The organism is Mycobacterium shunyiense, assembly GCF_058270035.1.
On record NZ_JBZDPT010000046.1, the window covers coordinates 1 to 56,464 of the forward strand.

General features: G+C 66.3%; 56 protein-coding genes, 1 tRNA gene and 1 rRNA gene (1 of these 58 cut by a window edge). 38 read left to right on the top strand and 20 right to left on the bottom strand.

Features of this window, described 5'->3' with window-relative positions:
* The first annotated feature begins 212 nt into the window (after positions 1-212).
* Positions 213-326 (top strand): 5S ribosomal RNA (gene rrf / locus AC4ELS_RS26620).
* Positions 327-445: 119 nt separating this feature from the next.
* On the opposite strand, the gene AC4ELS_RS26625 is transcribed toward rrf, so the two are convergent.
* The gene (locus tag AC4ELS_RS26625) at positions 446-943 is read right to left on the bottom strand and encodes a methylated-DNA--[protein]-cysteine S-methyltransferase (RefSeq protein WP_448447816.1); all 498 of its coding nucleotides are present in this window, start codon (positions 941-943) and stop codon (positions 446-448) included.
* A complete protein-coding gene (locus tag AC4ELS_RS26630) occupies positions 940-2,433 on the bottom strand; it encodes a DNA-3-methyladenine glycosylase 2 family protein (protein WP_499050113.1) in 1,494 nt (497 codons plus the stop codon). The genes AC4ELS_RS26625 and AC4ELS_RS26630 overlap by 4 nt, the downstream gene beginning before the upstream one ends.
* 87 nt (positions 2,434-2,520) lie before the next feature.
* On the opposite strand from AC4ELS_RS26630, the gene glsA reads away from it, so the two are divergent.
* Entirely contained in the window at positions 2,521-3,804 is a 1,284-nt protein-coding gene (glsA, locus tag AC4ELS_RS26635; protein WP_499049996.1) for a glutaminase A, read from the top strand.
* Here glsA and AC4ELS_RS26640 read toward each other — a convergent pair.
* Complete coding sequence (locus AC4ELS_RS26640) at positions 3,801-5,405, bottom strand: adenylate/guanylate cyclase domain-containing protein (RefSeq protein ID WP_064885716.1); 1,605 nt, start codon at positions 5,403-5,405, stop codon at positions 3,801-3,803. The genes glsA and AC4ELS_RS26640 overlap by 4 nt on opposite strands.
* Before the next feature lie 46 nt (positions 5,406-5,451).
* On the opposite strand from AC4ELS_RS26640, the gene nucS reads away from it, so the two are divergent.
* Together nucS and AC4ELS_RS26650 are read left to right on the top strand one after the other, a co-directional pair.
* Positions 5,452-6,123, top strand: coding sequence for an endonuclease NucS (gene nucS / locus AC4ELS_RS26645; protein WP_064961210.1), 672 nt, complete (start codon positions 5,452-5,454; stop codon positions 6,121-6,123).
* Positions 6,123-6,404, top strand: a complete 282-nt coding sequence (locus AC4ELS_RS26650; RefSeq protein ID WP_064885714.1) for an Rv1322 family protein — start codon at positions 6,123-6,125, stop codon at positions 6,402-6,404. The genes nucS and AC4ELS_RS26650 overlap by 1 nt, the downstream gene beginning before the upstream one ends.
* Here the strand turns inward: AC4ELS_RS26650 and mce are convergent.
* Complete coding sequence (gene mce / locus AC4ELS_RS26655; RefSeq protein ID WP_499050000.1) at positions 6,401-6,877, bottom strand: methylmalonyl-CoA epimerase; 477 nt, start codon at positions 6,875-6,877, stop codon at positions 6,401-6,403. The two genes, AC4ELS_RS26650 and mce, sit on opposite strands and share 4 nt — an antisense overlap.
* Positions 6,878-6,959: 82 nt before the next feature.
* On the opposite strand from mce, the gene AC4ELS_RS26660 reads away from it, so the two are divergent.
* The 3 genes from AC4ELS_RS26660 to AC4ELS_RS26670 are packed head-to-tail and all read left to right on the top strand — an operon-like array spanning position 6,960 to position 9,502.
* On the top strand, positions 6,960-8,141 hold the full coding sequence (locus tag AC4ELS_RS26660; protein ID WP_064961200.1) for an acetyl-CoA C-acetyltransferase: 1,182 nt from the start codon (positions 6,960-6,962) through the stop codon (positions 8,139-8,141).
* A gap of 55 nt (positions 8,142-8,196) precedes the next feature.
* Positions 8,197-8,580 carry a DUF3817 domain-containing protein gene (locus tag AC4ELS_RS26665; RefSeq protein ID WP_110917082.1) on the top strand — a complete coding sequence of 128 codons (384 nt, stop codon included), beginning with the start codon at positions 8,197-8,199 and terminating at the stop codon, positions 8,578-8,580.
* A gap of 13 nt (positions 8,581-8,593) precedes the next feature.
* Positions 8,594-9,502: a tetratricopeptide repeat protein gene (locus tag AC4ELS_RS26670; protein ID WP_498883336.1), complete on the top strand. Its 909-nt coding sequence runs from the start codon at positions 8,594-8,596 to the stop codon at positions 9,500-9,502.
* Positions 9,503-9,585: 83 nt separating this feature from the next.
* On the opposite strand, the gene glgB is transcribed toward AC4ELS_RS26670, so the two are convergent.
* A complete protein-coding gene (glgB, locus tag AC4ELS_RS26675; RefSeq protein ID WP_064885736.1) occupies positions 9,586-11,793 on the bottom strand; it encodes a 1,4-alpha-glucan branching protein GlgB in 2,208 nt (735 codons plus the stop codon).
* Positions 11,794-11,800: 7 nt separating this feature from the next.
* Positions 11,801-13,897: an alpha-1,4-glucan--maltose-1-phosphate maltosyltransferase gene (locus AC4ELS_RS26680; protein WP_064885706.1), complete on the bottom strand. Its 2,097-nt coding sequence runs from the start codon at positions 13,895-13,897 to the stop codon at positions 11,801-11,803.
* A gap of 200 nt (positions 13,898-14,097) precedes the next feature.
* Here AC4ELS_RS26680 and AC4ELS_RS26685 point away from each other — a divergent pair, with 200 nt between their 5' ends.
* From AC4ELS_RS26685 to AC4ELS_RS26695, 3 genes are all read left to right on the top strand, one after another.
* Positions 14,098-16,689, top strand: a complete 2,592-nt coding sequence (locus AC4ELS_RS26685; protein ID WP_064961197.1) for a glycosyltransferase family 1 protein — start codon at positions 14,098-14,100, stop codon at positions 16,687-16,689.
* A complete protein-coding gene (locus AC4ELS_RS26690; RefSeq protein ID WP_448447831.1) occupies positions 16,686-17,534 on the top strand; it encodes a Vgb family protein in 849 nt (282 codons plus the stop codon). Before AC4ELS_RS26685 ends, AC4ELS_RS26690 begins: the two co-directional genes overlap by 4 nt.
* A 98-nt stretch (positions 17,535-17,632) precedes the next feature.
* Positions 17,633-18,361, top strand: coding sequence for an MspA family porin (locus tag AC4ELS_RS26695; protein ID WP_448447833.1), 729 nt, complete (start codon positions 17,633-17,635; stop codon positions 18,359-18,361).
* 4 nt (positions 18,362-18,365) lie between these two features.
* Here the strand turns inward: AC4ELS_RS26695 and AC4ELS_RS26700 are convergent, their stop codons facing one another.
* The 3 genes from AC4ELS_RS26700 to AC4ELS_RS26710 all read right to left on the bottom strand — a co-directional run bounded on the left by AC4ELS_RS26700 (position 18,366) and on the right by AC4ELS_RS26710 (position 23,215).
* On the bottom strand, positions 18,366-19,808 hold the full coding sequence (locus AC4ELS_RS26700) for a neutral zinc metallopeptidase (RefSeq protein WP_064885697.1): 1,443 nt from the start codon (positions 19,806-19,808) through the stop codon (positions 18,366-18,368).
* 93 nt (positions 19,809-19,901) lie between these two features.
* On the bottom strand, positions 19,902-21,944 hold the full coding sequence (locus AC4ELS_RS26705) for an ATP-dependent DNA helicase (protein WP_064961195.1): 2,043 nt from the start codon (positions 21,942-21,944) through the stop codon (positions 19,902-19,904).
* Entirely contained in the window at positions 21,941-23,215 is a 1,275-nt protein-coding gene (locus AC4ELS_RS26710) for a nicotinate phosphoribosyltransferase (RefSeq protein ID WP_499050116.1), read from the bottom strand. The genes AC4ELS_RS26705 and AC4ELS_RS26710 overlap by 4 nt, the downstream gene beginning before the upstream one ends.
* Before the next feature lie 104 nt (positions 23,216-23,319).
* Here AC4ELS_RS26710 and clpS point away from each other — a divergent pair, with 104 nt between their 5' ends.
* The 11 genes from clpS (at position 23,320) to rdgB (ending at position 30,682) form a co-directional block, all read left to right on the top strand.
* Complete coding sequence (clpS, locus tag AC4ELS_RS26715) at positions 23,320-23,634, top strand: ATP-dependent Clp protease adapter ClpS (protein ID WP_055116122.1); 315 nt, start codon at positions 23,320-23,322, stop codon at positions 23,632-23,634.
* Between the two features lie 6 nt (positions 23,635-23,640).
* Positions 23,641-24,219, top strand: coding sequence for an oxidative stress transcriptional regulator AosR (gene aosR / locus AC4ELS_RS26720; RefSeq protein ID WP_064885691.1), 579 nt, complete (start codon positions 23,641-23,643; stop codon positions 24,217-24,219).
* 6 nt (positions 24,220-24,225) lie between these two features.
* On the top strand, positions 24,226-25,260 hold the full coding sequence (locus AC4ELS_RS26725) for a P1 family peptidase (protein WP_499050007.1): 1,035 nt from the start codon (positions 24,226-24,228) through the stop codon (positions 25,258-25,260).
* Between the two features lie 4 nt (positions 25,261-25,264).
* Positions 25,265-25,681: a M67 family metallopeptidase gene (locus AC4ELS_RS26730; RefSeq protein WP_055116116.1), complete on the top strand. Its 417-nt coding sequence runs from the start codon at positions 25,265-25,267 to the stop codon at positions 25,679-25,681.
* A 19-nt stretch (positions 25,682-25,700) separates the two neighbouring features.
* On the top strand, positions 25,701-25,973 hold the full coding sequence (locus AC4ELS_RS26735) for a MoaD/ThiS family protein (protein WP_499050011.1): 273 nt from the start codon (positions 25,701-25,703) through the stop codon (positions 25,971-25,973).
* Between the two features lie 2 nt (positions 25,974-25,975).
* Positions 25,976-26,947 carry a cysteine synthase gene (locus tag AC4ELS_RS26740; protein WP_499050014.1) on the top strand — a complete coding sequence of 324 codons (972 nt, stop codon included), beginning with the start codon at positions 25,976-25,978 and terminating at the stop codon, positions 26,945-26,947.
* 10 nt (positions 26,948-26,957) lie between these two features.
* Complete coding sequence (locus AC4ELS_RS26745) at positions 26,958-27,626, top strand: rhomboid family intramembrane serine protease (protein WP_499050017.1); 669 nt, start codon at positions 26,958-26,960, stop codon at positions 27,624-27,626.
* On the top strand, positions 27,623-28,447 hold the full coding sequence (gene murI / locus AC4ELS_RS26750) for a glutamate racemase (protein WP_055116107.1): 825 nt from the start codon (positions 27,623-27,625) through the stop codon (positions 28,445-28,447). Before AC4ELS_RS26745 ends, murI begins: the two co-directional genes overlap by 4 nt.
* Before the next feature lie 64 nt (positions 28,448-28,511).
* Entirely contained in the window at positions 28,512-29,279 is a 768-nt protein-coding gene (locus tag AC4ELS_RS26755; RefSeq protein ID WP_055116105.1) for a cyclic nucleotide-degrading phosphodiesterase, read from the top strand.
* Between the two features lie 17 nt (positions 29,280-29,296).
* Positions 29,297-30,076, top strand: a complete 780-nt coding sequence (gene rph / locus AC4ELS_RS26760; protein WP_055116103.1) for a ribonuclease PH — start codon at positions 29,297-29,299, stop codon at positions 30,074-30,076.
* On the top strand, positions 30,077-30,682 hold the full coding sequence (gene rdgB / locus AC4ELS_RS26765) for an RdgB/HAM1 family non-canonical purine NTP pyrophosphatase (protein ID WP_499050020.1): 606 nt from the start codon (positions 30,077-30,079) through the stop codon (positions 30,680-30,682).
* Between the two features lie 196 nt (positions 30,683-30,878).
* On the opposite strand, the gene AC4ELS_RS26770 is transcribed toward rdgB, so the two are convergent.
* Positions 30,879-32,105, bottom strand: coding sequence for a multidrug effflux MFS transporter (locus tag AC4ELS_RS26770; protein WP_499050023.1), 1,227 nt, complete (start codon positions 32,103-32,105; stop codon positions 30,879-30,881).
* A 51-nt stretch (positions 32,106-32,156) separates the two neighbouring features.
* Here AC4ELS_RS26770 and AC4ELS_RS26775 point away from each other — a divergent pair, with 51 nt between their 5' ends.
* Entirely contained in the window at positions 32,157-32,609 is a 453-nt protein-coding gene (locus tag AC4ELS_RS26775) for a MarR family winged helix-turn-helix transcriptional regulator (RefSeq protein WP_254358863.1), read from the top strand.
* Positions 32,610-32,619: 10 nt separating this feature from the next.
* Here AC4ELS_RS26775 and AC4ELS_RS26780 read toward each other — a convergent pair whose 3' ends face one another.
* Both AC4ELS_RS26780 and AC4ELS_RS26785 read right to left on the bottom strand, forming a co-directional pair.
* Positions 32,620-32,982 (bottom strand): DUF3817 domain-containing protein, encoded by a 363-nt coding sequence (locus AC4ELS_RS26780; protein ID WP_064885671.1) that lies wholly within the window; start codon positions 32,980-32,982, stop codon positions 32,620-32,622.
* Entirely contained in the window at positions 32,979-33,359 is a 381-nt protein-coding gene (locus AC4ELS_RS26785; RefSeq protein ID WP_064961189.1) for a hypothetical protein, read from the bottom strand. Before AC4ELS_RS26785 ends, AC4ELS_RS26780 begins: the two co-directional genes overlap by 4 nt.
* A 79-nt stretch (positions 33,360-33,438) precedes the next feature.
* Between AC4ELS_RS26785 and AC4ELS_RS26790 the strand changes: the two genes are divergently transcribed.
* The gene (locus AC4ELS_RS26790; RefSeq protein ID WP_064885669.1) at positions 33,439-34,137 is read left to right on the top strand and encodes a DUF6882 domain-containing protein; all 699 of its coding nucleotides are present in this window, start codon (positions 33,439-33,441) and stop codon (positions 34,135-34,137) included.
* Here AC4ELS_RS26790 and AC4ELS_RS26795 read toward each other — a convergent pair.
* Positions 34,134-34,262, bottom strand: coding sequence for a hypothetical protein (locus AC4ELS_RS26795; protein WP_499050026.1), 129 nt, complete (start codon positions 34,260-34,262; stop codon positions 34,134-34,136). The two genes, AC4ELS_RS26790 and AC4ELS_RS26795, sit on opposite strands and share 4 nt — an antisense overlap.
* 3 nt (positions 34,263-34,265) lie before the next feature.
* Here AC4ELS_RS26795 and AC4ELS_RS26800 point away from each other — a divergent pair.
* Positions 34,266-34,349 (top strand) — tRNA-Leu (locus AC4ELS_RS26800).
* Between the two features lie 45 nt (positions 34,350-34,394).
* On the opposite strand, the gene AC4ELS_RS26805 is transcribed toward AC4ELS_RS26800, so the two are convergent.
* Positions 34,395-35,141 carry a potassium channel family protein gene (locus tag AC4ELS_RS26805; RefSeq protein ID WP_064885732.1) on the bottom strand — a complete coding sequence of 249 codons (747 nt, stop codon included), beginning with the start codon at positions 35,139-35,141 and terminating at the stop codon, positions 34,395-34,397.
* A gap of 168 nt (positions 35,142-35,309) precedes the next feature.
* On the opposite strand from AC4ELS_RS26805, the gene AC4ELS_RS26810 reads away from it, so the two are divergent.
* Positions 35,310-35,939 carry a nitroreductase family protein gene (locus tag AC4ELS_RS26810; protein WP_064885730.1) on the top strand — a complete coding sequence of 210 codons (630 nt, stop codon included), beginning with the start codon at positions 35,310-35,312 and terminating at the stop codon, positions 35,937-35,939.
* Positions 35,940-35,961: 22 nt separating this feature from the next.
* Here AC4ELS_RS26810 and AC4ELS_RS26815 read toward each other — a convergent pair whose 3' ends face one another.
* Positions 35,962-38,121: a cellulase family glycosylhydrolase gene (locus tag AC4ELS_RS26815; protein ID WP_499050119.1), complete on the bottom strand. Its 2,160-nt coding sequence runs from the start codon at positions 38,119-38,121 to the stop codon at positions 35,962-35,964.
* Between the two features lie 809 nt (positions 38,122-38,930).
* Between AC4ELS_RS26815 and AC4ELS_RS26820 the strand changes: the two genes are divergently transcribed.
* The 4 genes from AC4ELS_RS26820 to AC4ELS_RS26835 all read left to right on the top strand — a co-directional run bounded on the left by AC4ELS_RS26820 (position 38,931) and on the right by AC4ELS_RS26835 (position 41,336).
* Entirely contained in the window at positions 38,931-39,611 is a 681-nt protein-coding gene (locus AC4ELS_RS26820) for a TetR/AcrR family transcriptional regulator C-terminal domain-containing protein (RefSeq protein WP_498883347.1), read from the top strand.
* A gap of 107 nt (positions 39,612-39,718) precedes the next feature.
* The gene (locus AC4ELS_RS26825; RefSeq protein ID WP_499050029.1) at positions 39,719-40,135 is read left to right on the top strand and encodes a hypothetical protein; all 417 of its coding nucleotides are present in this window, start codon (positions 39,719-39,721) and stop codon (positions 40,133-40,135) included.
* 54 nt (positions 40,136-40,189) lie between these two features.
* Positions 40,190-40,558 (top strand): SpoIIAA family protein, encoded by a 369-nt coding sequence (locus tag AC4ELS_RS26830; RefSeq protein ID WP_064885667.1) that lies wholly within the window; start codon positions 40,190-40,192, stop codon positions 40,556-40,558.
* A 31-nt stretch (positions 40,559-40,589) separates the two neighbouring features.
* Positions 40,590-41,336: an alpha/beta fold hydrolase gene (locus AC4ELS_RS26835; RefSeq protein ID WP_499050033.1), complete on the top strand. Its 747-nt coding sequence runs from the start codon at positions 40,590-40,592 to the stop codon at positions 41,334-41,336.
* A gap of 41 nt (positions 41,337-41,377) precedes the next feature.
* On the opposite strand, the gene AC4ELS_RS26840 is transcribed toward AC4ELS_RS26835, so the two are convergent.
* Together AC4ELS_RS26840 and AC4ELS_RS26845 are read right to left on the bottom strand one after the other, a co-directional pair.
* Positions 41,378-42,268 carry a hypothetical protein gene (locus AC4ELS_RS26840; RefSeq protein WP_499050036.1) on the bottom strand — a complete coding sequence of 297 codons (891 nt, stop codon included), beginning with the start codon at positions 42,266-42,268 and terminating at the stop codon, positions 41,378-41,380.
* A complete protein-coding gene (locus AC4ELS_RS26845) occupies positions 42,265-44,046 on the bottom strand; it encodes a hypothetical protein (protein ID WP_499050039.1) in 1,782 nt (593 codons plus the stop codon). Before AC4ELS_RS26845 ends, AC4ELS_RS26840 begins: the two co-directional genes overlap by 4 nt.
* Before the next feature lie 112 nt (positions 44,047-44,158).
* On the opposite strand from AC4ELS_RS26845, the gene AC4ELS_RS26850 reads away from it, so the two are divergent.
* Entirely contained in the window at positions 44,159-45,088 is a 930-nt protein-coding gene (locus AC4ELS_RS26850; protein ID WP_448447867.1) for a hypothetical protein, read from the top strand.
* Positions 45,089-45,187: 99 nt separating this feature from the next.
* Here the strand turns inward: AC4ELS_RS26850 and AC4ELS_RS26855 are convergent, their stop codons facing one another.
* The 3 genes from AC4ELS_RS26855 to AC4ELS_RS26865 form a co-directional block, all read right to left on the bottom strand.
* The gene (locus tag AC4ELS_RS26855; protein ID WP_064885663.1) at positions 45,188-47,020 is read right to left on the bottom strand and encodes a fatty acyl-AMP ligase; all 1,833 of its coding nucleotides are present in this window, start codon (positions 47,018-47,020) and stop codon (positions 45,188-45,190) included.
* 92 nt (positions 47,021-47,112) lie between these two features.
* The gene (locus AC4ELS_RS26860) at positions 47,113-47,661 is read right to left on the bottom strand and encodes a DUF4333 domain-containing protein (RefSeq protein WP_448447869.1); all 549 of its coding nucleotides are present in this window, start codon (positions 47,659-47,661) and stop codon (positions 47,113-47,115) included.
* Between the two features lie 27 nt (positions 47,662-47,688).
* Positions 47,689-49,122 carry a neutral zinc metallopeptidase gene (locus AC4ELS_RS26865; RefSeq protein WP_499050043.1) on the bottom strand — a complete coding sequence of 478 codons (1,434 nt, stop codon included), beginning with the start codon at positions 49,120-49,122 and terminating at the stop codon, positions 47,689-47,691.
* 98 nt (positions 49,123-49,220) lie between these two features.
* Here AC4ELS_RS26865 and AC4ELS_RS26870 point away from each other — a divergent pair, with 98 nt between their 5' ends.
* The 8 genes from AC4ELS_RS26870 to AC4ELS_RS26905 form a co-directional block, all read left to right on the top strand.
* A complete protein-coding gene (locus AC4ELS_RS26870) occupies positions 49,221-49,871 on the top strand; it encodes a nucleoside/nucleotide kinase family protein (protein ID WP_499050046.1) in 651 nt (216 codons plus the stop codon).
* A 119-nt stretch (positions 49,872-49,990) separates the two neighbouring features.
* Positions 49,991-50,578, top strand: coding sequence for a peroxiredoxin (locus tag AC4ELS_RS26875; RefSeq protein ID WP_055116075.1), 588 nt, complete (start codon positions 49,991-49,993; stop codon positions 50,576-50,578).
* A gap of 2 nt (positions 50,579-50,580) precedes the next feature.
* The gene (gene ahpD, locus AC4ELS_RS26880; protein WP_064961182.1) at positions 50,581-51,114 is read left to right on the top strand and encodes an alkyl hydroperoxide reductase AhpD; all 534 of its coding nucleotides are present in this window, start codon (positions 50,581-50,583) and stop codon (positions 51,112-51,114) included.
* 82 nt (positions 51,115-51,196) lie between these two features.
* Entirely contained in the window at positions 51,197-52,543 is a 1,347-nt protein-coding gene (locus tag AC4ELS_RS26885) for an MFS transporter (protein WP_448447876.1), read from the top strand.
* Between the two features lie 125 nt (positions 52,544-52,668).
* A complete protein-coding gene (locus AC4ELS_RS26890) occupies positions 52,669-53,619 on the top strand; it encodes a LacI family DNA-binding transcriptional regulator (protein ID WP_499050051.1) in 951 nt (316 codons plus the stop codon).
* A gap of 114 nt (positions 53,620-53,733) precedes the next feature.
* Positions 53,734-54,936: a cytochrome P450 gene (locus tag AC4ELS_RS26895; RefSeq protein WP_448447880.1), complete on the top strand. Its 1,203-nt coding sequence runs from the start codon at positions 53,734-53,736 to the stop codon at positions 54,934-54,936.
* A gap of 73 nt (positions 54,937-55,009) precedes the next feature.
* A complete protein-coding gene (locus AC4ELS_RS26900) occupies positions 55,010-56,077 on the top strand; it encodes a phosphotransferase (protein WP_499050122.1) in 1,068 nt (355 codons plus the stop codon).
* A gap of 73 nt (positions 56,078-56,150) precedes the next feature.
* Positions 56,151-56,464, top strand: the start of a protein-coding gene (locus AC4ELS_RS26905) for an SDR family NAD(P)-dependent oxidoreductase (RefSeq protein ID WP_448447882.1). It continues 424 nt past the right edge of the window; only the first 314 of its 738 coding nucleotides appear in the window; it begins with the start codon at positions 56,151-56,153; its stop codon lies beyond the right edge, outside the window.

Here is a 56,464-nt window from a genome sequence, read left to right on the forward strand (position 1 = left end):
GGAAGCCCAGTAATGGGTGAAGGGAACTGGCACTAACCGGCCGAAAACTTACAACAACCAACAAACACCAAATGTTTGATGGGTTTCAGTAAGACGCACACCAAGCCTCGCAACCACAATTCATAAACACCCACACACTTGTGTATGGAGTGCGATACCGCACCCCACCACCAAAACACAAAGGTTTACACCCAGAAACGGGTGAATAAAGTTACGGCGGTCCATAGCGGCAGGGAAACGCCCGGTCCCATCCCGAACCCGGAAGCTAAGCCTGCCAGCGCCGATGATACTACCCTCTCGGGTGGAAAAGTAGGACACCGCCGAACACAAATTAAGTCCCGAGCCCTCCAATTTCGATTGGAGGGCTCGGGCATTTTTGTATGTCGGGACTTTTTACTAGAGGCGCGTTTTCAATTCGATAATCGAAAACGCGCCTCAGTGTCGGTTAATTGAAAAGTGCCGGCATTGTGCGGCTCTTCTCCAATTCCAGCAATGCTCGCTTGCGGTCGAGTCCGCCGCCGTATCCGGTGAGGCTGCCATTGGCGCCGATCACCCGATGGCACGGCACGATGATTCCGATCGGATTGTGCCCATTGGCCAGTCCGACCGCGCGTGATCCGCTCGGCGATCCGATCTGGCGCGCGATCTCGCCGTAGGAGCAGGTTTCCCCGTACGGGATGGTTTGCAGGGCCTCCCACACCCGGCGCTGAAACTGGGTGCCCACCATGTCCAGTTCCAGTTCGAATTCGGTGAGGTCGCCGGCGAAGTAGGCGGTCAGTTGGTCGACGGCGTCGGGGAATGCTGCGTCGTCGCGCTCCCACCCTTCGCGGCTCGGTTCATACGTCTGATCGACCATCCGGAGATGCCTGAGCCGGCCATCGCGGCCGGCCAGCGTGAGTAGACCGACCGGGCTGTCCATCGTGCGGTACTGCAGTGTCGTCATGACTTCTCCTCTGGATCGTGCGGGGGCCATTCGTTCACCGCGTGGTCCAGGGTGGTCCACAGGTGTTGTGTCGCATAGGCGCGCCACGGGCGCCACTGCGTGCTGTGCTCCACGAGGCCGTTCGCCGGCATGCCCAAGTGTTCGGCAGCAGCGCGCACCCCGAGATCGGTGGCAGGGAAGGCATCTGGATCACCGAGGCCACGCATCGCGATCACCTCTGTGGTCCACGGCCCCACCCCGGGAAGCGCAAGCAACTGCTCGCGGGCGCGGTCCCAATCGCAGCCGGGGTCCAGGACCAGATCGCCGTCGGCGATGGCCTGAACCATGGCCGCCACCGTCCGTCTTCGTGAGGCCGGCATCGCGAGATGCGCTGGATCCAGCCCGACGAGATCCGTGACGTCGGGAAAGACGTGGGTCAAACCGCCCGTGTCGCCGGAGATCGGTGTTCCGTAACCGGCGACCAGGCGACCCACATGCGTACGTGCAGCCTTGATCGAGACCTGTTGGCCGATCACCACCCGGAGCGCCAGTTCGGTTTCGTCGACTGTGCGGGGAATGCGTTGTCCGGGCGCCTTGGCCACCACCGCCGCGAGCGCTGGATCCACCTGTAGCGCTTCCACGACCGCCTCCGGGTCGGCATCCAGGTCCAACAGCCGTCGACACCGCGCAATGGCGGCCGACAGGTCACGGAAATCGTCGAGCACCAACAGGCAGCGGACATGGTCTGGTTGAGGTGCCAGGCCGACCACGCCATGACCGTGTGGCAGTCGCAGGGTGCGCCGGAACTGCCCGTCGCGGACCTCCTCCAACCCTGGCACCGCACTGGCCGCCAGATGGCCGAACAAACCTTCGTAGGAGAACGGGGTCCGCACCGGCAGCCGTAGTGACACAACACCGGGAGCGGCGGACGCCGCGGTGGTGAATTTGCTCCGGGCCCGTTGGCGAAGCTGGGTGGGCGTGAGATCGCACACCGCACGGACGGTGTCGTTGAACTGCCGGATGCTGGCGAAACCCGCGGCGAACGCGACATCGGCGAACGGGATCTCGGTGGTTTCGATCAGGACCCGAGCCGTCTGGGCACGCTGGGCCCGAGCCAGGGCCAGGGGATTGGCCCCCAGCTCGGCCTGCAGGATGCGTTGCAGCTGCCGGCTGGTGTACCCGACGCGGGCGGCCAGCCCCGTCACCCCTTCGCGGTCCACGATGCCGTCGGCGATGAGCCGCATGCACCGCGCGACGATGTCGCCGCGCACGTTCCATTCCGGGGAACCGGGCGAGGCGTCGGGACGGCACCGTTTACAGGCCCGGAACCCGGCCGCCTGGGCGGCCGCCGCGGTCGGATAGAACCGCATGTTCCGGGCGAAAGGTGGGCGCACCGGGCAGCTGGGACGGCAGTAGATACCTGTGGTGAGCACGGCGGTGACGAACCAACCGTCGAACCGTGCGTCCTTGGATTGGACTGCCCGGTAGCAGCGGTCGAAATCTTCGTGCATGCGTTCCACGATGGCACGGTATCCAGCGCTGCACTAGCGGAAAAACGACATGGTCGTGGGGCTTGGCTCGCGGTTAGACTTCGTCCTGTGGCCGAGCTGGTGCAGCAGTACCTGGACCGGATTCGTGCCGAGCAGATCGATACGCGGGATGGTGCCCTGGCAAACTACATCCCCGAACTCGCCAACGTCGACCCCGAGGGTTTCGGGCTCAGCCTGTCGTCCTCGGACGGCTATGTCTACGAATCCGGCGATGCTGCACTCGAATTCACCATCCAGTCGATTTCGAAACCGTTCACGTATGCGCTGGCGCTGGACCTGATCGGCCAGGATGCGGTGGACGCCAGGATCGGGGTGGAACCCTCCGGTGAAGCGTTCAACGAGATCAGCGTCGACGATGTGACCAAGACGCCGAAGAACCCGATGATCAACGCTGGTGCGATTGCAGCGGTTTCGCTGGTCCCCGGAGCGGGTCCCGATGAGCAGTTCGACCGCATCCACGACTTCTACTCGGCATGTGCGGGCCGACGACTCGAGATCGACATGGATGTCTATGACTCGGAGAAGGCCACGGGCAATCGCAACCGCGCGATCGCCTACATGTTGGCCAGTTTCGGTGTGCTGGACGGTGATCCGGATGACGTGCTGGATGTGTACTTCCGGCAGTGTTCGGTCAAGGTGACCAGTACCGACCTGGCGCGCATGGCCGCCACGTTGGCGCGGGGTGGGCTCAATCCGTTGACCGGGAGACGGGTGATCGACGCACACGTGGTGCGCCGCACCCTCAGTGTGATGGTGACCTGCGGGATGTACGACGCGACAGGCGATTGGATCAGTGCTGTGGGCATGCCCGCCAAGAGCGGCGTCGGCGGTGGCATCGTGGCGGTGCTGCCCGGCCAACTCGGCATCGGCGTCTACTCGCCGCGTCTGGATGCTCGCGGTAACAGTGTGCGCGGCGTACAGGTGTGCCGAAACCTGTCTTCGCAGCTGGGATTGCACTTCCTCAGCGTCACTCGTGAGTCGTCATCGACCTTGCGGGCCGTGTTCGACGCAGGGCCGGGCATCCGGGTCTACGAGGTCCAGGGAGACCTCTTGTTCGCCGGAGCCGAGCAGGTGCTGCGGACCGCCGACCATGACCGTGGTCGGTACGACGTGGCCGTGCTGGACGTCACCCGCGTCGACGACATCAACGACGCTGCCCGCGGCATGCTCACCGGGATGCGGGCCAACCTGACCGCAGCTGGCAAGGAGGCCTATCTCGTCGACCCTGACGGTCGTGTGGTGCCTGCCGACCGGCGCGACGATTACGACGCCATCGTGTTCCGCACCCTCGACGAGGCGGTGGATGCGGCGCTGCGGAGGTGTGCAGGCTAGGTCGGCACGGCGACGCGGGTCGGCTCACCGAGGCCTCGCAGGGGGACCGACTCGCCCAGTGACCAACGAGCCCTTTCGGTTTCAGATGCGTTGGCGATGGTGTCCGATGAGGCCACCAGGTGCCCGGGCACCTGCTTGGAGAAATCGCACAACCGTGACGCCTCGTTGACCGGCTCGCCGATCACCGTGTATTCGAAGCGTTCCTTGGCGCCCACGTTGCCCGCCACCACCTGGCCCGCCGCGACCCCGATACCTGCCTTCAGCTCGGGAACCTCGGCACGCAAACGTTGCGCGATCGCCCGTGCGGCTCCAAGGGCTTCGTCCTCGGCGTTGGGAAGAGAGACCGGCGCGCCGAACACCGCGAGGATGGCGTCACCCTCGAACTTGTTGACCAGGCCGCGGTGATTGTCGACTTCATCGACGATGACGGCGAAGAATCTGTTGAGCAGATCGACGACCTCGACCGCGGGCCTGGTGGTGACCAGCTGGGTCGAGCCGATGACGTCGACGAAAATCACTGCGGCGTGGCGTTCCTCGCCGCCGAGGACAGGCTTCTCCTGTTCGGCCAGTGCGGCGACTTCCCGGCCGACATGGCGGCCGAACAGATCGCGCACTCGCTCGCGCTCGCGCAGCCCGTGCACCATGGAGTTGAATCCCCGTTGCAGCTGGCCGAGTTCGGTGCCGTCGAACACCACGAGGTTGGTGTCCAGATCACCCTGCTCGACGCGATTGAGCGCGGCACGCACCACCCGAATCGGGGTCGCGGTCAGGTAGGACAGGATCCACATCAGCAGGAATCCGAACACCAGCGCAAACGAGCCGAGACCGATGACGGCGTAGGCGAATTGGACCGGTGTCAGGTTGTTGAGCGTCACGGCGAACACCGCAGCCAGCATGATGCCCAGGATGGGAACGCCCGAGCTCAGCGCCCATACCACCATGGTGCGACCCATGATGCCCTGCGCCAGCCGGACCGGCGGCGGGCCCGCTTCCAGCGCCTGCGCGGCGACCGGCCGCAGTGCGAACTCGGTGAAGAGATGGCAGCTGACCGACACCACGATGCCGGGAAAACTGATGCCCAGCAAGAACTTCGGAATGTAATTGGTGTCGACCAGACCGTAGAGCGTCGTCAACAACGCGGTGCCCACGCCCCACAGGATCAGCAGCACCCGGGTGAGCCGGAACGGGGCGAGGAAGGTGTTCCGCTGATCCGCGACGGTCGGTGGGCGTTCCTCGATGGCCCAGCGCACGTTGTCGATCACCCGGGTCGTCGCCCAGAACACCCCGACGATCAACGCCGTTCCCATGTAAGCGGGTGCCACGATGAAGGTGATCCAGCGGACCGACGGGTCGAACACAGCCGGCGATGGGAACAACAGGGTGACGATGATCATCGAGATGCCGATACCGAGCAGGTTCCCGAGGATCACGAATGCCGTCAGGATGGCCTGAATGCGCACCCTGCGCCGACGCTGACTCTCCGATACCCGGCCCAATACCCACGATCCGTATTCCGGGGTGTCCGGGATCCGGCTGTTCTGGCGGGTGACACCCTCAAGGACGCGGCCCAGCCGTCGTGCCAGCGATTTGTCGGAGTTCATTGTGGCGTCAGCCTAGTTCGTTCGCCATGCCCTTAAGGTGGATCGGGTGCGCCTCGTGATTGCCCAGTGCACCGTCGACTATGTCGGGCGGCTGACCGCTCACCTTCCATCGGCCCGCCGGCTGTTGTTGTTCAAGTCCGACGGTTCGGTCAGTGTCCATGCCGATGATCGCGCCTACAAGCCGCTGAACTGGATGAGTCCGCCGTGCTGGCTCACCGAGGATGAGGGCGACGGGGCGCCGGTGTGGGTGGTCGAGAACAAGGCCGGTGAGCAGCTGCGCATCACGGTCGAAGACGTCGAGCACGACTCCAGCCACGAACTCGGAGTCGATCCCGGACTGGTGAAGGACGGTGTGGAAGCGCACCTACAGGTGCTCTTGGCCGAACACGTCGAGCTGTTGGGCGCCGGCTACACGCTGGTGCGCCGGGAGTACCCGACCGCGATCGGTCCGGTGGATCTGATGTGCCGCGACGAGCTGGGCCGCTCGGTGGCGGTGGAGATCAAGCGCCGCGGCGAGATCGACGGGGTGGAGCAGCTGACCCGCTATCTCGAGCTGCTCAACCGCGATACCGTGCTAGCTCCGGTGGCCGGTGTGTTCGCTGCCCAGCAGATCAAACCGCAGGCCCGGACGCTGGCCACTGACCGCGGAATCCGCTGCGTGACTTTGGATTACGACCAGATGCGGGGTATGGACAGCGACGAATACCGGCTGTTCTGATGCGCCGTCGGCGTCGTGAGGATCGGCGGTTCGCGCCACCGCCGATGTCACGTCGCGTCGAGACGGGGCCCGACGGTTACGACTACGAGGTGCGGGTGGTTACCGCCTCACGTGCGGTGAAGGTCTATCGATGCCCCGGATGCGACCACGAGATTCGTGTGGCCACCGCGCATGTGGTGGTGTTGCCGGTCGATGTCGGCGATGTCGATGACCGCAGGCACTGGCACACCGCCTGCTGGGCGAATCGGGCCAATCGCGGCCCGACGAGAAAGTGGTCCTAGTGCTCTGAATCCGCGGCCGGTTCGACCAGTTCGATCAGCACGCCGCCGGCATCCTTGGGGTGGATGAAGTTGATGCGCGAGTTCGCCGTGCCCTTGCGGGGAGCTTCGTAGAGCAGCCGAACTCCCTGGCTCCGCAGGCGCTCACTCAGTGCGTCGATGTCGCTGGTCCGGTAGGCCAGCTGCTGCAGACCGGGGCCGCCGCGATCGATGAACTTGGCGATCGTCGACTTCTCGTTCAGCGGGGCCAGCAGCTGGATCTGGGCGCTGCCCTTGGCGGCGCCGCGAACCGAGAGCATGGCCTCACGCACACCCTGGTCTTCGTTGATCTCCTCGTGGAGGACAATCATGCCGAGGTGGTCGTGGTACCACTTGGCCGCGGCATCGAGATCGGGAACGGCGATACCGACGTGATCGATCGCCGTCACCAGCGCGGAAGCGAGTGCGGGACGGGCATCAACCTGTTCGGCGGTCATAACGCAACGGTAACCTTTACCTGAACGTTTGCGTATGTGTGATCGCCCACACAGCTCTTGGACCATGGCTTTGGAGGAAAGAATGACCACGTCGGTGATTGTTGCTGGAGCGCGTACTCCGGTTGGCAAGTTGATGGGCTCGCTGAAGGATTTTTCCGGCAGTGACCTGGGCGCGATCGCAATCCGCGGCGCCCTCGAGAAGGCGAAGGTCGACGCTTCGCTGGTGGACTACGTGATCATGGGCCAGGTGCTGACCGCCGGCGCCGGTCAGATGCCCGCTCGCCAGTCCGCCGTAGCCGCAGGCATCGGCTGGGATGTGCCGGCCCTGTCCATCAACAAGATGTGCCTGTCGGGCATCGATGCGATCGCGCTGGCCGACCAGCTGATCCGCGCCGGCGAATTCGAGGTCGTGGTCGCCGGTGGGCAGGAGTCGATGAGCCAGGCCCCGCACCTGCTGCCCAAGAGCCGTGAGGGCTACAAGTACGGCGATGCGACGCTGGTCGACCACTTGGCCTACGACGGTCTGCACGACGTGTTCACAGATCAGCCGATGGGCGCACTCACCGAGCAGCGCAACGACGTCGACAAGTTCACCCGCACCGAGCAGGACGAGTTTGCTGCTCAGTCGCACCAGAAGGCCGCCGCGGCATGGAAGGACGGGGTGTACGCCGACGAGGTGGTGCCTGTGTCGATCCCGCAGCGCAAGGGTGACCCGATCGAGTTCGCCGAGGACGAGGGCATCCGGGCCAACACCACCGCCGAATCGCTGGGCGGCCTGCGTCCGGCCTTCCGCAAGGACGGCACCATCACTGCCGGCTCGTCGTCGCAGATCTCCGACGGTGCGGCCGCGGTAGTGGTGATGAGCAAGGCCAAGGCGCAGGAGCTGGGTCTGGACTGGCTGTGTGAGATCGGTGCCCACGGTGTGGTGGCCGGCCCGGACTCCACGCTGCAGAGCCAGCCCGCCAACGCGATCAAGAAGGCCGTCGAGCGCGAGGGCATCAGCGTCGATCAGCTGGACGTCCTCGAGATCAACGAGGCGTTCGCTGCGGTGTCGCTGGCCTCGACCAAGGAGCTGGGCGTCGACCCGGCCAAGGTCAATGTGAACGGCGGCGCGATCGCCATCGGTCACCCGATCGGGATGTCCGGTGCGCGCATCACGCTGCACGCGGCGCTGGAACTGGCGCGCAAGGGGTCCGGCTACGCGGTGGCCGCGCTCTGCGGTGCCGGTGGCCAGGGCGATGCCCTGATCCTGCGTCGCCCGTAGTTAACCGACGACTCAAAACGACGCTGCGTAGTAGCTGGCCGTCACTTCGGGCACAATGGCGGCCATGACACGCTCCTTCGACCTGCGCACGGTTTCCGGCTGGTTCCGGCTCATCGCCCTCGCTGAGGCGGTGAGCTGGGCCGGCCTGCTGGTCGGCATGTATTTCAAGTACCTGGGCAGTCCGCGCACCGAGATCGGTGTCAAGGTGTTCGGGCCGATACACGGGGGCGTCTTCGTCGCCTTCGTGGTGGCCGCTCTGCTGGTTGGTATTGCCTGCAAGTGGGGCGTGGGCACCTGGTTTCTGGCGTTGCTGGCCAGCATCGTGCCATTGGGCAGTGTGATCTTTGTCATGTGGGCGGATCGGACTGCCCGCATCGAATCGGGCGGGGCTCCCGCGCTGGTGGCACAACCGGGCGGGACTGTCCCGGAAACGACGTGACAGACTTGATGGCGTGACTCGTCCACGACCTTCTGTGGGGCCGGCGCTGGCCGGCGCTGTTGACCTCTCGGCACTCAAGCAGCGGCCCGCGGCGGGCGCCGGCGGTGGCAGCCCCAGTGCGCCCGGCGGCCCGAATGTCACCGAGGTCAACGAAGCCAACTTCGAAGCCGAGGTGCTGGTCCGCTCCGGTCAGGTGCCGGTGGTGGTGCTGCTGTGGTCGCCGCGCAGCGATTCCAGTGCCGCGCTGGGGGAGACCCTGGCCGGTCTGGCTGACGCCGACAACGGCAAATGGTCCCTGGCGCTGGTCAACGTCGACACCACCCCGAGGGTGGCGCAGATGTTCGGCATCCAGGGCGTGCCCACCGTGGTTGCGCTTGCCGGAGGCCAGCCGATCGCCAGCTTCCAGGGCTCTCAGCCGGCCGACGAACTCCGTCGCTGGGTCGATTCGCTCCTCGACGCGACCGCGGGCAAGCTGACGGGGTCCGGTGACGGTGACGGCGAGGCGGAGCCGGTCGATCCCGAGCTCGCTGCGGCCCGTGCCCACCTGGACGAAGGGGACTTCCCCGCCGCCGCCGCCGCGTATCAGGCGATTCTCGATGCCCAGCCCAACCATGCCGAGGCCAAGGGCGCGGTGCGACAGATCGCGTTCCTGCAGCGGGCCAGCGCGCAGCGCCCCGATGCCGTTGCCGTCGCCGACGCTGCTCCCGACGACATCGACGCCGCGTTCGCCGCGGCCGATGCCGAACTCCTGGCTCAAGAGGTGTCGGCCGCCTTCGATCGGCTCATCGCACTGATCAAGCGCACCGCCGGCGACGACCGGACCAAGGTGCGGACCCGTCTCATCGAACTGTTCGACCTGTTCGACCCCGCCGATCCCGAGGTGGTGGCCGGCCGCCGCAATCTGGCCAACGCGCTCTACTGAGCACTTCGCCGAGCAGACAGAAAACTGCCCCTTTTCACGCGAAAAGGGGCAGTTTTGTGTCTGCTCGGCGGTGGAGTCGCGCGTCAGGCGGGCTCGAACCACAGCATCGCCAGCGGCGGCAGAACCATCACCGCTGAGGCTGGGCGGCCGTGCCACGGCTCGTCGGTGGCCTGCACCGCGCCCATGTTCCCGATACCGGACCCGTTGTAGATCGTCGCGTCGGTGTTGAGCACCTCCTGCCAGTCACCGGCATGAGGTAGACCGAGCCGGTATTCGCTGTGCTCGCTGCCGGCGAAGTTCACCACGCAGGCCAGCACGGAACCGTCGGCACCGAACCGCAGGAAGCTCAGCACGTTGTTGGCGGAGTCGTTGGCGTCGATCCACGAATAGCCCTCGGGGCTGGTGTCGCGGCTCCACAACGCCGGGTGGCGCGCGTAGATCCCGTTGAGATCGCGCACCAAGCGTTGTACGCCGCCGGAGAAGCCCTGCTCGTCGAGCTGGAACCAGTCCAGCCCGCGCTCCTCGGACCATTCGGCCCGCTGTCCGAATTCCTGGCCCATGAACAGCAGTTGCTTGCCCGGATGGGCCCACTGGTAGGCCAGCAGGCTGCGCAGGCCGGCGGCCTTGGCGTGGTCGTCGCCGGGCATCCGGGTCCACAGCGTGCCCTTTCCGTGCACGACCTCGTCGTGGCTGATGGGCAGCACATAGTTCTCACTGAACGCGTACAGCATCGAGAACGTCATCTCGTGATGGTGGTAGCTGCGATGCACCGGGTCATGGCTGACGTAGTCGAGCGTGTCGTTCATCCAACCCATGTTCCATTTCATCGAGAACCCAAGGCCGCCGAGGTTGGTCGGGCGGGTGACGCCGGGCCAGGACGTCGACTCCTCGGCGATGGTGACGATTCCGGGGTTCGCCTTGTGCACGGTGGCGTTCATCTCCTGCAGGAACTGCACCGCCTCCAAGTTCTCCCGGCCGCCGTAGATGTTGGGCGTCCAGCCCCCCTCGGGGCGGGAGTAGTCGAGGTAGAGCATCGAGGCGACGGCATCGACGCGCAGGCCATCGACGTGGTATTCCTGCAGCCAGTACAGCGCATTGGCGACGAGGAAATTGCGGACCTCGGGGCGACCGAAGTCGAAGACGTAAGTACCCCAGTCGAGCTGTTCCCCGCGGCGCGGGTCGGAATGCTCGTACAGCGGCGTGCCGTCGAAACGGCCAAGGGCCCAGGCGTCTTTGGGGAAATGGGCCGGGACCCAGTCGACGATCACCCCGATCCCGGCCCGGTGCAGCGAATCCACCAGGAACCGAAAATCGTCAGGTGTTCCCAACCGGGAGGTCGGGGCGTAATAGGACGTGACCTGGTAGCCCCACGATCCGCCGAACGGGTGCTCCGCCACGGGGAGCAGTTCGACATGGGTGAAACCCTGTTCCACAACATATTCGGTGAGTTCGGTGGCCAACTGCCGGTAGCTGAGCCCGGGACGCCACGACATCAGGTGCACCTCGTAGGTGCTCATCGGCTCGAACACCGGATTCTGTGCGGCGCGCTGGGTCATCCACTTGCCGTCGGTCCAGGTGTACGAGCTGGTGGTGACGCGCGACGCAGTTTGCGGCGGCACCTCGGTGGCGAAGGCCATCGGATCTGCGCGGTCGGTGGTGAACCCGCCGGCGCCGTGGACGCGGAATTTGTACAGGCCGTCGACCGGGAACCCCGGCCAGAACAACTCCCAGACCCCCGACGAGCCCAGCGCCCGCATCTGGGCCTCGTTGCCGTCCCAGTGATTGAAGTCACCGATCACGCTGACGCCCTTGGCATTCGGTGCCCACACTGCGAACGACACGCCCTCGACGACCCCGTCAGGGGTGGTGAAACTGCGCGGGTGCGCGCCCAGGATCTCCCAGAGCCGTTCATGGCGCCCTTCGGCGAAAAGATGAAGGTCAAGTTCGCCGAGGGTGGGCAGGAACCGGTAGGCGTCGGCGGTGGTGAGGGTGAAGATGGATTCGTCGGCGCCCGGATAGCCGATCTCCAGGCGGTAGTCGGCCAGGCCGGCGAACGGAACGGCCACGGCAAAAAGTCCGGAGTCGATGTGCTGCATGGGGAATCGGTCGCCGCCGATCACCGCCACGACCTTGGCGGCGTGCGGGCGGTAGGCCCGGATCACGGTCCGGCCGTTGTACTCGTGGGCCCCCAGCACCGAATGCGGGTCGTGGTGTTGCCCGATCAGCAGCCGCTGGATGTCCGATGGGTCGGGCCGCAGATGTCTGTCGGTGAGGTGGTTGCTTCTCGTCATCTTGTTCTCATTCCCTGCGTAGCAAGCCCAGTCGTTGCTCATAGGGTACGAGCGGCATGTTCAGCACGTGTGCCACCGCCTTGGCGGGGTCGAGGCGGACGTAATTCGACTGTCCCCATTGATATTCCTCGCCGGTGATCTCGTCGCGTACCCAGAACCGGTCATGCGATTCCATACCCAGTGTCTCCATGTTCAACCACAACATGGCTTCTTCCGGGCCGAACGCGTTGAGCGTGACCACCACGAGCACGGTGTCTCCGGTGATCGGGTCGAACTTGCTGTAGGCCAGCAGTGCGTCGTTGTCGACGTGGTGGAAGGTCAGGGTCCGAAGCTGGCGTAGGGCCGGGTGCAGGCGCCGGATCTCGTTGAGGCGGGTCACGAACGGTTCGAGCGAACGGCCCTCGGCCATCGCCGCCGCGAAATCACGGGGACGCAGCTCGTATTTCTCCGAATCCAGGTATTCCTCGCTGCCCTCCCGGACGGCTCGGTGCTCGAACAGTTCGAAACCCGAATACATGCCCCATGACGGGCTCATGGTGGCGGCCAGCACCGCGCGGATCGCGAACATCCCGGGACCGCCGTGTTGCAGCGACTCGTGCAGGATGTCGGGCGTGTTGACCCACAGGCTGGGCCGTGCGCTGTCGGCGTTCGCGGTGATCTCGTTGCCGAACTCGGTCAGCTCCCACTTGTTGGTACGCCAGGTGAAGTACGTGTAGGACTGGGTGAAACCGCGCTTGGCCAGCCCGTAGAGCCGGGCGGGACGGGTGAAGGCCTCGGACAGGAACAGCACGTCCGGATCTTCGTTCTTGACCGCGGCGATCAGCCAGACCCAGAAGTTCGGCGGTTTGGTGTGCGGGTTGTCGACGCGGAACACCTTGACACCGTGCGAGATCCAGAACCGCACCACCCGCAGCACCTCGTGGTACAGGCCGGCGGGATCGTTGTCGAAGTTGAGCGGGTAGATGTCCTGGTATTTCTTGGGCGGATTCTCCGCGTACGCGATGGTGCCGTCGGGCAGTACCGTGAACCACTCCGGATGCGCTGCGGCCCATGGGTGATCCGGCGCGCACTGCAATGCGAGATCGAGTGCCACCTCGACACCTTGTTTTCGGGCGGCGGCCACGAAGTCGTCGAAGTCGTCGATCGTGCCGAGTGCAGGGTGCACGGCGTCGTGGCCGCCCTCGTCGCTGCCGATGGCCCACGGTGACCCGACGTCGTCCGGTGCGGCGGTGACCGCGTTGTTGCGTCCCTTGCGATGCACCTTGCCGATCGGGTGGATGGGCGGCAGATACACGATGTTGAAGCCCATGCGGGCGATCCGGGGCAGCTGCTCGGCGGCGGTGGCGAATGTCCCGTGCACGGGATGTCCGGCCTTGTCCCAGCCGCCCGTGGACCGCGGGAACATCTCGTACCACGACGAGAACCTGGCCAGCGGCCGGTCCACCCAGACACCGTATTGCTCACCGCGGGTGACCAACTCGCGCAACGGGTACTGCTCGAGCAGTTCGGTGACCTCTTCGGACAGTGCCGCCCCCGCACGGCGGAACGGGTCACCGGGGATACGCAGTGCCGCGGCGGCCTCGATCAGCGGATCGCGCAGTTTGCGGGGTACCCCCGCGGCAGCGCGCTCGAGCAGACGCGCCCCGACCAGAAGGTCGTTGGACAACTCGGCTTCGCTCTGACCTGCGCCGAGCTTGGCCTCGACCGCGTGCCGCCAGGTGGACAGCGGATCGCCCCAGCCGTCGACCCGGTAGGTCCACAGGCCGACGGTGTCGGGCGTGAACTGGCCGTGAAAGACATCGGGGGTGTTTCCGGTGGACATCGGCAGGGCCTGGGGCTTGATGCGTTGCGAAGGACGCACCCCCGGGTTGGTGGGCAGCACGGTGTCGATGGGCACCGGCGCGGCCGCGGTGCCGGGTCCGGTCGCCAGCTGCGGGTAGTCCGTACCGAGATACCGCACGACCAAGGTGGCCGCGACCGCGTCATGTCCCTCGCGCCAGACGGTGGCGCGCACCGGCACCACCTCGCCGACGACGGCTTTTGCCGGGAACTGTCCGCCGAAGATCACAGGCGCGACATCGTCGATTCCGATTCGACCGGCCACCCATCCACTCCTCACGTCGTCTCGATCAAGCGGCTGTCTCTCGTGCACTCGCCTTGTCGCGTGTCTGATACCCACCGTAATGGGCTGCCCAATCTGGCGGGCGTTAAGCATGACCAGACCGCCGCTCGTACGGATAACACCGTCTGAACGGATATCGCTCACCGCTGCACGACCCGGAATTGTCAGTAAGGTTGGATCGCGTGAAAGCCCTCAGAAGGTTCACCGTCCGCGCGCACCTTCCCGAGCGGTTGGCGGCGCTGGAACGGCTGTCGATCAACCTGCGCTGGTCGTGGCACAAACCCACCCAGGATCTGTTTGCCATGCTCGACTCCGAGCTGTGGCAGCAGACCAAGGGGGATCCGGTGGCGTTGCTGGGGGCGGTCAGTCCGCAACGGCTGGACGAACTGGCGGGCGACGAATCCTTCCTGGGCCGGCTCGACGAGCTGGCCGCCGACCTGGACAACTATCTGAGCCGCCCGCTGTGGTACCAGCAGCAGATCGACGACGGCGTCGCCATGCCGAAGGGCATCGCGTACTTCTCGATGGAGTTCGGCGTCGCCGAGGTGCTGCCCAACTATTCGGGCGGCCTGGGCATCCTGGCCGGCGACCATCTGAAATCCGCGTCGGATCTGGGGCTGCCGTTGATCGCGGTCGGTCTCTACTACCGCTCGGGTTACTTTCGGCAGTCGTTGACTGCCGACGGTTGGCAGCACGAGACCTATCCGTCGCTGGACCCGCAGGGCCTGCCGTTGCGTCTGCTCACCGACGCGTCCGGGGCACCGGTACTGGTGGAGTTGGCGTTGCCGGAGGCCCGGGAACTGCGGGCTCGGGTCTGGATCGCGCAGGTGGGACGGATTCCGCTGCTCCTGCTCGATTCCGACGTTCCGGAGAACGAGCACGAACTGCGCGGGGTCACCGACCGCCTCTACGGCGGCGATCAGGAACACCGGATCAAGCAGGAGATACTGGCCGGCATCGGCGGTATTCGTGCGATCCGGGCGTTCACCGAGATCGAAAACCTGCCTGCCCCTGAGGTTTTCCACATGAACGAGGGTCACGCCGGATTTCTTGGCGTGGAGCGTATCCGCGAACTGGTCGCGGCGGGACTGGATTTCGACACCGCACTGACGGTGGTGCGTTCCTCGACGGTGTTCACCACCCACACTCCGGTGCCTGCCGGGATCGACCGGTTCCCGGTCGAGATGATCAGGAGCTACTTCGGCAGCCCACCCGGTGGCCCCGCCGACTCCCGGCTCCTGCCCGGTGTGCCGCTGGACCGGGTTGTCGCGTTCGGTGCCGAGGACGATCCGTCGAAGTTCAACATGGCACACATGGGTCTGCGGCTGGCGCAGCGGGCCAACGGGGTGTCGCTGCTGCACGGCCGGGTCAGCCGCGCCATGTTCAACGACCTGTGGCCGGGGTTCGACCGGGCCGAGGTCCCGATCGGCTCGATCACCAACGGTGTGCACGCCCCGACCTGGGCGGCGCCGCAGTGGTTGGCACTGGGCCGCGAGCTGATCGGCTCCGAGGCGGCCGAACCGGCGGTGTGGGAACGCCTGCAGGAGGTCGAACCCGGCCATATGTGGTGGATCCGTTCGCAGTTGCGCGAGACGCTCATCGCCGATGTCCGCGACCGGTTGCGCCGTTCCTGGCTGGAACGCGGCGCATCCGAGGCCGAACTTGGCTGGATCGCAACGGCTTTCGACCCGTCGGTGCTGACGGTCGGGTTCGCGCGGCGCGTGCCGACCTACAAGCGGTTGACGCTGATGCTGCGCGACCCGGAGCGGCTGGAGAAGCTGCTGCTCGACGAGAAACGGCCGGTGCAGCTGATCGTGGCCGGTAAGTCGCACCCGGCCGACGACGGGGGTAAGGCGCTGATCCAGCAGATCGTGCGGTTCGCCGACCGTCCGGAGGTGCGCCATCGCATCGCGTTCCTGCCCGATTACGACATGTCGATGGCCCGGTTTTTGTACTGGGGTTGCGACGTCTGGCTGAACAATCCGTTGCGGCCGCTGGAGGCGTGTGGCACGTCAGGCATGAAGAGCGCACTCAACGGCGGGCTGAACCTGTCCATCCGGGACGGCTGGTGGGACGAGTGGTACGACGGCGAGAACGGATGGGAGATCCCGACCGCCGACGGCGTGGAGGACGAGGCGCGTCGTGACGATCTGGAGGCCGCCGCCCTGTACGACCTGCTCGAGCATGCGGTCACACCCAAGTTCTACGAGCGCGACGAGCATGGCGTTCCGACGCGGTGGGTCGAGATGGTGCGCCACACGTTGCAGGTGCTGGGGCCCAAGGTGCTGGCCTCGCGCATGGTGCGCGACTACACCGAGAAGTACTACATGCCTGCGGCGCTGTCGTTGCGCGAGACTGTCGAGGCCACCTCGGGTGAGCCGTTCGGTGCAGCCAGGGAACTGGCCACCTACCGGCGCCGTGCCCAGGAGGCCTGGCCGAAGATCCAGATCACCGATGTGGACAGCTATGGCCTGCCGGATACGCCGCTGTTGGGGTCACAGCTGACGCTGACGGCCACAGTGCAGTTGGCCGGGCTGAGGCCCGACGAGGTCACGGTGCAGGCCGTGCTGGGCCGCGTGGACGCCGGCGACGTGATCCTGAATCCGGTGACCGTGCCGATGACGCACACCGGATCGGCAGAGGGCGGCACCGAGGTGTTTTCCACGAGCACGCCGCTGCCGGTGGCCGGACCGGTGGGGTACACCGTCCGGGTGTTACCGCACCATCGGTTGCTGACCGCGGACAACGAGTTGGGCCTGGTGGCACTGGCTTGAGTAACGCGCTCAAAGTTCAGCTCGACGGTGGACCGTACGCGCTGGCGGCCGGAAGCGACGGCGCGATGTGGGTGACGCTGGTGCATGCCGGCGCCGTCGCCCGGGTCTCGGCCGCCGGTGAGGTGACCACGTATCCGGTCGCGGAGTGTGCGCGTCCGTCGATCATCGCGGCCGGGCCGGACGGGGCCCTCTGGTTCACTCGCTCCGGTGACGATCGCATCGGCCGGATCACCACGGCCGGCGAGCTGAGTTCGTTCGAATTGCCCGAGGGCAGTTCACCATTCGGCATCACCGCGGGCCCAGACGATGCCATGTGGTTCACCACGATGTCGTCGGGCGAGATCTGCCGGATCGGCACCGATGGGGAGATCAGCAGCCAGGCCGTGGTCGGCGGGGTGCCGTCGATGATCACCAAGGGGCCCGATGACGCGTTGTGGTTCACCCTCAACGAGACCGGCCAGGTTGGCCGGCTGACCGTCGACGGAAATCTCACGGTTCGCGAACTGCCCACTGCCGCAGCCGGTCCGGTGGGCATCGCGGCCACCCACGACGATGCGGTCTGGTTCACCGAGATCCGCGCCGACAAGGTGGGCAGGATCCCGGTCCACGACGCGATCCAGGAGCTCGACCTGCCGGGCAAACCGCACGCGGTGGTCGCCGACCCGACCGATGGCGTCTGGGTCAGCCTCTGGGGTGCCGACCAGGTCGCCCGGATCAGTGGCGACGGTGAGGTGGTGACCATCGACTTGCCGTCCGGAAGCGAACCGCACGGGTTGGCGATCGGTCCCGACGGGGCCTGTTGGGTGGCGCTGGAATTTGGATTCGTCCTGAAAATGCCGACCTGAGTGACCGCCGCCAGCAACGGTCAGGTAAGTACATAGGCAGGTTCCCTTCGGGAACGTGGCGATACGTTCCCGCGGGGAACTGTAACGAGAGGCCGCCTGTGTTGATTCGCTCGTTGGGACTGCTCACGGCCGCGGCCCTGGGATGCGCGGTGTCGGCTGCGCCGGCCTGGGCCGATCCCGTCGTCGCCCCCGAAATCGAGGTGGTGGCCGATGTGTTGCCCAAGCCGGGTGAACCGGCCGATGCCGATCTGGTCGAGTCGACCCCGCCGGCCACCCTCAAAACTCCGGATGGTTGGGACCTCACGGTGTCGGCCAGTGACGAGACGCGGGCCACGGTGCCACCTCTGACGACGGCAATCTCCTCTCGCGAGTATGTCGTCGGTGGTACCTACCGCGGTTTGATGGCGGGCCCCGGCGGCGGCGACGAGCCGCGGGGCACGCTGGAGGCCGGTTACCAGATCGGCTGCGGCATCGACATGAGTACCTCCAACGGTGTCGCGCTGACCGGCACCGTTGGACTCAACTCATCTGTCGGCATTCTCGGCACCGATGTGGTCACGCCCTGGCCCGAGGGCATCCTGCCGGGAGTCGGCTCCAACATCGGCGGCGGCATCACCATCGGACTCAAACCCGGCATCATCAACCTCATCCCGGTGACCGAGAAGGAATTCAAGGGCACCGAGCCGTGGGTGATGATCAGCAACTTCAGGGTGAAGATCGACGGCTGCGTGGGGCAGTCGTTCATCCGGTCCTATGCGGTGCTGACCCGGTCGACCGACGAGTCCGAGGCGGTCCTTGCCTGGTACGGCACCACGAAGGTGGTCTGAGCCGTCACGGGAAGCGCTTCAGGCAGCGCGGCTCGTCACCGAGGATGCCGACCCGGAACGCATCGATGCGGGCGAACCCGGAGGGCACCGACTCTCCGTTGACGTCACTGGCCGCCAACCCGTTGGTGAGGATGCCCGATACCGCCTCGTCGATGTCGCCCGCGGTCAGCAGGATGGTGTCGCCGTTGGGCAGGTTCACGGGCTTGATCATCTTGGCGGTGGCCACGCCGGTCAGGCAGGCGGTGCGCAGCGCCGCCTCGGCGTTGTCGAGCACCAGGCCCCGGGCATGCTGAAGGGCCAGGGTGTAGCGCGAGATCAGCACCGAGAACGCGGTGTTGTCACCACCGGCCAGATCGCCGACGTCGACCTCGTCGGAGGGTGTTGCCAATGCTTGCATCTCGGCCAGGTCGACCACGATGGTGTTGGTGTCAGGGCAGTAGGAGGCCGGGGGGCTGGGCTGTGCGTTCGCGCAGTCCGCCGCCGCCTCGGGCCGGAAGCTGAGCTGCGGGGGGCTCGCCGGTTCGAAGAGGATGTTGAGCGCGTCGACCATCGAGCGCACCCAGTGTTCGGTGATGTCCAGGTCGCCGCTCTGGTCTTCGGGTAGCAGGACCGGAAGGTCGCCGCGCCGCTGGTTGATCTCCTTGCCGTCGATCGCGGCGCAGGCCGCGGGCCCGTCGGTGAACCCGAACTGGAAGGCCGAGATCCGTTCGAACGCCGACCCGTGCTCGTCGATCCCGACCCGGGCCTCGGCCTCGGTGAGCAGCGGGTCGCGGAACGCGATCACTGCAGCGAGCAGTTTGTTGAGCCCGTCGGCGGTACTGAGTGAGAACCGCGGCGAGTCGCCTTGGGCCACCCATCGCATGTAGCTGCCTGCCAGACAGTCGGCCTGCTGTTCGGCGACCAGGGTGGGCGTCTTACGGTTGACCAGTCCGGCCTGTTGCTGGATGGCATGGCCGTACTCGTGGGCGAGCACCATGACGGCGCCCATGTCGCCGTTCTGCCGGCGCAGCCCGGGCATCAGCACGCCTCGGTCCCAGCCGATGGTCCGATCGGGTTTGCAGAACGCGGCGTTGACGAGTCCATAGGTCTCCATCCCGCAGAACCCACCGTCGAAACTCTCGGCGTCCCACGAGATCAGCGCGCGCACCGGCTGGAAGTCACCTTCGAACGCCTCGGAGTAGGCATCCGACCAGTACTCCTCGAGGTCGCTGACGGCGCTGGCGGCGAGGTTGTCGATCTTGCCGCCATCGGAGTTGGTGACCTTGCGTGAGGGCTTCTCGGCGTCGGGGCGCAAACCGCTCGAACCGTCGGTGGCGGGCATGCCGGCAACCGAGAAGGGGTCGCTGAACACCGACACCGCCGTGCCGTCCACCAGAGACGAGCAGCCCGCCAGCGGCAACACCGTGCAGACGGCAAAAGCGAAGCCGAACAGGGCGCGTCGGCTCATGTTGCCGCCTTCCGGTGCACTCTGGCGGCCTTGACCATCCGCGCGGGTAATTGCCGCACACACTAGTTAACCGAGCGAGCGCAGGGTGCAATATCAGCTCGCGCCGCGCAGCCGCTTCAGCGACTGACGTACCCGTTCGGGGTCGGTGGTGGACCAGAACGGCGGCAGTGACGAGCGCAGGTACCCGCCGTAGCGGGCGGTCGCCAACCGGGAGTCGAGCACCGCGATGACGCCGCGGTCATCGGTGTGGCGCAGCAGCCGGCCGGTGCCCTGGGCGAGGAGCAGCGCGGCGTGGTTGGCGGCGATCGCCATGAAGCCGTTGCCACCGTGTGCGCTGATCGCCCGCTGCCGGGCGGTCAACAACGGATCGTCGGGACGGGGGAACGGAATCCGGTCGATCAGCACCAGCGAGAGCGACGGCCCGGGCACGTCCACCCCCTGCCACAGCGAAAGCGTGCCGAACAGCGAGGTCTCCGGATCGTCTGAAAACTTCTGCACCAGAGCCGAAGTGGTGTCCTCGCCCTGGCACAGGACCGGCGTGGACAGCCGTCCGCGCATGACCTCGGCGGCGGCCTTGGCTGCGCGCATCGACGAGAACAGGCCAAGGGTGCGACCACCGGCCGCGGTGATCAGCCCCTCGATCTCATCGAGTGTCCTGCTGTCGGTGCCGTCGCGCCCCGGAGGCGGTAAATGCTTGGCAACATAGAGGATTGCGGATTTGGCGTGGTCGAAAGGTGATCCGACATCGAGGCCGCGCCAGCCTGGTTTGGCCGGCTCATTGTCGTCGGAGAAACCGCCGAGACCCCAGTTGCGCGCCATCGCGTCGAAGTTGCCACCGAGCGTCAGCGTTGCCGAGGTCAACACCGCGGTGGTGTTGGCGAACAGCCTGGTGCGCAACAGTCCCGATACCGACATCGGTGCCACCCGCAGCAGGCTGCGTCCGGGCCGGGGAGCTCCGGTGTTTCCGGCGTTCGGCCCGTCCGACTGTTCCACCCACACCACATCGACGCGGTCGGGTATGGGCGGGACGAACGACGTGAGGATCCGGGTGGCGGTGTCACTGACGTCGCTCAGTGCGGTGACGGCCTCGGTGCGGGCCGAGGCGGCCTGCGGATCGCTGGGCGTGGTGTCGATGGCAGTGCGTGCCGCGTTGGCGGCGTCGCGCAGTGCGGTCAGGTAGGTGCCCAGTTCCTCGTCGAGCACATCGATGCGGCCGGCGTCGAGCTCGTGCAGCATCGAGGACAGCGTCGCAGTCGCGGCCTCGAACCGTTCTGCCAGTTCGTCATCCACCAAACGGGACATCCTGCGGTGTGCCACCGCCATGGAGGTCGCCGACAATTCGGCGGTGGCCACCCCGGTCACCCGGTCGGCCAGTTCGTGAGCCTCGTCGACCACCAGTTGCTCGTACTCGGGCAGCACCGAGAAATCGGAGAGTGCGTCGATGGCCAGCAGTGCGTGGTTGGTGACGATGACGTCGGCGGCCCCGGCCTTCTCCCTGGCGCGCTCGGCGAAGCAGTCGGTACCGAACTGGCAACGCGACACCCCGATGCACTCGCGTGCAGAGACACTGACCTGCGACCACGATCGGTCGGGCACGCCGGGGGTCACCTCGTCGCGATCGCCGGTCTCGGTGTCCGAAGACCATTCCGTCAGCCGCTGCACATCGCGGCCCATGGCGCTGACCGCCATGGGGGAGAACAGCTCGTCCTGAGGCCGGTCCGCCGGCTCCTCGGCCGATCCGTTGTGAATCTTGTTCAGGCACAGATAATTTCCGCGGCCCTTCAGCAGCGCGAAGGTGGGCTTGCGGGGCAGCGCTTCGGCCAGTGAGTTCACCAACCGCGGCAGGTCCCGGTCGACCAGTTGGCGTTGTAGGGCGATGGTGGCCGTCGAGACGACCACCGGTTGCTCGGTCTGCAGCGCGCGGGCGATCGACGGCACCAGATAGGCCAGCGATTTGCCGGTGCCGGTGCCGGCCTGCACGGCCAGGTGTTCCCCGGACTCGAAGGCGTTCGCGACGGCCTCGGCCATCTGGACCTGACCGGGGCGACTGGCACCGCCGAGCCCTTTGACGGCGATCTTGAGGAGATTGGTCACCACATTGGCCACCTCGCGGGATGGCTTCGATTTGGTCGTCATGTCTGGGCCGACGCCATGACCCGGGTGGGAATGGCCGGCTCGCCACGAGAAAGTTTGAGGCCATCCCACGGCAGGCTGTGCAGACCCGCGGCCACCCGTTGGCGCGCGCTGGTCAGGTCGGCGGACGGGTGGTGCCCATCGGCGGGGACGCCGTCGGTGACCAGTGGCACAGTCAGCCGGCGCGCGGTGAGCCCCGTGGGTTCCGAGGGAGCCTGGCCGTGCGGGTAGACCACTTCCTCGACGACCGTGCCCGAGGCCTTGGCCAGCCGGAGCGCCTGTTTGCGGCCACCGTGGGATTCCTTGCGGCTGCTGCGCTTGGCCACCGGGATCCCGTCGACCTCGACCAGCTTGTAGACCATCCCGGCGGTCGGTGCGCCCGATCCGGTGACAACCGAGGTGCCGACGCCATAGCTGTCGACGGGCTCGGCGCGCAGGGCAGCGATCGCGAACTCGTCGAGGTCACCGGAGACCACGATCTGGGTTCCGGTGGCCCCGAGGCCGTCGAGCTGCTGGCGCACCTGACGGGCCAGCACCCCCAGATCGCCCGAGTCGATGCGGACGGCGCCCAGCTGTGGTCCGGCCGCGGCGATCGCGTTGGCCACCCCGGTGGTGATGTCGTAGGTGTCCACCAGCAGGGTGGTGTCGACGCCGAGCGCAGCCACCTGGCCGCGGAACGCGGCCTGCTCGTCGGGGCCGGACTCGGTGGTGTGCAGCAGCGTGTAGGCGTGCGCCGCGGTGCCCAGCGCGGGGACGCCGTAGCGCTGCTGGGCGGCCAGATTGGAAGATCCGGTGAACCCGGCCAGGTAGGCCGCCCGCGCTGCGGCCACGGCCGCCAACTCGTGGGTACGTCGTGAGCCCATCTCGATCATCGGGCGGCCCTGTGCGGCGCTGGTCATCCGGGCAGCCGCCGAAGCGATCGCCGTGTCGTGGTTGAGGATTGAGAGCACCAGCGTCTCGAGGACCACACACTCGGCGAAGGTTCCGTGCACCGAAAGCACCGGTGAACCCGGAAAATAGAGCTCGCCCTCGGCGTAGCCGTCGACGTCACCGCTGAACCGGTAGTTGGCCAGATAATCCAGAGTCGCGGGGTCGAGGAACTCGGAGAGCCCGGTCAATTCCTCCGGCGAGAAGCTGAACTGTGCCAACGCTTCCACAAACCGCCCGGTGCCGGCGACCACGCCGTACCGGCGCCCTTCGGGGAGGCGGCGGGCAAAGACCTCGAACGTGGTGCGGCGGTACGCCGTGCCGTCGCGCAGCGCGGCGGCGAGCATCGTCAGCTCGTACTTGTCGGTGAGCAACGCGACGGTCACACCAGCAACCGTAGCTGTTCGCAGCTGCTTCAATAGCGCGGCTCCCCGGCCGGTATTGTGGGCCCATGGTTACACCGGCGAAGGCCCGTCCGGGGACCCGCGAGGAGCGCAGCGTCGAGGCGGCGCCCCGGGAAGAGACAGCCACCGAAAGCCCATGGGTGACCATCGTCTGGGACGATCCGGTCAACCTGATGACCTACGTCACCTACGTGTTCCAGAAATTGTTCGGATACAGCGAGCCGCACGCGACCAAGCTGATGTTGCAGGTACACAACGAAGGCAAGGCCGTGGTGTCGGCAGGCAGTCGCGAGTCGATGGAAACCGATGTGTCCAAACTGCACGCCGCAGGGCTGTGGGCCACGATGCAACAGGACCGCTGATCGACTGTGCGTAAATGGAAAAGGGTCGAGACCGCCGACGGTCTGCGCTTCCGCTCGGCGTTGGAGGCCCACGAGGCCGCGCTGCTGTCAAGCCTCGGCACCTCGATGCTGGGCATGCTCGACGAGCGTGGATCGTCTGGGCCCACAGACGAACTCGAGATGATCACCGGCATGAAGACCGGCAATCCGCAGCCGCCCGAGGACGCCACGATGAAGCGTCTGCTCCCGGATTTCTATCGGCCGCAGACCGAGCATCCCGCGGGTTCGGGCACCGCCGAGAGTCTCAACAGTGCGCTGCGCGGACTACATGAACCGACCATCATCGACGCCAAACGCGAAGCGGCCCAACGTTTGTTGGACACCATCCCGGATGGCGGCGGCAAACTCGAGCTGACGCAGGACGACGCCGAGTCGTGGGCCGCGGCGGTCAACGACATCCGGCTGGCGTTGGGAACCATGCTCGACATCGGTGCGCAGGGCCCCGACCAGCTGCCCGCCGAGCATCCGATGGCCGGGCACCTCGACGTCTATCAGTGGCTGACCGTGCTGCAGGAGTACCTCGTCCTCGGCCTGATGGGGAGATAGGACCAGATGGGCTCGATCACCGACGTCGGCGGCATTCTGGTCGGCCACCATCACCGCATCGATCCGGATGTGTCGCTGGGCTCGGGTTGGGCCTCGGGGTCGACCGTGGTGCTGGCCCCGCCGGGAACCGTCGGTGCCGTCGACGGGCGCGGGGGCGCCCCGGGCACCCGCGAGACCGACCTCCTGGACCCGATCAACACCGTGCGCCATGTCGACGCCGTGCTGCTGACCGGCGGCAGCGCCTACGGGCTGGCCGCCGCAGACGGCGTGATGACCTGGCTGGAGGAGCAGGGCCGCGGGGTGGCGATGGACGGCGGCGTGGTGCCGATCGTGCCCGCCGCGGTGATCTTCGATCTGCCGGTGGGCGGCTGGGCGAACCGGCCGACCGCCGACTTCGGATATGCGGCGGCCGCGGCTGCCTCCACCGAGTTCGCCCTGGGCACCGTCGGCGGCGGGGTCGGCGCCCGCGCCGGAGTGCTCAAGGGCGGTGTGGGCACCGCCTCGGTGACGCTGGACTGCGGCGTGACGGTCGGTGCCCTGGTCGTGCTCAACGCCGCCGGTGACGTGGTCGACCCGGCCACCGGTCTGCCGTGGATGGCGGGGCTTATCGAAGAGTTCGGGCTGACCGCCCCGCCCGCCGACCAACTCGCGGCCTACGCCGACCATCACACCGAGTTGAGCGCGTTGAACACCACGATCGCGGTGGTCGCCACCGATGCGGCGCTGAGCCCCGCCGGGTGCCGCCGGGTGGCGGTCGCCGCCCACGATGGATTGGCCCGGACCATCCAGCCGTGTCACACCCCGATCGATGGCGATACGGTGTTTGCGCTGGCGACGGGTGCGGTGACCGTCGAACCGGACGAAAAGACCCCGGTGGCGATGTCACCGGAGACGGCGCTGGTGACCAAGGTCGGGGCGGCCGCGGCCGACGTGCTGGCCCGCGCCGTGCTGGTCGGACTGCTGGCGGCCGCGCCGGTGGCCGGAATACCGACCTACCGTGGCATGTTGCCGGGAGCGTTCGCAGTGAAGGAATGGGAGTGATCAAGTGCTGGTGATCCGCCGGGATCTCGTCGAGGCCATGGTGGCGCATGCCCGCGCCGACCATCCTGACGAGGCGTGTGGGGTGATCGCCGGGCCGGAGGGCTCCGACCGGCCCGAGCGCTTCATCGCGATGGCCAACGCGGAGCGTTCGCCCACGTTCTACCGATTCGACTCGGGTGAGCAGCTCAAGGTGTGGCGCGCGATGGACGACGCCGACGAAGTGCCCGTCGTCATCTACCACTCGCACACCGCGACCGAGGCGTACCCGAGCCGCACCGACACTTCGTTGGCCTCCGAACCCGACGCCCACTACGTATTGGTGTCCACCCGCGACCCCGACGAGCATGAACTGCGCAGCTATCGCATCATCGACGGCGTCGTCACCGAGGAACCCGTCGACATCGTCGAGCAGTACACCTAGTCATAAGGAGGGCTGTCACATGCCTGTTTCAGTTTCGATCCCGACCATCCTGCGTCCGCACACCGGCGGACAGAAACGCGTCAGCGCGTCCGGCGACACCTTGTCGGCCGTGATCAGCGACCTGGAGGCCAACTACTCCGGTATCTCGGACCGGTTGGTCGATAACGGCAAGCTGCACCGGTTCGTCAACATCTACGTCAACGACGAGGACGTGCGGTTCTCGGGTGGTCTGGATACCACTCTGTCCGATGGTGATTCGATCACCATCCTGCCCGCGGTCGCCGGCGGATAACAATGACCCGGCACGACTCACTGCTGCAGGCGCTCGGCAACACCCCGCTGGTCGGGCTGCAGAACCTCTCACCGCGTTGGGACGATGGTGAGGACGGGCCGCACGTGCGGTTGTGGGCGAAGCTCGAGGACCGCAACCCGACCGGGTCGATCAAGGACCGGCCCGCGCTGCGCATGATCGAGCAGGCTGAGCGTGACGGTTTGCTGAGCCCCGGCGCGACCATCCTGGAGCCCACGAGCGGCAACACCGGCATCTCGCTGGCCATGGCCGCGATGCTCAAGGGCTACAACATGATCTGTGTGATGCCCGAGAACACCTCCATCGAGCGGCGTCAGATCCTGGAACTCTACGGCGCGAGGATCATCTTCAGCGCAGCCGAGGGCGGATCCAACACCGCCGTGGCAACAGCGAAAGAGCTTGCGGCGGAAAACCCTTCGTGGGTGATGCTGTATCAGTACGGCAACCCGGCCAACTCCGATGCGCACTACTACGGCACCGGTCCCGAGCTGCTGGCCGACCTGCCCGAGATCACCCACTTCGTCGCCGGCCTCGGTACCACCGGCACCCTGATGGGAACCGGCCGATTCCTGCGAGAGAACGTGCCGGGCGTGCAGATCGTGGCCGCCGAACCTCGCTACGGCGAGGGCGTGTACGCGCTCCGCAACATCGACGAGGGGTTCATCCCCGAGCTGTACGACCCCGACGTGCTGACCACCCGGTTCTCGGTGGGCTCTTATGACGCGGTGAAGCGCACCCGTGATCTGGTGACCCGCGAAGGCGTCTTCGCCGGCATCTCCACCGGCGCGGTTCTGCACGCTGCGCTGGGGATGGGGGCCAAGGCGATCAAGGCGGGCGAGCGCGCGGACATCGCGTTCGTGGTCGCCGACGCGGGTTGGAAGTATCTGTCGACCGGTGCCTACGCCGGTAGCCTTGATGACGCAGAGGATGCGTTGGAAGGGCAGCTATGGGCGTGAGCGGGCAGGAATGACAACCTCGGGACTACCCGCGGCCGGCGCACCGAAGAAACGCCCGGCATGGATTGTCGGCGGCGTCACCATCGTCAGCTTCGTCGCGCTGCTGTACGTGATCGAGATCGTCGACACCGCCATGGGCCACCGGCTGGACCAGGACGGCATCCGGCCCTTACAGACCGACGGCCTGTGGGGCATCCTGTGGGCGCCCCTGCTGCACGGCGGCTGGCCGCACCTGATCGCCAACACCGTGCCCGCGCTGGTGCTCGGCTTTCTCATGACGTTGGCCGGGATGGGGCGATTCATCGCAGCGACGGCGATCATCTGGATTCTCGGCGGCTTCGGCACGTGGCTGATCGGCAACATCGGCCTGCACTGCCCCTACGTGACCGTGCAGTGCACGAGCACTCACATCGGCGCGTCCGGCTTGATCTTCGGCTGGCTGGCGTTCCTGATCGTGTTCGGATTCTTCACGCGCAATGTGTGGGAGATCGTGATCGGTGTCGTCGTGCTGTTCGTCTACGGCGGTGTGCTGTTCGGAGTGCTGCCGGGTAATGCGGGGGTGTCCTGGCAGGGCCACCTGAGTGGCGCCATCGCCGGTGTGGTGGCGGCGTACCTGCTGTCCGGACCGGAGCGCAAAACGCGGGAAGCGCGCAAGAAGCCCAACCAGTTGGCCGTATGAACGACCCACTCGCACCCGTCGGCATCTTCGACTCCGGCGTCGGTGGTCTGACCGTGGCCCGCGCGATCATCGACCAACTGCCCGACGAGGACATCATCTATGTCGGCGACACGGGTAACGGTCCCTACGGGCCGCTGACCATTCCCGAGATCCGGGCGCACTCCCTGGCCATCGGTGACGACCTGGTGGCCCGCGGCGTCAAGGCTCTGGTGATCGCCTGTAATACCGCGTCCTCGGCTTGCCTGCGCGACGCGCGCGAGCGCTACTCACCGGTGCCGGTGGTCGAAGTGATCCTGCCCGCGGTCCGGCGCGCGGTGGCCGCGACCCGCAACGGTCGCATCGGTGTGATCGGCACGGCCGCCACCATCGCCTCGGGCGCCTATCAGGATGCGTTCGCCGCGGCGCGTGACACCGAGGTGTTCGGGGTGGCCTGTCCGCGGTTCGTCGACTTCGTGGAGCGCGGGGTCACCAGTGGTCGCCAGGTGCTGGGTCTGGCCGAGGGCTATCTCGAACCGCTGCAGCGCGCCGAGGTGGACACCTTGGTGTTGGGGTGCACGCATTACCCGATGCTGTCCGGTCTGATCCAGTTGGCGATGGGCGACAACGTCACGCTGGTCTCCTCGGCCGAGGAGACCGCCAAGGACCTGCTCCGGGTGCTCACCGAACTCGATTTGCTGAAGCCGCACGAATCCGGCCCGGCCCGACGGGTGTTCGAGGCCACCGGCGATCCTGAGGCGTTCACCACGCTGGCAGCCCGCTTCCTGGGCCCGGGGCTGGACGGGGCGCGGCAGGTCCGGCGTCACGTGGGGGCCGGAAAATGATCTCCGTCGCCCAAACCGGCGATGTCTTGGCAACGTGCACAGCAAGCATGGCAAGCTAGACACTGTGCGATTGACCATCCTGGGATGCTCCGGCAGCGTTGTCGGCCCGGATTCGGCAGCCTCCGGCTATCTCGTCACCGCACCTGACACGACTCCGATGGTCGTCGACTTCGGCGGGGGCGTCCTGGGTGCGCTGCAGCGCTACGCCGATCCGAATTCGGTCAACGTGTTGCTGTCCCATCTGCACGCCGACCACTGTCTGGATCTGCCCGGCCTGTTCGTGTGGCGGCGTTATCACCCGATCCCGGCCACCGAGCGCGGCCTGATGTACGGGCCGGTCAACACCTGGGCCCGGCTCGGTGCAGCCTCCTCGCCCGAGGGCGGGGAGATCGACGACTTCACCGACATCTTCGAGGTGCGCAACTGGGAGGACGGCACCACGGTGCAGTTGGGCACACTCGACGTGACACCCCGGCTGGTGTGCCATCCGACCGAATCCTTCGGCATGCGCTTCACCGATCCGTCCGGGGCAACCCTGGTCTACAGCGGCGACACGGGGTACTGCGACGCGCTCGTCGAACTGGCCCGCGGGGCCGACGTCTTCCTGTGCGAGGCATCGTGGACACACGATCCGTCCCGCCCGCCGCACCTGCACCTGTCGGGCACCGAGGCAGGGCGCGCCGCCGCCGAAGCCGGCGTCGGTGAGCTGCTGCTCACCCACATTCCGCCGTGGACGTCACGCGAGGATGTGATCAGCGAGGCCAAGGCCGAGTTCGACGGCCCGGTGCACGCCGTACTGAGCGGCGAGACCTTCGACGTCACCCGGCGGTGACCCGCTAGGGTTGGCGGGTGTCCAAGCGAGAAGACGGTCGTCTCGACGACGAACTGCGCCCGGTAACCATCACCCGCGGATTCACATCGCATCCAGCCGGATCGGTACTGGTGGAGTTCGGCCAGACCCGTGTCATGTGCACCGCCTCGGTCACCGAAGGTGTGCCGCGCTGGCGTAAGGGTTCCGGGCAGGGCTGGCTCACCGCCGAATACGCCATGTTGCCCGCCGCCACCCACGACCGTTCCGACCGGGAATCGGTCAAGGGGCGCGTCGGCGGTCGGACCCAGGAGATCAGCCGCCTGGTCGGACGTTCACTGCGCGCGTGCATCGACCTCGGTGCGCTGGGGGAGAACACCATCGCGATCGACTGCGACGTGCTGCAGGCCGACGGCGGCACCCGCACCGCTGCCATCACCGGCGCGTACGTGGCGCTGTCCGATGCGGTCACGTATCTCGCTGCGGCCGGACGGCTTTCCGATCCGCGTCCGCTGTCCTGCGCCATCGCAGCGGTGTCGGTGGGCGTGGTCGACGGTCGCGTGCGTCTGGATTTGCCCTACACCGAGGACTCGCGCGCCGAGGTGGACATGAACGTCGTCGCCACCGACACCGGCACCCTGGTGGAGATCCAGGGCACCGGCGAGGGCGCGACGTTCCCGCGCTCAACCCTGGACAAGATGCTCGACGCCGCACTGGCGGGTTGTGAGCAGTTGTTCGTAGTCCAGCGCGAGGCACTGGAATTGCCGTATCCGGGTGTGCTGCCGGAAGGGCCCGCGCCCAAGAAGTCGTTCGGAAGCTGAGTGCCTGAACTGTTGGTGGCCAGCCGCAACGCCAAGAAGCTGGCCGAGTTACGGCGGGTACTGGATGCTGCCGGGATCACCGGGCTGGACCTGGTGTCCCTGGCCGATGTCGCCCCGTTCGACGAGGCGCCCGAAACCGGTGCGACCTTCGAGGACAACGCTCTGGCCAAGGCACGGGACGGGTTCCGTGCCACCGGATTGGCCTGTGTGGCAGACGATTCCGGTATCTCGGTCGATGCCCTGAACGGCATGCCGGGCGTGCTTTCCGCGAGGTGGTCCGGTGCTCACGGCGACGACGCGGCCAACACTGCGTTGCTCCTGGGGCAGCTGGCCGATGTACCCGATGAACGGCGGGGCGCGGCGTTCGTGTCCGCGTGTGCTCTGGTGTCTGCGTCGGGTTCGACGGTGGTGCGCGGGGAGTGGCCGGGAACGGTGATCCGCGAGCCCCGCGGCGACGGCGGGTTCGGCTACGACCCGGTGTTCCTGCCCGAGGGATCTACGTTGACGGCCGCCGAGCTGTCACCCGCCGAGAAGGACGCGGCATCGCATCGCGGCCGCGCGCTGGCGTTGCTGGTGCCGGCGTTGCGGGAACTGGCCGGGGCTTAGCCAGCTCGCCACGGCGGGCGTTCGTCGCGCCGCTCGTTTGTCGCGCCGCTCGTTTGTCACGCTGCTCGTTTGTCACGCTGGAGTGGCTGTCGCGCCCGAGTGTCACGCTAGCGTGCACAGAATCGACTGCGGCCCAGCCGTTGTCACGCTGGAGTGGCTCCGAAGCTCGGGGGCCACGCTGGCGTGACAAAGCGGGTCAATCGATGGCAACAACCTGACGCCGGGTCAGCAGCAGTGCTCCAGCGCCGATGCAGGCACTGACCAACATGGCCCCCGCCATGGGCAGCGCGGTGTGGTCCCCGCCGAGCCCGACGATCGGTGACACCACCGCCGCCAGGCCGAACTGCAACGCGCCCAATACCGCAGAACCGGTGCCGGCCGCATGGCGGACCTGATCGAGTGCCAGCGATGTCGCATTGGCGGCTACCAGGCCGAGGCTCGCGACCGCACCCCACAACAGCAGCAGCGACGCCCACAGCACCGGACCGAGCATCGCGTCCACCAACAACAGGACCGAAAAGAGGACGAGCAGGCCGACGCCGAGGTGCAGCAGCCGGTGCTGCCCGAATCGGCCGACGATTCTGGCGTTGACGGCATTCACGATCACGATGCCCGCGGCGTTCGCGGCAAAGGCGAACGAATAGTGCAGCGGGGACAGTCCGAGCACGTTCTGAAGCACGAACGGCGAAGCTGCGATGTAGGCGAACATCACGGTGAAGCTGAACGCGAATGCCAGTGTGTAGCCGAGGTAGCCGCGATTGGTCAGCACCGACCGGGCATCGCCGAGCATGGCGCTCACGCCGCCGGTGTGACGACGGTCCTTCGGGTGGGTCTCGGGGAGTACGGCGACGACGCCGATGAACATCGCCACGGCGAGCCCGGCAAGGATCCAGAAGACTCCGCGCCAGCCGATCACACCCATCAGCGATCCACCGATGAGCGGCGCCAGCACCGGTGCGGCGCCGTTGATGATCATCATCAGGCTGAAGGCCCGTGCCGCCACGGCGCCATGGGCGCGATCGGCCACCACAGCGCGGCTCAGCACCACGCCGGCGGCACCGCTGAACCCCTGGACGAACCGGAATGCCGTCAGCGCAGCGATGTTTGGCGCCACCGCGCAGGCCACACCGGCCAGGATGCACACGAAGGTGCCGGCGAGCATCAGAGGGCGCCGGCCGAACCGGTCCGAGAGTGGACCGATGATCAACTGCCCGCTGGCCAGCCCGACCATGAATGAGGTGAGGGTGAACTGAACGGCCGAGGCTGATGTGCCGAACTCGGCGGCCATCGCCGGGAAGGCGGGCAGGTACATGTCGATCGACAGTGGGGCTACGGCGGTGAGCAGGGCCAGCACACCCAGCCAGCTCAGTGGCAGCGCAGGTGTCTGAGGTGGCGTTTCGGTATTTGTGATTCGAGTACTCATGCAGCCTTACATCAATGATTTATATATAAAGTTATATGTAATATAGCTGATATGACGGCCCCTCGAGTACCCAGGGCGATGCGTGATGTGCGTGACACCGCAGCCGCGCTGCGGACGCTGGTCTGGTCACTACGGCGGTTCGGTGAGAGGCAGGTCGGCCTGGAACCGTTGCCGCACTCGGAGTTCGAGGTCATCCGCACGGTGGGAGACCACCCGGGGATCAGTGTCTCCGAGGCCGCCAAAATGCTGGCGCTGCAGCCCAGCAACGTCAGCACCACGGTGCGGAAACTGGTCGAGCGCGGTTTGGTCGATCGCGCTCCCGACGAACACGACCGTCGCTGCATCCGGCTGCACCTGACGGCCAAGGCCGCCGAGCACAAGAAGATGATCGACGCGGCCTGGACCGGCGCCGTCCATGAGCAGTTCGCTCAGATGACCGACGAGGAGGTGGCGACCTTGGTCAAGGCCGGGCCGTTACTTCAGCGGCTCGCTTCGATGGCATAGCCGCTAGATCCTAGAGTTCGAAGCGCTTCTTGAGATCAAGGGTATTGAAGTGCTCGACGATGATGCCCAACAGCGGGATCGTGCCGGCGAGCAGCACACCGATGGTCTTGCCGATAGGCCAGCGGACCTTGACCGCGAGGTTGGCCGTGAACAGCAGGTAGATGAAGTACACCCATCCGTGCACGATGCCGATCCAGCCCGGAGGATTGTCCACCTGCACGATGTACTTGAGCACCATCTCGTAGCACAGCGCGATGAGCCAGATGCCCGTCGTCCAGGCCAACACGCGGTAGCCCAGCAGCGCCTTACGGAGGGTCTCCTTGGGAGTCGAAACCGCCGGCGTGACCTCGGCGCCCGGTTCTGGTGCGGTCATCTATCGGTCCTGTCTTTCTTCTCGGGCTGGTCGGACTTGGCCAGCTCGGCGAGGTAGGCGTTGTATTCGGAAAGCTCGTGGTCGCCGGCATCGGTGGCCGCGGCCTTGGGACGCTCCGGCAGCAGCCCCGCGGGAATCTCGGTGACATCGCCGCTGGGCCGTTCCGGTGGGGCGTCCTCGTAGCGGACGAACTTGTAATAGGCGTAAAAACAGAACCCGGCGAACATCGGCCACTGCAGGGCGTAGCCCAAATTCTGGAAGGTGCCGGAGGCGGATTCGTAACGCGTCCACTGCCACCACGCCAGCGCCAGGCAGCCTGCGGCGCCAAGGCACACCAGCGCGATGAGGGCTGGTCTCCTACGCCGTGTAGTGGACATTCGTCCATGGTACGGCGCGGGTGACGGGCGTCGAAAATACGTGCCTGAAAGGGTGGTTAGCGCCACTTAGGCTTTTCGGATGCTGCTCTATGACCTGCTTCTCGACGCTGCGATCGTCCAAGCGGAAACGCAAGCTCATCTCTCCGACCTCATCGGCGAGAATTCGCCGTATGACGGGGACTGGAGCCTCGATCTCAGCGCCGGCGTGTTCTCGAAGGCTTCGACCAGCGGTGCCGACCCATTTGTTGCTCGGGCTGAACTGCTCGGCTCCGCGGCGCAGGGACCTGGCACCTGGCTGTGGGCATGGGCGAATTCCGCCTACCCGCCCTCGATCGTCGAGAGCAGCGCACTGATCCGTAACTTCGGAGAGCAGTACGAAGTCGCCGAGTTGCGTGACGCGGAAGTGCCACTCGGTGAAGCTGAGCCGCGTGAGTACGCATGGTGGATGGGTGGGGTAGCGGCGCTTCTTCTCGGGCAATTGCCCACCTACACCTTCGACGCCGACGGCTCCACCATCGGCGCAATTGTTCTCGCGGATGATCGGCTGCGGTTGCCCGAGCCGACCGTGCCCCGGCTGATGCGTAGCGTGGGAGAGGCGTTGCAGGCGCTGCCGGTCGCGCCCCGCAGCGTGTGGGCATGGGGTGACGTGCGTGGGGTCCAGGTCGACGAGATTCCGGGAGGCCTGCGGATCGCATTGCCCGACGGCCATGCCGAGTTTCGGTTCGACGAACAGGACAGGCTGATCGACATGTCTGGTCAGGCGCGCCCGTCCGATTAGACCTTGGGGCCGATGAACTCGTCGAGGCAAACGTTGGCGTCGTCGTCTCTCTCGACCGCCGACGAATCAAACGTATCGGCGGCCTCCGACAGATCTGGCTGTGCTTCGGGCTGTAAGATCGGCACGCCGCGGGCGTGATGAAATTGGCATACATGCCGGCTTTAGGTGCCGGTGCTCGAGAGAGCGTGTGGGTTCGAGTCCCACCGCCCGCACTCTTCAGGCGTTCTCATACCTGGTGCCGCATGCGGTACCAGGTTTCACGGCTGGTGGTCGCTCGCAGAACCGTCGCCGGTGGGCTCCCGACGCAGTTCGTCCCGCAGCGACGCGATCTCGGCGCGCAGGTCATTGATATGGGCTGCCGTCACGGCTGCGCTGGCGGCGTCGTCGACGGCCACGGTCTGCACGATCCACGACGCGATCGTCGCGGTGATCGAGCCGACCAGGCTGATCCCGCCGATCATCAGCAGCGCGGCGATGACTCGCCCGGTGGTGGTCACCGGATACATGTCGCCGTAGCCGACGGTCGTGATGGTCGTGATCGCCCACCAGACCGCGTCACCGAAGTTGGTGATGTGGGCATCAGGGGCGTCGCGTTCGGTCTGGAGGACAGCCAACGATGCGACGTACACGAGCAGGATCGCGCCCGAGATCGTGTACAGAATGACCTTGCCACGGATCGCGTGGCCGACAGCTTTCTGAAGCACACCGATCAACACGATGAGGCGCAACAGTCGCAGTGGCCGCAGCAAGGGCAACACCACGATCGCCAGGTCGACCAAATGGGTCCGGAACCAGTGCTTGCGGTCGTCGGCCAGATACAGCCGGGCCACATAGTCCACGGTGAACACAGCCCAGGTGATGAGAGTCGCCAGCTCGACAGCCCGCGCCGCCACCCCATGCGGCTGCACCAGCACCTCCACCGAGTATGCGGCGAGAAACACCGCGGCCACCGAGGCCAGCGGCCACTCGGCACGTGCCTCCCACCTGTCGAGGCGCTGTTGCATGATCACCGCAAAAGTGTGCGGCACAAATCCGCGGCTAGGTCAGGCAACCCCGTAGATCAGGCCGAAGGGTTGCGCGCCGACAACGGAGTGAGCCTTCTTCCGAGAATGGCTTCTGAGGTGACTGGCCATGTTGAAATTGTGGCCATGACGCAGCACGAGGCTTTGGCCATGCCACTCGAAGAGGCGATGCGTACTCAACGGGCGATCCGTCGACTCAAGGTTGATCCCATCGATGACACGCTTCTGCTTCACATTCTGGAACTCGCGATGAAGGCGCCGACGGGCTCGAACGCTCAGAACTGGGAGTTCATCGTCGTCAAGGACCGCGAAGTCGTCGCGAAACTCGGCCGATTGAATCGCCGAGCCTTGAAGTTCGGCGGACCGATCTACAAGCGCTTCGTTGTGCGCAATATGAATGACCAGATGCTCCGGATAGAGAAGGCGGTGCAATGGCAGGCAGATCATTTCGACGAGATCCCCGTCGTGGTCGTCGCCTGCCTGAAGGGTGTCATTCCGCTGTGGCCATCGGTGGCGGTGAGCAGCGCCTACGGTTCAATTTTCCCCGCGGTGCAGAACCTCTTGCTGGCGGCACGCGCAGCCGGGTTGGGCGCGGCGCTGATCACCCTGCCGTTGTGGAGCAAGCTGTTGGCGCGGCGCGCTCTGGGCCTGCCGTGGAACGTCACTCCGTGTGCGGTCATCCCGCTGGGCTGGCCCAAGGGCAAGTACGGGCCGACGACACGTCGGCCGGTCGGAGAATTCGTCTCGCTCGATCGCTACGGCAATAGAGCGTTTCTGTAGGCTCGCGACCGGCCGGCACGGATTACACCGTCGTCACCGCGGACCCGTCGGGGTTGGCGGTGACGACGACGTGAACCTCGCTTGCGCCTTCATCCGACGCGATCACCAACTTGGTGGCGTTGGGGGCAGAGACGACGTGGCCTCCGGTGACCGTCACCTGATAGCCGTTGGGGAACTGGACGGAAGGGGTCGCGATCGTGGTTTCCGATCCCGCGGCGAAGTTTCCTGTGCCGTCGGCTCTTTGGGTGGAGTAGGTGTAGTCGAACGTACCGTCGTCGAACGACCATGACTGCGGGGTACCGGACGTCACCTGCGGATACGGTTGCGCGAGCGTCTTCAGGTTCGCGGTGTTGACGTTGTCACCTTCCGGCGGCAGGCTCGGGTCGTACACCAGCGCCTCTTCCTCCGGTGGAGCGAAGGTCGTGATGTCGCCGACGCCCGTGTAGCTCCACTCGGTCCAGCCGAACATGTGCTGGTCTGCGGGATCCATGGATCCGATGATGCGTGCACTGTCCGAACTGCCGCCGAACTCGCTCATGAATGCCGGGATGCCATGGGCCGCCGCGTAAGCCTGTGCATTGTCGGAGATCAGTTGGGCGTTCGGGAAGGAGCCCAGCGGCCCCAGTGACACGTAGTCGTAGGCGTGATACGACAGGACGCTGTTCGGGTCGTCGATGGTCCCGAGGTACACGGGGAAGCCCAGGTTGGTGTCGGCGTCGGGCTCGAAGTACACCGTCGTGTTCGGATCGGCGGACCGGATCGCGGCATCCACCTGGTTGTAGAACGGGGTCAGCTGCTGAGCTGAGAAGAACGGGCTGCCGAACATGGTCGGCAGCATCTGGGAGGCGCCCGGGTATGGCTCGTTCATGATCTCGTAGCCGACGACGCCGGGCTCGTCCTTGAAGTAGTACGCCACGTGCTGCCAGGTCTGGGCGTAGTGGTTCTCCAGACCGACTCCATCGGATGCTGTGGAGTTGGACCAGAACGCATCCCAGGCGTGCTGTTCGGCCGGGTTGAGGAACTGGGTGAGCGGAAAGCCCAGAATGGGGTTGGGAAGTCCGCCGGTCTGGGTCGCCCACTCGGGCGCGCCCTCGCCGCCGAATGTGGTCCCGTACGTGTCCTGGTGCATGTCGAGGATGACGTAGACGCCATGGGCGTTCAGCGTCTGCACGGTCTGCTGGATCGAGGCCAGGTATTCGTCGTCGTAGACGCCGGGTTCGGGTTCCACGGCGGCCCAGTTGATGCCGAGCCGCACCACGTTGAAACCGTTGTCCGCCAAGAACTGTGCGTCGTCGTCGCTGAATCCGGACGCGGACGGCTCGTACGGCGGCACCTTGTAGACCATGTTGACCCCGTGCAGAATGACGACCCTGCCCTCGCTGTCGGTGATCCACTTGCCGGTGGTGCCGAGTGAGGTGTCGCCACTTGCCGGCGTGTCGGCCCGGGTCCCGTAGTGGCCGACCGTTCCGTGCTCGCCGAACAGTCCGTCGTTGCCGCCCGCTCCGCCCAATGCTGCGAGTCGTGTTGAAGCGCCACCGATTCCGCCGTCACCTGCATCCCCGCCGTCACCGCCGCTGCCCAGCAGGGCCGCGCCGTCGCCGCCGTCACCACCCCGGCCTCCGTCGGTGCCGCTGCCTCCATCGCCGCCGGCGCCCCCGATACCGAACGCCAAACCGGTAGCCGAACCACCTTCGCCGCCGGCACCACCGGCGCCGCCCGCGACGCCGTCGCCACCATCGCCGCCGGCACCACCCAGGCCCATCAGGAATCCGCCGGTGCCACCGGTCCCGCCGTCGCTGCCGGCGCCTCCGTCACCGCCCCTCCCGCCGTCGCCCAGGAAGCCGGCCGTGCCGCCGTTGCCGCCGCCGACACCGGCGGCCGTGCTGCTCCAGGCGTCTCCTCCGTCACCCAGCAGCCATCCGCCGGCGCCGCCGTCGGGATTGGCGGCGGTTCCGTCGGCACCGTTGCCGATGACGTAGGACCCGGCCACGGTGTTGATGGCGCCGTCGACCTGCCGACCCAGGTCACTGTCGATCCAGTTCTGGATACCATCGTGCACCGGTGTGTACACGGCCTGCTGGAACCATGCGGTTGCATCAGTGGGGGCCGGCTGTGCCTTGGCAGCAACAGTTTTCGCCGAAGTTGAGGAACCGGAGAGCTCGCGACGTGCTGCCGCCAGCATCACCCAGGACAGTGGGGGGTCGGCCGGGGCGGTCGGGGTGTTGCCGACGGCCGGGCTGTTCACCGCCGCGAACAAGTGCGAGATCGCCGTTGCGACGGCGCTGATCGGATCGTGCGGGGGCGTGGTGGTCGGTGTTGTCGTCGTCAGTGGCTTCGTCACGGGTTCTGCGGTGCCGGCCGGGGCAGCGGCCTGCGTCGGTGCGGGGGCCTTCATGCGCGACGCAGGCTTGGGTGTGTCGGTCGCAGTGGGCGTTGCCGTGTTCGGTGCCACCTCGGCGCGCGGGGCGTCAGGCCGGGTTGCGGTTCTCGGAGCCGACGACTCAGTCGAGGACCGGCCGGTGGTCTTCTTCTTTTTCGGCGTCGTCGCCGTGGCGTGCTTGCTCTTGCCGGAGGCTGCTTGTACACGGTTCTGCAGCTCGTGCGTGAGCCCGGTGAGGGGGCGCGAAGCCTGATCTTCGGCGCGTTTGATCCGGACTCGCGGACCGGGATCTGCGGCACCCGCACCTGTGGTGCCGCCGGCGCGACTACTCGTCGAGCCGGCGGATGAATCGCTTGTTGTCGAGCCGTGGGGGTCGGCCCATGCCGCCCCGATTCCCGAGGTCATGGCCACGCCGACCCCTAACGCGATGGCCAAACCGCCGACCCGACCGATGTACGCAGACGCTTTCACGGGGTCTTGTATACGTCGCCGAAACCGAAGGTGGAGCGGAATCGGAGAAATTTTTCCCGCGACGGGTAAAAATGCCCGGTTCATGCCCGCCGATGGTTGTCGTCCCCGACCCCACGGCGCGGGTAACTAGGCTGGCTGATGTGAGTGCCCACGATCTCGACAGCGGCGACGCTGCCGCAGCGCGAGTTCGGCGAGGGCGTCCGGCGCGGATCAACCGCGAGCAGATCGTTGCTGCCGCTCTTGGTGTCCCCCCGGCGGCGTTGACCATGCAGGCGGTCGCCGACGTTCTGGGCGTCGACCGGAAGTCGGTCAAATACCACATCGGCGATCGAGAAACCTTGTTGGCGCTCATGGCATCAGCGGTGTTCGAGGCGGAGTTCGATCGTGTCCCACCACCGGTCGACGGCGACTGGCGTGATGTGTTGCGGTGGTACGCGTACCGGGCGCGCAATGCGATAACTCAACTCGGTGTTCACGACGCGTTCCCGATGGAGGGCGCGATCGGCCTCGCGGCGTTGGACCAAGCCGAATTCGTCCTCCACGCTCTGGTCGACGCGGGCTTCGCCGTCGAGCAGGCAGGCCGGGCCGCCAACACCATCGCCGAGTTGGCACTGTCCGCGGCCCGCGATTCTCTGTTGCGCGCCGGAAGAGGCATGCATCCGCAACACGAAGAGGCCTTGGCGGCCATACACATTGGCGACGGAAACACCTACGAGTTACTGCAGCAGGTTCTGGCGGCGATGTCGGCGGAACCTGACGAGGACGCGCAGCTGGAGTTCAACCTCGATGTGGTCATCGCCGGGCTGACGACGATGCTGTGAGCAAGCTGCCGGGGTGCTGATCGGTTCTGGCGTACAGACCGTATCGTTCCATCTCGTCAAGCGGCGAAGGCGCGGCGCGCGCTCGTCAGCACCGAAGGAGTCGATACATGGGCAAGCGGTTGATCGCAGTGATTCTGGCAGTGATGGCGGTCGCCGTGGGCTGCGGCAAAGGTAACGATGCGGACGCCGCGGTCGTCACACCCGGCCACGACCAGACATCGCCGTCGGACGCCTACACCGCCTCCGCCCAGGAGGGGCCCGACGAGAACGGTGGGAAGACCTGGGTCCCCGTGATTCGCGACGAAGCCGGTCAGGAGGTCTTCCACGACCACTCCTCCTACCGCACCCCCGGGGTGATGATCACCTGGTTACCCACCGAACCTGAACAGCTCTGGGTGTATTCAGACGAAGATGGGATCTACCGGATCGCTCCCGGCAGCCACGGTGGGTGGACCAGGAGCGCCGTCAAACGCGAGAACGTGCCGTCGGAGATATCCAACCTCTGGGAGTCTTCCCGTTCCTGAATCAACGCACCGCCGATCGGGTGCAGACTCGAGTGCGAGACGGAGGGAGAACCAATGATCGATGTCCTTCCCGACATGCCCGAGGGCGTGTTCGGTATTCGGGTGTCAGGCCGGGTGCGCGGTGATGACCTGCGCGACTTCCGGCCGACGATGGACGAATTGCTGAAGACCGGAGAGATCCGGATCGTCGAGGTCATCTCACCGGACTACGAGGGCTTCGGACCCGGTGGGCTGGTCGAGGATATGAAGCTCGGCTTCGGCGCGCTGCTCGGGCACCACTCGGCATTCAAACGGATCGCCGTCGTGTCCGATAGGGAGTGGGTTGCCCATGCGATGCACGCGTTCGCCTGGATGATTCCGGGAGACCTCAAGGTCTTCGGGCTGGGTGAGCTCGATGCCGCCAAGGAGTGGGCTGCGGGCTGAGATCGACGCCAGTCGTGCCACGATGTCGGGCATGACGATCGTTCTGGTGCACGGTAATCCGGAGACTGACGCGATCTGGGGTCCGCTGGTCGATGCGCTTGGACGCAAGGATGTCGTGCGATTGTCACCGCCGGGATTCGGGGCTCCGCTACCTGACCGCTTCTCGGCGACATATGCGGCCTACCGGGACTGGCTCGAAAGCGAGCTTGAAGCCATTGACGAGCCGGTTGACCTTGTCGGACACGACTGGGGTGGTGTGCACGTGGTGAACGCGATGATGCATCGACCCGACCTGGTGCGCAGCTGGGCAAGTGACATCGTCGGAGTGTTCGACGCCGAATACCAGTGGCCTGACATGGCCCAGGCATGGCGGACGCCCGGCAAGGGCGAGCGGCTCGTCGAGAACATGCTGGGCGGCACGGTCGAAGACCGGACCGCGGTGTGGGCCGCGCTGCTGCCGGAGGACATCGCAGCGTCGATGGCACAAGCTCAGGGACCGGATATGGGGCAGGCGACCCTGCGGCTGTACCGCTCGGCGGGAATGCCCGGTGACATGGCCGAAGCAGGCGGCGGGTTGGAGCGGGCCAGTGCCCGCCCGGGACTTTCGCTACTGGCGACGGCGGACCCATACGTCGGGTCTGAAGAAATCCGGCGTCGTGCAGCCAGCCGAGCCGGCGCCTCCACCGAGGTGCTCGACGGACTGGATCACTGGTGGATGGTGCAGGATCCAGCCCGCGGTGCGGCTGCGCTTTCACGCTTCTGGGAATCACTCGATTAGCCGGGGATCTGTGCCCGCGGCGAGTCGGCGACCGCCAGTGTTCATTCGTCGCCTGCTCCGGCGGACAAGTCGATCCGGATGTCCCAGAGGTGGACGTGGCCGGGAATCTGCTGCTCCATGAACGCTGACCAGTCCTCGTACTTGTCTGCCTCGGCTTGCCACTGATCTGCCTCGACATCGCGGCCGACGCACCGCAAGGTATCGGCCACGTGGCGTTGCAGTGCTTGCCCCGAGTCGTGCATGCAGATTTCGTCGAGCATCTCGATTGCTTGCCGCGCGACGCCCTCGATCGCGTGATCCACTCGGTGCCGTGCCACCTCTGCGAACTTCAGCTCGGCGACCGCCCAGTGGAACGCCGCGTCGCCGGCCCGCATCGGGTGGTACATCTCCTCGCGCTCGATCAAGTTGGCGGCCAGTTCCTGGGCGAGGGTTATCGACTCCTCTGACGGCGCAAGGAATTCGATCAACCTACGAAACGTCCAGAGCATCAACTCGGGCATGGCGGTATCGACCTCCCGGGCGAGCGCCACGGCCTGCCGATAGGCGGATTCCGCGCCGTCGACGTCGTCCAGCTCCGCCAGGATTTCGCCGAGATCGATACACAGCTCTGCGGCATGAACAATGCGGCCACCCTCCATGGACACATCCACCGCAGCGCGAAGGTCCGCCGCCTGTTCCTCGAGCGGTTTCGGTGGTGGTTGCGTCGCTCGCGCGAGGTCGTCGCGCTTCCTGCTGATCCGGCTGAGTTCGTCGGCGATCTCTGACACCGTGTCGAAATCCGTACCCTGCATCAGCCCCGGATCGAGCATGTCGAAGACAAGCCGGCGTGCCTCGCTGTAGTGATGCAGTGCCGCTTGCAGCTCTCCCGCAGCGAGTGCCTCATCGCCCAGCCGTTCGAGCTCATCAGCTGACAGGGGCATGGGCTCGGTCATCGGGCTACCTCCGTCCCGTCGACGCCGGCGGCCAGCACGATGATGTCATCGAGCGCCTCCGACAACAGGATTCGATCCTCGGGGCCATCGCACTGCGCGGCCATCCGGGCCTGGACGAACAGCAGCTGCGTGAGCCGACTGAACACGAGGGCGTCGGTTGTGCGGGTCAGCGCCTGCACCGCCCGGTTGTCCCAATTCACCACCAGATGCGGGAGGTCGCCGCACCCCGGCGAATCGGCGTCGATCTGGCCGTGACCGATGAAGACGGCAGGCAGGTCCGTCGATGGAAACCGGCGCACCACCACCCGGCCACCCGACGCCTGCAGCGCGTGACTGCCACGCCGTTCCAATGCCGCCACGGCAGCGCCGGCGTCGGCGGACGGCACCGTCAGCGCCGCCACCTCGGACGCCGGATAGGCCCGTGTGACGGTGACCCCGGACATCACCTGCGGCAGCATGAGCAACACTTCCTGGTCGAGAGCGTGGCCCGCGTTGACGACGATCCGACCACCTGGGTTGAAGCTCGCGATAGTGCGAAACTCCTTGACCGACGCGGCGAAAAGGACGTTCGGGTTCCGGTTGACGATGTCGACCAGACGCAGGTGTCCTTCTGTTGTCTGCATGGTCAGCATCGGCAGCACCACTTCGGCCAGCTCACGATTCTCCGCGTCGATGCAGTGCGTCGCAGCGGATCTGAGCTCGAGTTCGTTGTCGGTGACGAACTCGGCGAAGCGCTCGGGATCGGTGTCGGCCAGGGAATGCAGCCACTTCAGCGCCGTGGTTGCGAGCGCGCGCCGAGTCCCGGCCTGTACTGCGTTGTTCATGATGGCCTCGCGGCTGGCGGTCGGCTCCAGCTTGGTGGAGTTGACCACCGCCCAGGCGAAGAACGCCCATGACGGCAGCAGCGCACCTTCGGCGTCATCGACAAGCATGTCGTTGACATAGACGCGATTGCGGCGGACGGACGTGGTCCGGCGCGACGGAGTTCCGATGTACACCACGCCTTCTAGTCCCAGGTCTTCGTCGGCAATCTCGATGGCATCGAACTGCCTACCCACCCCGACGCCGCCGTAAACGGGCGAGACACCCTGCAACACACCAGATCGGTGAGCGCCGAAGTCGCGTACCCACGGATACTCACGCGAAACTTCCTTCGGACCTTGGCTTGTCAGCACCTTGATGGCCACCGGAAGGAACTCGGCATACTTCTGCACGAGCGGGCTCACCTGCTCGGCCCGCGCCCACCCGACCATGTCTGGGCGCGGCCGCAACCGCACAGTGGTACCGACCGCCGATTCGTCGGTGGTGGTTCGGATCGTGTAGGTGCCGTCGCTGCGGCCGACCCACTCGATCGGGTCCGCGCCTGTCGCGCTACGCGAGGCGACGGTGATCTCGTCGGCAATCAGGAAGCAGCTCAGCAAGCCTATTCCGAACTGGTCGATGTACGTCCGACGACTCCGCTGCAGTTCGTCGCTCTTCGAACTGGCGCCGACGGTCGCGAGGAACTGCTCGACCTGTGCCGGGCTGACCCCGATTCCGGCGTCGGTGAGTGCGAACTCGTCGGCGGGTGAGTGCGGCGAGGCCACTCCGTAGGGAGAGATCGTGATGACGCGTGGCGCGGGTACGTCGTCAAAGGCGTCTCGGGCCGCGATGGCATCCACCGCGTTCTGGATCAGCTCCCGCACATAGACGCCGGGGCTGGAATACAGGTTCTTGCTGAGTAGTGCGATCACCCCGCCGAGATTCACTCGGAAGTTCTGTTGCTGAAGCTCGGACATCCCCGGGCCCTCCTGTGTCGGCTCGTTTGAGAACCGGACAGATTCGCATGGGGTACCGACAGGTCGGGGCGCTCCGAACTGGTGCCGAGACGGTGCCCGCGACGGTGCGATCATGGATGGGTCGATCAGCATCATCACGGGGGGCAGCATGGGGGAGTCGTCGACGAGCGGGAGCGAGCCGACTGTCAGCACCGATGACCGGCATCGGTACGTGCGCCGGCTGGCGTTGGAATCGTTGGAACGTCGCGGTGTACGGGTGCGTCCGGCTCCCCAGGACGCACTGGGCGACGACTGTTTCATGGACCAGACGGGAAATCACTACCGGCTGTACAACCTTCAGCTCCAATGTGCGCAGCGTCCGCCGGTCGAGTGGGCAAGCGCTGTCGAGTTTCATTTCGATCAGCAGTTCGCCGGTCGCTCCGATCCCGGGCCGGCCGAACTGACGGAGGGCGAATTTCTGGCGCAGGTTCGCACACGCCTGCAGACGCCGGACACCTCGGGCATGACCTCGATGCGGTACGCCCGCCCGGCGTTCGACGGTCTGGTCGCCGAGCTGAGTCGTGACCTGCCGACGGTGGTGAAGACGGTGGGTGACGACGACGTCGCCGGCCGCGACCTGAATTTCCTCTACGAGGTGGGTCAGCGCAACACCGATGCCGAGCCCGTGACCGTACAGGCGTTGGACCGCAACGTGTTTGCGTTGACCGGAGATTCCTTCTTCATCGCCTCGAAGGCTCTGAACTTGCCCCGGCTGATCGAGACGGTGCTCGGGGGAGTGGCACCGCTGGGGGTGGTGTTCAGCGTGCCGCATCGCAGTCTGCTGTTCCTGCATGGCGTCGGTGAGTCCACGGCTGATGCAGTCGGTTGGCTCGCGTCGGTGACGGTAGGGCAGACCGAGAACCCGCCCGGCGGGGCCGTCAGTCGCGACACCTATTTCTGGCACGGCGGCGCGGTGCAGCGGATCACCGAGATCGACACACGGGTCCGAAGCATCAGTCTGCTGCGCGACGGGGCGTTCGCTGAGGCGATGGGGCAGCTGTAGCCGAGATCAACGCCATGGTCGCGCCAGGCGCCGGATAACGACCGTAGCGTCGCATTCGGCGCGGCCGACGCTCAGGCGTCAACCTCGCCGAGCGCGAACCTACTTGTCGAACTTCCCGCTCAAATACTCGACGCGGCAAGCGTTTCGGGCGAGCTTGCCGCTCGTCGTCCGGGGGATCACGCCGGCTGCGACCATGCGCACATCGGCGACCCGGATCTGGTGGTGGCGGGACACTGCCGCGCGCACCGCGTCGACGATCGGGCCGGGCTCGGCGCGTCCGGCTCCGGCGGCCCGCTCGGCGACGATCACCAGTTCTTCACCGCGGTCCCCGTTGACCGAGAAGGCGGCGACATAACCCGAGCGCACGGCGGGCGATGACGCGCTGACCGTCGTCTCGATGTCGTGGGGGTAGTGGTTGCGTCCGTCGATCAGGATCATGTCCTTGATCCGGCCGGTGAGGTACAGCTCGCCATCGATGTAGACGCCGAGGTCGCCGGTGGCCAGCCAATGGCCGTTGTCGGGCACCTCTTCGGCGTGGCTGCCGGTGGTGAGTCGGGTCTGCAGCTTGTTGGCGAACACCCGCTCGCTCTCGTCGACGCGACCGAAATAGCCCTGGCCGACGTTGTTGCCGTGCAACCAGATTTCGCCGACAGTGCGGTCGGGCAGTTCGTCGCCGTCGGGACTGGCGATCACTGCCCACTGGTTCGGAATCGGCTGTCCGCAGGACACGTGGGCCACGGCGCCTTCGTCGGTGGCTGCCACGGTTACCGCGCGCCCGGCGCTGAGCTGGTCGCGGTCGAGGTACACCGCGCTGGCCGCGGCGCTCGGCGCGATGCTGGCCACCGACAGGGTGGCCTCGGCCATGCCGTAGGACGGCTTGATCGCGGTCGCGGGAAGCCCGTACGGGGCGAACGCGGTCGTGAACTTCTCGACGGCGGCCATCGTGACCGGTTCGGATCCGTTGAGGAGGGTGACGACGTTGGACATGTCCAGCGTCTCACCCTCCGGCGGCAGGCCCCGTTCGGAAGCCAGCTCGAAGGCGAAGTTGGGGGCCGCGGCGAAAGTGCGTCCGTGGGCGGCCTCTTCGGCCAACCGCTTGATCCAGCGGTACGGGCGGCGGACGAACGCCATCGGGTCCATCAGGCTGATGTGGCCACCGCACAGCGCCGGGAACATGATCATGATCAGGCCCATGTCGTGGTAGAGCGGCAGCCAGCTGACGCTGCGGATCCCCGTGTCGAGGTCGCCGGCCAGGATCATCTGGATGACATTGGTGCACACGTTGCGGTGGGTGATCTCCACCCCGGCCGGGGTGCGCGTCGACCCGGATGTGTACTGCAGGTAAGCGATGTCGTCGGAGTCGACCGACGGGCTGACATACATCTCGGCCAGCGTGTCCGGCACGGCATCGACGGCGATCATGCGAGGCCGCTCGGCGGCGGGCAGAGTCTTGATGAAGTTGCGGACCGATTCGGCCGCTGCAGTGGTGGTGAGCACGACGGTGGGCTTGGCGTCGGCCAGCACCGCGGCCAGTCGTTCGGTATGACCGGCCAGGGCCGGCGCGAACAGCGGGACGGCGATGTTGCCGGCGTGCACGGCGGCGAAGAAGGCCGCGACGTACTCGACACCCTGCGGGGCCAGGATCGCGACCCGGTCGCGGGGCTGGGTGACCTGCTGCAGTCGGGCGCCGACGGCGCACACCTGCGCCCACAGAGCGTTCCAGCTGAGCTCGACGGCTTGCCCGTCCGGATTGGTCGAGTAGTCGAGGAATCGGTAGGACGGCTCATCTCCGTAGATGAACCGGTTGCGATCCAGGAACGACGTCAGGGTGACGCCGTCGGGTACGACAATCGTGCCGTCATCGCTGACGTAGTTCTCGATGTTCGACGTCGACGTATCAACGGCACTGGTTGCGAAGGGATCCCGACCCATGCCGTAAGACTAATAGTGACTCTAATAAAGCCTGGCAGCGCGGTCCGGTGTGGGTTGTCACGAGGTCTGCAAAATGTGTCGTGCGTCTCTTTTTACCGCGGCCCATCCACGGCATAAGTGCCGTTATCGTCGGTGAACTCGACGATCACCCTGCGCAGCGTGTCATTTATCTCAACTGCGCATGTGAACGTCGATCCGGCCCGCACGACCGGATTCCGGCCGTTGTTGCACGCCACCGCGACGACGCGGTTGGCGCCGTAACCGTTGATCGGATCGGACAGGATCTGTGCCACTCCGGACTCGGCCTGATGGACGTCGAGTCGGGCGCTGTTGGTGTCCGCGCGGCTCCACGCCCACAGCCCGGTGCCGATCACCGCGACTGCCACGACGGCGACGGCCGCACCGATGAGCAGACGCCGGTCGGGTTGCCGGGGCTCCGGCCGCGGAGTCGGCGGCGGTGCGGGTCGCGGTTGGTGTTGGGGCGACGGCGCGGGCCACGGGTGGTGCTGAGGCGACGCCGGTTGTCGCGGGGGTGGTGGCGTCCAACCCCGCCGCGGCGGCGGAGCGCCCGGTGGCGGCGTGCCGCCGGGCAGGGGTGCGCCGCCCGGCCGCGCCCACCACGGCTGTTCGGGACCGCTCATCGGTTCTCCTCGACTGGACTCATCGGCTCACGGGAACCTCTGGTAGCACTGTGCGTCATCGCCTTGCAGGCCGGACCGGTAGGCCAGGATGCGGGTGAACCCCGCAGGCAGCACCCTGCCGTTGACGTCGCTGGCGGCCAGCCCGTTGGTGAGCAGGCTGCTGATCGCCTCGTCGGTGTCTCCGGCCGACAGCGTGATCGGCAGACCGGGCTCGGCCATCCTGGCCTGACCCACGCCGGTCAGGCAGCCGGTGCGCATCGCGGCCACGGGAGTGTCGAGCGTCAGGCCCTTCTCGTGTTGTAACGCCATGGCGTACCGCGATGTCAGGACGGAGATCGCCGAGTTGTCGCCTTGGAGGAGCTCCTGTTCGTCATTCTCGTTTCTGGCTTCCCCCAGGGCTTTCAGCCCCGCCAGGTCGACCACGATGGTGTTGGTCGCCGGGCAGTAGGACGCCGGCGGAGACGGTCCGGCGTCGGGGCATGCGCTCGGCTCGGTGGTCAACGTGGGTGGGTTGGTGGGTGCGTAGACCTGCCGCAGCGACTGCATGGTGTGGTCAAGCAGATTCGCGGTGATCGTGCTGTTGGCGCTCTGCGGGCCGCCGAAGAAGTCGAGAAATTTGGGCAGATCGCCGCGGCGCTTGGTGATCTCGTCGGAGTCCATGGCTGCGCACTGGTCGACGTTGCCGCTGAAGCCGATCTGGAAGGCGCTGACCCGGTCCAGCGCCGAACCGTGCTCGTTGCCGGTGAGCGTTGCGTCGACCCGGGTCATCAGGGGATCGCGGATGTAGATCAGCCCGGCCAGGACATGGTTGAGACCGTCGCCGGTGCTCAACTCGAAGCGCGGAGACTTTCCGGCGGCCACCCAGCGCAGGTAGACCCCGGCCAGGCAATCCGCCTGCTGCTCGGCCACCAGCACGGGCGTGCTCTCGTTGATCAGCCGCGCCTGTTGCTGGACGGCGTGGCCGTATTCGTGGGCCATCACCCCGACCACGCCCATCTGGCCGAAGTACTGCGCTGCCACCGGAATCGCGACGCCGCGGTCCCATGCCATCACGTCACTCTTGAGGCAGTAGAAGGCGTTGGTCAGCCCGACGGTGCTTTCCCCGCAGATCTCGAGTCCGGGGGAGGCATCGGAGTTGTAGGACACCAGGCGAGAGACGGGGGTGAAGGTTCCCGGAAGGGAACCGCCGCTGTAGTTCTGCGACCAGAAATCCTCGATGTCGTCGACGGCCAGCAGGGCCAGGTCATCGATCTGGCCGCCATCGGTGTTCTCGGCCCGGCGGGTCGGCGCGGGGGCATCGGGCCGGGTGCCGCTGTGGCCGTCGGTCACCGGCAGTCCACCCACCCGGTCGGGTAGGAACAGCATCGAGGTCGCCCTGCCCCCGACCACGGGGGCGTTCCCGCAACCGGCCAGCAGCGCCGCACAACAGGCCAGACCGAGCCACCAGCGAAGCCTCGCCAACTGATCCGCCTTCCACGCGATCCACCCCAGCCAGTTCTACCTGTTCGCGACGACGTTCGGCGCGGGCCGCCGATGACCTGCGGGACAATGGCGGCGCTATGTACACCTTCGAGGATCTGGTGACTCGGGTATTGGCCCGTGCAGCAGAGCCGGGGACGGCCGTCATCGGGATCGCCGGGGCGCCGGGGGCGGGTAAATCCACGCTGACCGAGGCGCTCGTCGTCGCCGTCCGGGCCCGGCTCGGCGGCGACGCGGTGGCGCACGTTCCGATGGACGGATTCCACCTCGCCGATGTGGAATTGCGCCGGCTTGGCCGGTTGGACCGCAAGGGCGCGCCGGACACCTTCGACGTTGCCGGATATGCCGCGCTGTTGCGCCGTATCCGCGGACGCACCGAGGTGGTCTACGCCCCCGGTTTCGAGCGCGACATTGAGCAGCCGGTGGCCGGTGCGATCCCGGTGTTCCCGGGAACGGCGGTGGTGCTCACCGAGGGCAACTACCTGCTGCTCGACGATCCGGCGTGGTCGGCGGTGTCCGCGGAGATCGACGAAATCTGGTTCTGCGTAACAGAAGACGATCTCCGCGTCGCCCGTCTGGTGGCTCGCCACATCGCCTTCGGGAAGCCGGCCGGTGCCGCGCGGCGCTGGGTTTCCGAGGTCGATGAACCCAATGCCCGGTTGGTGGCGGCGACTGCGGAGCGGGCCGATCTGGTAGTCCCGGTGGCGGCCGTGAGGCCCAGCTCACACTGATGTCGTCTGTGTGCATAATCACGGTTCAGTGAGTTGCTATAAGCCTCGGTGAGAGCCATGATTGTGGTGGTAAATCTGGAATCATTCCAGAAAATCAGCGCGAGATTGGATAGGTTGCAATGGCACTTTTGTCGATTGGTTCTCAGTTCCCGGAATACGACCTGACGGCCGTGATTGGTGGAGATCTGTCCAAGGTCGACGCCAAGCAGCCCGATGACTATTTCACCCGCGTCACCAACAAGGACGACGAGGGCAAGTGGCGGATCATCTTCTTCTGGCCGAAGGACTTCACCTTCGTGTGCCCCACCGAGATCGCCGCGTTCGGAAAGCTCAACGAAGACTTCGAGGATCGCGACGCCAAGGTGATCGGCGTTTCGGTGGACAACGAGTTCGTCCACTTCCAGTGGCGTGCACAGCACGAGGACCTGAAGAAGCTGCCTTTCCCGATGGTTTCGGACCTCAAGCGTGAACTCACTGCGGCGGCCGGCGTGCTCAACGCCGACGGTGTCGCCGACCGGGCCACCTTCATCGTCGACCCCAACAACGAGATCCAGTTCGTCTCGGTGACCGCCGGTTCGGTTGGGCGCAACGTCGACGAGGTGCTGCGGGTTCTCGACGCACTGCAGTCCGACGAGCTGTGCGCATGCAACTGGAAGAAGGGCGACCCGACGCTGAACGCCGGCGAACTGTTGTCCGAGGCGGTCTAGTCATGAGCATCGACAACATCAAGGAAGCGCTGCCGGAGTACGCGAAGGACCTCAAGCTCAACTTCGGCAGCATCGTGAAGTCCACGGAGCTCACCGAGCAGCAGTTGTGGGGAGCGTTGGTCGCCACGGCCGCCGCGACCAAATCGCAGCAGCTGCTGAAGGAGATCTCCGAGGATGCCCTCGACGTGCTGAGTGCGGAGGCATACCACGCCGCCCTCGGTGCCGCGTCGATCATGGGGATGAACAACGTCTTCTACCGGACCAAGGGGCAGCTCGACGGCCGCTACGACGACCTGCGGGCCGGTCTGCGGATGAACATCATCGCCAATCCCGGTGTGCCGAAGGCTGACTTCGAGCTGTGGTCGCTGGCGGTGTCGGCCATCAACGGCTGCTCGCACTGCCTGTCCGCGCACGAGACCGTACTGCGCGACGCCGACGTCTCTCGCACGACGATCTTCGAGGCCATCCGGCTGGCGTCGATCGTGTCCGGGGTGGCCCAGGCGTTGCTCACCGCGGATGCGCTCGCCGGAGTCTGATACGTAAGGCCCAGAAATGGGCTTACGCGCATAACTCGACAGATAAACTCGCCTCTCGCGATTCTGAGAGGCGAGTTTTCTGTTGACGGCACCAACGAGCGACACCCGCACCTCCCGCATCGACGCCACCGTGCGCAAGGCGATCACCGGTGCGTCCATCGGCAACGCGGTCGAGTGGTTCGACTTCGCCATCTACGGTTTCCTGGCGACCTACATCGCCGGCAACTTCTTTCCGGCCGGCAACGAAACCGCCTCGCTGCTCAACACTTTCGCCATATTCGCCGCCGCATTCTTCATGCGTCCGCTCGGCGGCTTCGTGTTCGGTCCGCTGGGTGACCGGTTGGGGCGTCAGCGGGTGCTCGCCGTCGTGATCCTGCTGATGTCGGCAGCCACGCTGGGCATCGGCCTGCTGCCCACCTACGACACCATCGGTGTGGCCGCGCCGCTGCTCCTGCTCCTGCTGCGGTGCCTGCAGGGATTCTCCGCCGGCGGCGAGTATGGCGGTGGCGCAGTCTATCTCGCCGAGTACGCGAGCACCCGGCGACGCGGCTTCACCGTCACGTTCATCGCATGGTCGGGGGTGCTGGGATTCCTGCTGGGCTCGGTCACCGTCACGCTGCTGCAGGCATTTCTGGCGACCGAGGCGATGGAGAGCTACGGCTGGCGTATCCCCTTCCTGGTGGCGGCGCCGCTCGGCCTGGTCGGTCTCTACATCCGGCTGCGCCTCGACGACACTCCTGAGTTCGCCGAGCTCGACGAGGCCGACCGGGTGGCCACCTCGCCGTTGCGCGAAGCCGTGGGCACCGCGCGACGGGCAATCCTGCAAGTCATCGGCCTGTTCATCGTGTTCAACGTCGGCTATTACGTCGTCTTCACCTTCCTGCCGACGTACTTCATCAAGGCGCTGCACTTCAGCAAGACCCAGGCGTTCGTCTCGATCACCCTGGCCAGTCTGGTGGCACTGATCCTGATCCTGCCGTTGGCCGCGCTGTCGGACCGGATCGGGCGCAAACCGCTGCTGATCGCCGGCTCGGCCTCCTTCGTGGTGGGCGCGTACCCGCTTTTCCTGCTGATGAATTCGGGATCGGTGGCAGCGGCGATCGTCGGGCACTGCCTGCTTGCGGCCATCGAATCCGTGTATGTCGCGACGGCGGTGACGGCCGGGGTGGAGCTCTTTGCGACCCGGGTCCGCTACAGCGGCTTCTCGATCGGTTACAACATCGCGGTCGCGTTGTTCGGCGGGACCACCCCGTATGTGGTCACCTGGCTCACCGCAGCAACCGGCAACAACCTGGCCCCCGCGCTGTATCTGGTTGCCGCGGGCGTCGTCTCGGTGGCCACCGTCTTGACGTTGCGCGAGAGTGCAGGGCAACCAATGCGTGGCGTGAGCGACCCGTCGGACCAGCACCGTGCCACGATGACATCGTGAGCACGACAAGAGGACGTCCGACGGGTGCGAAAGAAGGACGCCCGACGGGCGCAAGCGGACGCCCGACGGGCGCAAGCGGACGCCCGACGGGATCGAAAGTCGGGCTCCGTCCGACCAAAGCCGACGTGGCCAGGCTGGCCAACGTCTCGACGGCGACCGTCAGCTATGTCCTCAACAATGTTCAAGGGCAACGCATCTCGGAACAGACCCAGGCCGCGGTACGCAAAGCGGCGGCCGACCTCGGTTACCGGCCCAACCTTGCAGCCCGCAACCTCGCCGTCGGCGGCAGCGGTGTGGTGCTCTACATCGTGCCGCGCACCGATCTCGGCGAACTGCCTCTGGAGGTCGGCAGTCGTCTCACCACGGCGCTCGGCCGGCACGGCATCGTGCTGTCGATGCAGCTGGAGACGGATGACGGTCAGAACATCGTCGACGCGGTCGCGAACCTCAACCCGGTGGCCGTCGCCGGCGTGTTCCCGCTCACGGGTGCCGCTGCCGCGGCAGTCGAGGCGGCGCGGATTCCGCAGATCTACCTGGGCAGCGAGAAACTGCGCGCGCTCGGGTCGTTGCATCTGACCGTCGGAGAGATGCGGGTGGAGCATCTGATATCGCGCGGCCATACCCGCCTCGGCTTCGCCTATGCCGGTGCACAGGTGCTTCGGCCGCTCGGTGACTACTGGCTGTCGGGTCTTCGGGTGGCCGCCGGTGCGCACGGCCTGCCCGAGATCGAGGTCGACACCGTGGCCACCGACGGGTCCGATGCGGCCGGTGTGGTGTCCAGATGGGTGGCCGCCGGCGTGACGGCGGTGTGCGCGCAAAGCGATGAGACGGCGTTCGTGGTTCTGCACGGGATACGCCGGGCCGGCCTGCGTTGCCCGGATGATCTCGCGGTCATGGGGGTCGACGCGATACCGCTGGGTGCGGTGAGCTCGCCACCGTTGACCTCCGTTGCATTCGACGCCAAGACCATCGTCGATGCCGCGGTCCCGGCCATGATGGCCGAGCTGGGGTATCCCACGGTCGCCGACGCCGACGGTAGTGACCCTGCTGGGCTCGTCGTGCGCGACAGCACCTGAGCGTTGCAGATGAACGGCATACCGTAACCCGTACGGGCCTTGTCCGGGGGCGTCCCCGCCGTGTAACTTACGCGGGTAAGTAACTCTCCGCAGCCCTCAGAGAGGCGGACCGCCGTGAGCGTGAGCACCACCAATGACGTGTATTTCGATCCCTACGACGTCGAGATCAACGCCAACCCGTATCCGACGTTCGCCCGGCTCCGCGAGGAATCGCCGCTGTACTACAACGAGCAGTACGACTTCTACGCGCTGAGCCGCTTCGCCGACGTCAACAAAGGCCTCGTCGACCACGAAACCTTCAGCTCAGCGCGCGGCGCGATCATCGAACTGATCAAGGCCAACATCGACATCCCCTCCGGCGCCCTGATTTTCGAGGATCCGCCGATCCACACCGTGCATCGCAAGCTGTTGGCCCGGATGTTCACCCCACGCAAGATCAATGCGTTGGAGCCCAAGATCCGGGAATTCTGCGCGCAGTCGCTGGACCCGCTGGTGGGGGCCGGCAAGGTCGACTTCATCAAGGATTTCGGCGCGATCATGCCGATGCGGGTGATCAGCGCGTTGCTGGGGATCCCCGAGGACGACCAGGAGATGATCCGCGACCACGGCAACGACCAGCTGCGCACGGAGGCCGGCAAGCCGATGAAGGCGGCGCAGGAAGGTCTGGTCGACGGTTCGATCTTCGAGACCTACATCGACTGGCGTAAGGACAACCCGTCCGACGACATCATGACCGACCTGCTCAATGTCGAGTTCACCGACGAGCACGGCGTGACCCGCAAGCTCACCCGCGAGGAATTGCTGATCTACATCAACGTGGTGGCAGGAGCGGGTAACGAGACCACGACACGATTGATCGGTTGGGCGGCAAAGGTTCTCGCCGAACATCCCGATCAGCGGCGCCAGCTGGCCGAGAATCCCGCGCTCATCCCGCAGGCGATCGAGGAACTGCTCCGCTTCGAGCCGCCGGCCCCGCACGTGGCGCGGTACGTCACCCGCGACGTGGAGTTGCACGGCCAGACGGTCCCAGAGGGCAGCGTGATGATGATGCTGATCGGCGCGGCCGTCCGTGACAGCCGCCAGTTCCCGCCTGACGGTGAGGTTTTCGACATCCATCGCGAGCAGCACCAGCACCTGGCGTTCAGTGTCGGCACCCACTACTGCCTGGGTTCGGCGCTGGCGCGGTTGGAAGGCCGGATCGCGTTGGAGGAGATGATCAAGCGCTTCCCGGAGTGGGACGTCGATCTCGACAACGCCATATTGTCGCCGACTTCGACGGTCCGCGGCTGGGATTCGATGCCGGTGTTGATCCCGTGAGCGACGCTTGCGGAGCGAACCGTACCTGGACACGCGGGAGCCGAGCCTGCGAGGCAACCGCGTGACGGCCTCGATGACCGTCCCCAAGGACTGGACCCAGGTCACGCCCGAGTGGTTGACGGCCGCGTTGGCCGACCACCACCCCAATGCGGTGGTGGATCGCGTGACGGTCGACATGCGCGACGACGGTACCAACCGCCGTGCGCGCCTGTCGGTCACGTATAAGCCGGGGCCGACTGGACCTTCCAAGGTGTTCGCCAAGGCCGTCGATCCCGGGCACAAGGAGATGATCAAGTACACCAGCGGTCTGCTGCATGAGCCGAGGTTGTTCAACTCCAAAGTCGAGCTGCCGCTGGAGCATCCGACGGTGTATGCGGCGCCGATCGACGAGGGCGACGAGGACTTCATGCTGGTCATGGAAGACCTCACGGCACGTTCGGCAGACCCACGCGACGCCACCAGACCGCTGACCGTGGAGCAGGCTGCGCACGGCGTACGCGGCCTGGCCCGGTTGCACGGCGCGTTCTGGGGTGCGCGGGTGCGCCGTCCCGGACTGGAGTGGCTGGAACCGTTCGAGCCGTGGGACGGCATGCAGTGGGCCCCGCTGCCCGCAGCTCTGGAACGTCTCGGTGACGATGCGCCGGCCTCAGTGCATGCGCTGACCATCGACCATCTGGTGGAAGGGATCTGGAAGCCGTTCATCCGGACCCTCACCGCAGCCGGCGTCCCGCAGACGCTGCTGCACGGTGATCCGCATATCGGAAACACGTACCTGCTGCCCAACGGGGATGTCGGATTCCTCGACTGGCAGGTGGCCCGCCACGGCAACTTCTCGCTCGACCTCGGTTACTTCCTGCAGGGTGCGCTGACGACGGAAGACCGAAGGGTCGCCGAACGCCAGCTGCTCGAGGAATACCGGGATGCGCTGGAGCTTCCGGCCGAGGAACTGCCGTCGCCCGATGAGGTCTGGTTGCGATACCGGGCCTCGGTCGCCCACGGCCTGATGACCTGGCTGGCCACCGCCAGCGCGGGCGAGCTGTGGCAACGCCCGGACATCGCACTGGCGCTGGCTCAACGGTATTCAGCGGCGTACGAGGATCTGCAGACCGCACAGGCGCTGGCCGACCTCGTCGGTCGGTGATGACGTCGGTCAAACCGACCGCCTGACGGGAATCCTCGATCTCGACACCCGCCGAGCCACTACGGTGTCCGGCATGACAGGTGTGGTGGTGACAGGTGCAGCGTCGGGGATCGGTCGGGCCAGCGCGGAGGCGCTGATCGCAGACGGCCGGCGGGTCGCGTTGTGGGACATAGCGCCCGAGGTCCGCGAGGTGGCCGAAGGGTTGGGCATGCCGTCGACGGTGATCGACGTGTGTGACACCGGTGCGCTCACTGCGGCCGTCGGGGAGACCGCACAGGCGCTCGACGGCGTCGACGGCCTGGTGCACGCCGCCGGCCGCGTGCTCCCCGAACCGGTGGGCGCCTTCACCGAGGAGTCCTGGGACGCGGTGCTCGACGTGAATCTGCG

Coding starts and splice junctions, on each gene's coding strand:
- AC4ELS_RS26625 (WP_448447816.1), bottom strand. CDS start 943: ATGACGACACTGCAGTACCGCACGATGGACAGCCCGGTCGGTCTACTC.
- AC4ELS_RS26630 (WP_499050113.1), bottom strand. CDS start 2,433: ATGCACGAAGATTTCGACCGCTGCTACCGGGCAGTCCAATCCAAGGAC.
- AC4ELS_RS26640 (WP_064885716.1), bottom strand. CDS start 5,405: ATGAACTCCGACAAATCGCTGGCACGACGGCTGGGCCGCGTCCTTGAG.
- AC4ELS_RS26650 (WP_064885714.1), top strand. CDS start 6,123: ATGCGCCGTCGGCGTCGTGAGGATCGGCGGTTCGCGCCACCGCCGATG.
- mce (WP_499050000.1), bottom strand. CDS start 6,877: ATGACCGCCGAACAGGTTGATGCCCGTCCCGCACTCGCTTCCGCGCTG.
- AC4ELS_RS26660 (WP_064961200.1), top strand. CDS start 6,960: ATGACCACGTCGGTGATTGTTGCTGGAGCGCGTACTCCGGTTGGCAAG.
- AC4ELS_RS26665 (WP_110917082.1), top strand. CDS start 8,197: ATGGCGGCCATGACACGCTCCTTCGACCTGCGCACGGTTTCCGGCTGG.
- glgB (WP_064885736.1), bottom strand. CDS start 11,793: ATGACGAGAAGCAACCACCTCACCGACAGACATCTGCGGCCCGACCCA.
- AC4ELS_RS26700 (WP_064885697.1), bottom strand. CDS start 19,808: ATGAGCCGACGCGCCCTGTTCGGCTTCGCTTTTGCCGTCTGCACGGTG.
- AC4ELS_RS26705 (WP_064961195.1), bottom strand. CDS start 21,944: ATGACGACCAAATCGAAGCCATCCCGCGAGGTGGCCAATGTGGTGACC.
- AC4ELS_RS26710 (WP_499050116.1), bottom strand. CDS start 23,215: ATGCTCGCCGCCGCGCTGCGCGACGGCACGGCGTACCGCCGCACCACG.
- clpS (WP_055116122.1), top strand. CDS start 23,320: ATGGTTACACCGGCGAAGGCCCGTCCGGGGACCCGCGAGGAGCGCAGC.
- AC4ELS_RS26725 (WP_499050007.1), top strand. CDS start 24,226: ATGGGCTCGATCACCGACGTCGGCGGCATTCTGGTCGGCCACCATCAC.
- AC4ELS_RS26735 (WP_499050011.1), top strand. CDS start 25,701: ATGCCTGTTTCAGTTTCGATCCCGACCATCCTGCGTCCGCACACCGGC.
- AC4ELS_RS26740 (WP_499050014.1), top strand. CDS start 25,976: ATGACCCGGCACGACTCACTGCTGCAGGCGCTCGGCAACACCCCGCTG.
- AC4ELS_RS26745 (WP_499050017.1), top strand. CDS start 26,958: ATGACAACCTCGGGACTACCCGCGGCCGGCGCACCGAAGAAACGCCCG.
- murI (WP_055116107.1), top strand. CDS start 27,623: ATGAACGACCCACTCGCACCCGTCGGCATCTTCGACTCCGGCGTCGGT.
- AC4ELS_RS26770 (WP_499050023.1), bottom strand. CDS start 32,105: ATGAGTACTCGAATCACAAATACCGAAACGCCACCTCAGACACCTGCG.
- AC4ELS_RS26775 (WP_254358863.1), top strand. CDS start 32,157: ATGACGGCCCCTCGAGTACCCAGGGCGATGCGTGATGTGCGTGACACC.
- AC4ELS_RS26780 (WP_064885671.1), bottom strand. CDS start 32,982: ATGACCGCACCAGAACCGGGCGCCGAGGTCACGCCGGCGGTTTCGACT.
- AC4ELS_RS26785 (WP_064961189.1), bottom strand. CDS start 33,359: ATGTCCACTACACGGCGTAGGAGACCAGCCCTCATCGCGCTGGTGTGC.
- AC4ELS_RS26790 (WP_064885669.1), top strand. CDS start 33,439: ATGCTGCTCTATGACCTGCTTCTCGACGCTGCGATCGTCCAAGCGGAA.
- AC4ELS_RS26805 (WP_064885732.1), bottom strand. CDS start 35,141: ATGCAACAGCGCCTCGACAGGTGGGAGGCACGTGCCGAGTGGCCGCTG.
- AC4ELS_RS26810 (WP_064885730.1), top strand. CDS start 35,310: ATGCCACTCGAAGAGGCGATGCGTACTCAACGGGCGATCCGTCGACTC.
- AC4ELS_RS26815 (WP_499050119.1), bottom strand. CDS start 38,121: ATGCTGGCGGCAGCACGTCGCGAGCTCTCCGGTTCCTCAACTTCGGCG.
- AC4ELS_RS26825 (WP_499050029.1), top strand. CDS start 39,719: ATGGGCAAGCGGTTGATCGCAGTGATTCTGGCAGTGATGGCGGTCGCC.
- AC4ELS_RS26830 (WP_064885667.1), top strand. CDS start 40,190: ATGATCGATGTCCTTCCCGACATGCCCGAGGGCGTGTTCGGTATTCGG.
- AC4ELS_RS26835 (WP_499050033.1), top strand. CDS start 40,590: ATGACGATCGTTCTGGTGCACGGTAATCCGGAGACTGACGCGATCTGG.
- AC4ELS_RS26840 (WP_499050036.1), bottom strand. CDS start 42,268: ATGACCGAGCCCATGCCCCTGTCAGCTGATGAGCTCGAACGGCTGGGC.
- AC4ELS_RS26845 (WP_499050039.1), bottom strand. CDS start 44,046: ATGTCCGAGCTTCAGCAACAGAACTTCCGAGTGAATCTCGGCGGGGTG.
- AC4ELS_RS26850 (WP_448447867.1), top strand. CDS start 44,159: ATGGATGGGTCGATCAGCATCATCACGGGGGGCAGCATGGGGGAGTCG.
- AC4ELS_RS26855 (WP_064885663.1), bottom strand. CDS start 47,020: ATGGGTCGGGATCCCTTCGCAACCAGTGCCGTTGATACGTCGACGTCG.
- AC4ELS_RS26860 (WP_448447869.1), bottom strand. CDS start 47,661: ATGAGCGGTCCCGAACAGCCGTGGTGGGCGCGGCCGGGCGGCGCACCC.
- AC4ELS_RS26870 (WP_499050046.1), top strand. CDS start 49,221: ATGTACACCTTCGAGGATCTGGTGACTCGGGTATTGGCCCGTGCAGCA.
- AC4ELS_RS26875 (WP_055116075.1), top strand. CDS start 49,991: ATGGCACTTTTGTCGATTGGTTCTCAGTTCCCGGAATACGACCTGACG.
- ahpD (WP_064961182.1), top strand. CDS start 50,581: ATGAGCATCGACAACATCAAGGAAGCGCTGCCGGAGTACGCGAAGGAC.
- AC4ELS_RS26900 (WP_499050122.1), top strand. CDS start 55,010: ATGACCGTCCCCAAGGACTGGACCCAGGTCACGCCCGAGTGGTTGACG.